Origin of the sequence: Actinomadura nitritigenes (assembly GCF_017573545.1) — a bacterium.
GTDB classification, from domain to species: Bacteria; Actinomycetota; Actinomycetes; order Streptosporangiales; family Streptosporangiaceae; genus Spirillospora; species Spirillospora nitritigenes.
Genome location: NZ_JAGEOK010000018.1, coordinates 1 through 55,813, shown reverse-complemented (window position 1 = coordinate 55,813; position 55,813 = coordinate 1). Strand labels below are relative to the sequence as shown.

Below are 55,813 nucleotides of genomic sequence, written 5' to 3'. Positions count from 1 at the left end.
GCGCCCGCCGGCTACGCGCCGCCCGACGAGCTCGGCCGCATCACCGTCATGTACGTCCGCCGCCCCCAGTGCGACGAGGCCGTGATCCGCGCCGCCCAGGCCGCCGACCGGCTCGACGTCCCGCTCCGCCTCGTCACCCTCGCCATCGGCGACGTCGACGCCGAGCGGCTCCGCGACGACCTGGCGCTCGCCATCCGCCTGGCCGTCGAGTCCGCCGAACTGCCGCCCGAGGACGTCACCGCCGACCTGGCCGAGGGCGACGACGTCGCCGACGCCCTCGACGACCTCGACTGGCCGGAGGGCGAGCTGCTGGTCCTCGCGTCCAGCGAGGACGCCGCCGCTCACCGCGTCTTCCTCGGCGAGGTGGCCGTCAAGGTGCTGCGGGCCGCCCCCTGCCCGGTGACCATCCTGCCGAGAGGCTACTTCTGACGGGCCGCGTCCGACGGGGCTACCCCTGAGTAGCCCGTTATGACCGCTTTCCCAGAACGGCTTGCCGCCCCCGGTTTACCTCGACTACATTCCAGCGAGACCGGAACGTGACCTTGGAACGGGGCACGGGCCGGATCCCCGGTCGGGCGCCCGCTGCCCGAGTCGGCGAGTCGGCAGGGAGCGAGATGGACCCGATCGGCAAGAAGCTGCTCGACGTGGCGCAGGCCCAGCTCGGATACACCGAGCACGGCAGCGGCTACACCAAGTTCGGCGACTGGTACGCCAAGCACATCGACGGCGACCACGACTCGTACTTCAAGACGGCCCCGTGGTGCGACATGTTCCTCGCCTGGGCCGCCGACAAGGCCGACGTCGCCGAGCAGGCCGGGCAGTTCGCCTCCACCGTCGACCACGCCAAGTGGTTCAAGGAGCACGGCGCCTGGGGCCACACCCCCGAGCCCGGCGCCCTCGTCTTCTACGACTGGTCCGGCTCCGGCGACATCGACCAGATCGACCACGTCGGCATCGTCGAGAAGGTCGACGGGCACACCCTCCACACCATCGAGGGCAACGCCGACGGCTACAAGCTCATGCGCAAGACCCGCGGCATGGACGACGTCGTCGGGTTCGGCTACCCGGGCAAGATCCAGGTCACCGACGCCAAGTACACCCCCAAGCACGCCGCTCCCGCCACCACCGTCGACAAGGTCGGCGACCCGGCCGCCACGACGCACACCCACGAGGAGCAGCACAGCGGCAACGGCGGCCAGCAGCTCCCCGCGCAGGACGTCGTCCTCGGCGGCATCCTCGCCTTCGTCCTCTGCGGCACCGTCGCCCTCGCCGCCGGACGCGCCGCCGCCGCGAAGGCCCCCACCACGCCGCCCATCCGGGTCCGCAAGCGCGGCAAGCACCACCGGCCCTCCACGCCCGTCGCCCTCCCGGCCGACGTCACCCCCGCCGACCTAAACGCCGCGGACGCCGGCACCACCGTCATGCCCGCCCTGTCCCTCGCCGCCGCCCACGAGGCCGAGGACCGCGAGTTCTGGGGCCGCATCGCCCACCTCGAGGAGGACAACGAGCTCGCGTTCTGGAACTCGCTGCACGCGGAGGCCACCGAGTCGGCCACCGAGCCGGCCGCCGGCTCCGCGGCTGACGAGTACGCAACCACTCCCGGATTCCGCTAGAGTTGTCCATGCGCGCTGGGGGAAACCCCGGAGCCGACAAGCGGACGTGGCTCAGTTGGTAGAGCATCACCTTGCCAAGGTGAGGGTCGCGGGTTCGAATCCCGTCGTCCGCTCTGAGAGGTCCGTGAGGCCTCGCTCTGGTGGAGTGGCCGAGAGGCGAGGCAACGGCCTGCAAAGCCGTGTACACGGGTTCAAATCCCGTCTCCACCTCGCAGTGCACGCAGAGCAGTACAGGCAAGGGCGATTAGCTCAGTGGGAGAGCGCTACCTTGACACGGTAGAGGTCACTGGTTCAATCCCAGTATCGCCCACGCACGAATGAGGAGTGGTGAACCCGCGGAGAGCGCGGGCGCACCACTCCTTTCGTCGTACTGACGCGACCTCCGAGGCGGGGCCCCTTCCGGTCGCCGCTCAGCCGTGCGGTTCCGGGGCCTGGACGGCCTTGGCGGCGGCCTCGGCCAGGCGCATCGACTGCGCGCAGCGCTCGGCGCCGGACACGGCTCCGGCGACGGTCACGTTCAGCGTCTCCACCTTCCGGTCCCCGTGGTACCGGAACGTCCGGTGGACGACGTCCGTCTCGCATCCCTCCTCTTCGTCCGGCCACACGAACGCGGGCCGGCCCGCCAGGCGGGTCGGGCGACCGCCCTGGCCGTCCAGCGGGTCGCCCTGGTCGAACAGGAGCTTCACCCTGAGGCGCCCCGCGCCGGACCAGTCGCAGCCCCAGTGCCCGAAACGCGGCTCGGGCCGCGGAGCGGGAGCGGGCGGGGTCCGCAGGACGGAGGCGCCGAGCAGCGTGCAGGCGTCCCGGTGGATCAGCGAGTTCCCCGGGCGGTGCGACCGGCGCCGGGCAATCGGACCGCGATGGAGCACACCGGCCGCGTGCTCGGCGGCCGCGTCGGCGATGGCGCACAGCGGCGCGCGGCGCGACTCCTGCTTCGCCGCGACGTCGACGGTGCCGCCTCCCCCGGCGGCGGGCAGCAGGATCTCGCGATGGCACTCCCGGCCCTCCTGCGCCTCGGCGACGACCCGGAACCCGTGGAGATCGCGGACCGGCCCGGCGGGCGTCTCGTCCGCCGCGGCGAGGAGTTGCAGCTCCACGTCCACCTCCTCCTGGCCCCCCGGCCGAACGGTGACGTCGCACCGGTCGAAGCCGCCGTAGTAGGGGTCCGGCCTCGTCTCGCCGAACCGCGCGACGGCGTTGGGATCGGCGAGCGCGCACGGATCGGCCGACCGCTGATCCCCTATGTACGCGCGCGGCGTGCCGCCGGGCTTCCCGAGGATGCCGGACGGCAAGAGGAGGACGGCCGCCGACAGCGCGAGCGCCGGCACGGGCGCCACCGCGACCAGGGTGAGGACCCTGCGGCCGCGCCGCCGGGCCGGATCGGGGTCGGTCCTGGTCTCGCACGGCGGTTCCAGCCCCGCGCGCACCTCCGCCAGGCTCGGCCGCTTGGCCGGGTTCGGGTGCAGCATCCGCTTGACCAGGGCGCGGAGCGGCCCGGTCTCCCTGGCCAGGGCACCCCTGCGGCGCGCACCGGCGCCGCGCCCCGGAGAGCGGCCGGCGATGAGGGCGTGCAGGGTGACGCCGAGGGAGTAGACGTCCGACGCCGGTTCGGGCGCCCCGAGAGGGACCTCGGGAGCGGCGTAGCCGGGCGTGTAGGCGAGGGGGCCGTTCGGGGTGATCGTTCCGCTGCCGTGCAGGCGGTACGCGGCGCCGAAGTCGGCCAGCTTCGCGGTGCCGTCGCGGTCGAGGAGGATGTTCCCGGGCTTGATGTCGCAGTGCACGATCTCCTTCGCGTGCAGCGCCTCCAGCGCGCCGGCGACCTGGGCGCAGAGGCGCGCCGCCTCCCACGGGGGGCGCGGCCTCCCGTCCGCCAGGCTGCCGCCCGGCACGTAGGACATGACGAGCCAGGACTCGGGATCCTCCGCCGGGCCGGTGAAGACCGCGTCGTACAGGGTGACCACGTGCGGGTGCTCGAACTTCGCCAGCGCGCGGGCCTCGGCGCGCAGCAGGGCGGCGCCGGCCCGGCCGGCGTACTTCGGGCCCGGCCGTTTGACGACCACGTCACGGCCCAGGACGACGTCCCTGGCGAGCCACACCTCGCCCGTCGCTCCCCCGACGAGCGTCCGGACGAGCCGGTAGCGGTCGGCGACCACGTCTCCCTCGCGCACGGGCGCTCCTCTCGGCGGGGGGAAATGACACGTTCCGTGCGCGGCCGAATCTACTGTGTGACCGCCGGGACGCGCGGCGTTTCCGGGCTCCCCGCCGGGGGAGGCACTCTTCCGTGATCATGACGGAGGGGGCGCGGGCGTGGTCTGGCTGATCCTCATCGGCGCCGGGCTGATGGAGACGGTGTGGGCGGCGGCGCTGGAGGCGTCCCACCAGTTCTCCCGGGCGGGGCCGACCGTCCTGTTCCTGGTGGCGCTCGCGCTGAGCATGGTCGGGCTCGGGCACGCGCTCCAGTCGCTGCCGCTCGGGACCGCGTACGCGGTGTGGACGGGGATCGGCGCGGTCGGCGCGGCGGTGTACGGGATGGCGGTCCTGCACGACCCGGTGACGTTCGCCCGGATCGTGTGCCTGCTGCTGATCGTCGCCGGGGTCGTCGGGCTGCGCTTCGCCGCGGCCTGACCGGCCGCCCGATCAGCCGCCCGACCGGAGGAGGGCGGGCAGGTCGGCGACGGACTCCAGCAGATGGGTGTGGCGGTGCCGGCCCAGTTCGGCGGCCGGGGTGGCGCCGGTGGTCACCGCGACGACGTAGCGGACGCCGGCGTTGCGGCCCGCGGCGAGGTCGTTGGGGGTGTCGCCCGCGGCGAGGACGCGGTCCACGCCCCGCACGGCGGCCAGTTCCATCGCCCGGAAGATCATGTAGGGGGCGGGGCGGCTCGCGGTGACGTCGTCGGCGGTGACCAGGCCGTCGACGGTGCCGGGGACGGTCCAGTCCAGCGCGTCCAGGATCGACAGGGCGATGTCGCGGGAGTAGCCGGTCTGGAGCACGACCCTGACGCCCGCGGCGCGCAGTTCCGCGATCGCCTCGGCGACGCCGGGGAGGGCCTTCGGGGGGGCGTCGGCGTAGGACTTGGCGAGGCGGGCGCTGAAGTCGGCGTAGACCGTCTCGACGTCGCCGGCGGGGGCCGTGCCGGTCAGTTCGGTCAGCAGGCCGGCGACGGCCTCGTGCTTGCTGGTGCCGGTCCAGCGGTGCAGCACGTCGGCGGGGACGGGGCGGCCGAGGTGCGCCGCGACGGCCCGGTCGAGGGCGGCGTAGACGGCGCCGCCCTCCTGGACGGTGGTGCCGGCCATGTCGAGCGCGGCGAGTTCGAAGGTCACAGGGCCTCTCCTGTCTCGGGGACGGTGCGGACGAGCGCGAGGTGGTGCGCCCGCTCGTTGGCGATGGTGAAGGTGGCGCGGTCGGGCCGGTAGCGGTCGTCGGCGTATTCGACGGGACGGCCGTCGGTGGTGCTCGCGGTGCGGCGCTCGCGCAGCAGCGGGCCGCCCTTCGGGACGCCGAGCAGGCGGGCGTCCTCGGCCGGGGCGGCGATCGCGTCGATGGTGTGGGTGGCGGCGACGATCTCCACGCCCCGGGCCAGCAGGCCCGCGTAGATGGAGCCGGCGTCGGTGTCGAACTCGAACAGCAGCAGGCCGATGTCGAGCGCGAACGTGCTGCGCTCCAGCATGACCGGCTCGTCGTCGAGCAGCCGGAGCCGCAGCACGTCGATGACCGGCTCGCCCGGCTCGAGCCCCAGCGCGTCGGCGGCGATCGGGTCGGCGCCGCGCCGGGCCAGCTCGATGGTGCGCTGGCCGGGCCGGTGCCCGGACCGCTCGACCCACGCGGAGAAGGACAGGAACGTCTCGAACGGCTGGCCCATCGGCCGCCGCCGGACGATGGGGCGGCGGCCCTGGCCGCCCTCGATGAGGCCCTCGTTGCGCAGCGTGGACAACGCCTGCCGGACGGTGCCCCGCGAGGTTCCGAACTCCTCGACGAGCCGGGCCTCCGACGGCAGCGGCTCCCCCACGGCGAGGGCGCCGGACACGATCCGTTCCCGCAGCGCGTCGGCGAGCCTGGCGTGCAGTGATCCCGACGTCATGGCCTGACCATACAAGGACCGGAAGCCGTCCTGTCAACGTGCGGGAACGTCCATATTTTCCCAGGTGAACAGCCGGTTAACTTGTTTGTACAAGTCCCTTCGCCTGGTTGACGGGCGGCCGGGCGCGCCCCGAGTCTCGGAGCCATGACCCCCCTTCCTGCCACCCCCGTCGACCTGCTCGTGGTCGGCGCCGGCGTCGTCGGGCTGGCGCACGCCGTCGAGGCGCACCTGCGCGGGCTGACGGTCGCCGTCGTCGACCGCGACGCCTTCGCGGCGGGCGCCTCCGTCCGCAACTTCGGCCATGTCTGCGTGACGGCCCAGGACGGTGACGCGCTCCGGTACGCGCTGGCCGGGCGCGAGCGCTGGCTCTGGCTGGCCGCCAAGGCGGGCTTCGACGTGGTCGAGGCCGGCACGCTGGTGGTCGCGCGGCGGCCGGAGGAGATGGCCGTGCTGGAGGAGTTCGCCGCGGTGCGGGGCGGCGAGCAGGTGCGGCTGCTCGACGCGGCCGGCGTCGCGCGGCGGCTGCCCGGCGCGGAGGCGCTCGGCGGCGCGCACCTGCCGCTCGACCTGCGGCTGGACTCGCCCACCGCGATCCCCGCGCTGGCCGGCTGGCTGGCCGGTCAGGGCGTGCCGATCGCGCGGCGCACCAGCGTGCTCGCGGTGGAGCCGGGACTGGTCCGCACGTCGCGCGGCGACGTCCGGGCCGCCCGGACGGTCCTCGCGGTCGGCCACGACCTGGACCGGCTGCTGCCGGACGTCGCCGACGCGGCCGGGATGACCCGCTGCCTGCTGCGGATGCTGGAGGTCGCCCCGCCGGGCGGCGTCCGGGTGGCGCCGGGCGTGCTGACCGGGCTGTCGCTGCTGCGCTACGGCGGGTTCACGGCGCGGCCGGCCGCCGCCGCACTGCGGGAGGCCGTCGCCGCGGAGGCGCCCGAACTGCTGGACGCCGGCGTGAACCTGATGTTCACGCAGCGTCCGGACGGCGCGATCGTGCTCGGCGACACCCACCACTACTCCGCCACCCACGCCCCGTTCGACGACGAGGACACGGCGGCGCTGCTGCTGCGCGAGGGCGCGCGGCTGCTCGGCGCCCCGTCCCTGCGCGTGCTGCGCCGCTGGCGGGGGCAGTACGCCTCGTCGGCGCTGACCGACGTGCTCGACGCGGAGGTGGCGAGCGGCGTCCGCGCCGTGTCCGTCACCTCCGGCATCGGAATGACGATCGCCCACGGACTGGCCCCGACCGTCCTGGACTCCCTCCTCTGACCTCTGACCCCATGAAAGGCCCTTCCATGCGCCGTTTCCGGCTCTCCCTCGCGCTGGCCGCGCTCGTCCCCGCGGCCGCCCTCGCCCTGACCGGCTGCGGCGACGGCTCGTCCGGCGCCGCGAAGGGGTCCTGCCCCGGCGGCAAGGTCCGCTTCGGCGTCGAGCCGTTCGAGGACGCCGCCAAGCTGACGCCCGCGTACAAGACGCTGGGCAAGGCCCTGGAGGCCAAGCTCGGCTGCCCCGTCGAGGTGCAGATCGTGCAGGGCTACTCCGCCGAGGTCCTCGCGCTGCAGAACAAGAAGCTCGACGTGGCGCAGTTCGGCCCGCTCGGGTTCGTGTTCGCGTCGCAGCGCACCGGCGCCGAGCCCGTCGTGTCCTTCGGCAACCCGGACAGGTCCGTGTCGACCTACAAGGCCGGCATCTGGGTGAAGAAGGACAGCCCGATCGCGTCCGTCGCCGACCTCAAGGGCCGCACCCTCGCGCTCTCGGACGCGGGGTCGACGTCGGGCGACGCGCTGCCCCGCTACGCCATCCGGAAGGCGGGGCTGTCGGAGTCCGACGTCAAGCTCCAGTACGCCGGCGGCCACCCGCAGTCGCTGCTCGCGCTGACCTACGGCAAGGTCGACGCCGCGGAGATCAACACGCAGCAGCAGGCCACCTCGACGTCGGAGCACCAGTTCGACGCCGCGAAGTACAAGCAGATCTGGGCGTCCGACCCGATCCCGAACGACCCGATCACCGTCGCCAAGGGCCTCGACCCGGCGTTCAAGAGCAAGCTCGTCTCCGCGCTGACCACGCTGTCCCCGCAGGACGTGGCGAAGGCGGGAGCGTTCCTCGACGTCGAGCCCGGCCCGCTCGTGCCGGTGACGAAGCAGACCTACCAGCCGCTGTTCGACCTGGCTCGGACGCTCGGCCTGACCGAGAAGAACCTGTAGCGCCATGACCGCGAACGCGCTCACGGTCCGCGGCCTGCGCAAGTCCTTCGGCGGCCGCACGGTGCTGTCCGGCTTCGACCTCGACGTGGCCCCCGGGGAGGTGGTCGCGCTCCTCGGGGCCAACGGGTCGGGCAAGTCGACCGCGCTGAAGTGCGTGGTCGGGCTCGTCCGCCCCGACGCGGGGCGGGCCGGGGTGTTCGGCACCGACCTGCTCGACGGGTCCCGGGCGGCCGACCGCGCCCGCACCCGCGTCGCCATGGTGTTCCAGCAGATCCACCTGGTGCGGCGGAGGACGGCGCTGGACAACGTCTGCGCGGGCGCGCTCGGCCGGCTGCCGCTGCGCCGGTCCTGGGCGCCCGCCGCCTTCCCGCGCGAGCTGCGCGAGGAGGCGATGGCGTGCCTGCACCGGGTCGGCCTGGCCGACCGGGCGCACGAGCGGGTCGCCGCGCTGTCCGGCGGGCAGCAGCAGCGGGTCGCGCTCGCCCGCGCCCTGTGCCAGCGCGCGGAGGTGCTGCTGGCCGACGAGCCGGTCTCCGCGCTGGACCCGTCCGCCGCCGAGAACGTCATGGCCGTGATGACGGACCTCGCCCGGTCGGAGTCGATCGCGGTCGCGGCGGTGCTGCACCAGCCGGAGCTGGCCCGCCGCCACGCCGACCGCCTGGTCGGGCTGCGCGGCGGCCGGATCGCGTTCGCCGGCCCGGCCGCGGAGGTGCCCCAGGAACAGGTGTCCGCCCTCTACACCGCGGACGAGGAGGTCCACGCATGAGCGTTCTCGTGACCGAGCGCGCCCCCGAACGGCTGCCCGTGCCGCGCAGGCGGCGCAGCCCCCGCACGCTGGCGATCGGCGGCGCCGTCGTCGCCGTCCTCGTGGCGCTGCACGTCGCCGCGTGGATCGGCACCGGCATGGATCCCGGGATGCTGGTCGACGGCTGGCACGGCATGGTCCGCTTCGTCTCCGAGGCCGTCCCGCCCGACCTCGCCTGGGACCCCGTCGTCAAGGACGGCCTGCACGCCTGCCTGGTGACGCTGTGGATCGGGCTGCTCGGGACGACGCTGTCCATCCCGTTCACGGTCGTGCTGTGCGCGCTCGGGTCGCGCGCCGTCAACGGCAACGGCGCCGTCTACCAGGCGGCGCGGGGCGTCATGTCGTTCCTGCGCGCCGTGCCGGACGTGGTGTTCGCGCTGGTCTTCGTGACCGCGGTCGGGCTCGGCCCGTTCGCCGGGGTCCTCGCGCTGGTCTGCAACAACACCGGTGTGATGGGCAAGCTGTGGTCGGAGGCGATGGAGGAGGTCGACGACGGCCCGGCGCAGGCGCTGCGGATCGCCGGCGCGAGCCGCGCGCAGCTGGTCGCGCACGCGGTGCTGCCGGCGTGCGTGCCGCAGCTGGTCGGCCTGGTGCTGTACCGGCTGGACGTCAACGTGCGCGCGTCGCTGGTGCTCGGCCTGGTCGGCGCCGGGGGCATCGGGTTCCTCATCAACCAGTCGATCCAGGAGTTCCGGTTCGACCAGATGCTCACCTACATCCTGATGGTGCTCGTCCTGGTCGTGGCGGTGGACCTGCTCAGCTCCTTCGTCCGGCGCAGGCTCGCACCGTGACCGCGCGCCGGGGCCCGGTCGCCATGGTGTGGCCGGGCGTGGGCGGGCGCCACCGGGCCGTCGCGGTGGATCCGCCGGACCCGGCGCCGGGCGAGGCGCTGGTCGAGGTGGAGCTCGCGACGATCTGCGGTTCGGACCTGCACACCGTCTCCGGGCGCCGGCCCGGGCCCGCGCCCGGGGTGCTCGGCCACGAGACCGTCGGACGGGTCGTCCGCCTCGGGGACGGCCCGGCGCCGCGCGACGTCCGGGGACGGGACGTCGCGGTCGGGGACCGGGTCGCGGTCGGGATCTACGCGGCGTGCGGCGCGTGCCCGCGCTGCCGCCGGGGCCTGCCGCAGAAGTGCGAGCGGCTGTTCAAGTACGGTCACGCGGCGCTGGCGGAGGCGGGGCCGCTGTCGGGCGGCTACGCCAGCCACGTGCTCGTCCGCGCCGGCACGCCGCTCGCGGTGGTGCCCCCGGACCTCCCGGCCGCGCTGGCGGCGCCGCTCGGCTGCGCGACGGCGACGGCGGTCGCGGCCGTGTCGGCGGGCGGCGCCGGGGTGGCCGGGCTGAACGCCACGGTCTGCGGCGCGGGCCTGCTCGGCCTGCTGGCGACCGCGATGCTCGCCGGGCGGGGCGCGGCGGTCACGGCCGTCGATCCCGATCCCGGACGCCGCGCGACCGCGATGCTGATGGGCGCCGAGAACGCGGTCGGTCCCGCCGCCGAGCCGCCGCCCGCCGATCTCTACATCGAGCTGTCCGGGGCGCCCGCCGCCGCCCGGTCCGCGGTGGCGCGCACCGCGACCGGCGGGACCGTCGTGCTCGCCGGGACGGTCTCGCCCGGCGCGCCGCTGGACTGGGAGGCGCAGGACCTGGTGCGGGGCCTGCTCACGGTGCGGGGCGTCCACAACTACGCGCCCGCGGACCTCGCGGAGGCCGCCACCTGGACCGAGTCCGCCGCCGCCCGCCTTCCCGTCGAGGCGCTGCTCGGCGCCGTCCACCCGCTGGACGACCTGGACGCCGCGCTCGCGGAGGCGGCGCGGTCGGCCTCGGTCCGCGTGGGCGTGGCTCCGCGCGCGTGACCGGAAATCGATGCGGGCCGCCGGGCGTTGCAGTGGGGCAACCGTCTTCGCGAAAGGTGTCCCATGCGTGTCGAGATCTGGTCCGACGTCATCTGCCCCTGGTGCTACATCGGGAAGCGCCAGTTCGAGCGGGCGCTCGGCGGTTTCGAGCACCGCGACCGGATCGAGATCGCCTACCGGGCGTTCCAGCTCGACCCGTCCTACCCGGCGGGGAAGACGGAGGACGTGGCGGACATGCTGTCCGCGAAGTTCGGCATGGCACGTGACCAGGCCGTCCAGATGAACCGGCAGATGGAGGAGCGCGCCGCCGGAGTCGGGCTGGAGTACCACCTGGAGGGCGGGCGGGTGGGCAACACCGCCGACGCCCACCGGCTCGTGCACCTGGCGGGCGAGCAGGGCGTGCAGGGCGACGTGGTCGAGGCCCTCTACAAGGCGCACTTCACCGACCGGCGCTCGGTGTTCGACCGCGACTCGCTGGTCGAGGTCGCCGCGGAGGCCGGGCTGGACGCGGCGGCGGCCCGCGACGTGCTCGCGTCCGGGAAGTTCGCCGCCGAGGTGGAGGCCGACCAGCACGAGGCGCGGCGGCTCGGCGCGACCGGCGTCCCGTTCTTCGTCATCGACCGCCGTTACGGCGTGTCCGGCGCGCAGCCCGCGGAGGCGTTCGCACAGGCCCTCGACCGCGCCTGGAGCGAGCCGCGCTGACGGGCCGCCCTGACGGGCCGCTGACGGGCCCGAAGGTTCCGGGAATGCCGCCGGGACGGATTCCGGCGGGCGACCGCGCGTCCCCGCTCCGTCACCCCGCGGACACGGAACGCGCGTGGTCATCGCGGTGCGGGCCCGTGCGGACGGGTCGCCGGACACCCGGCCCGAGCGGGGCGTCAAGGCGGGAACATAATCTGATTCGGATGTCGACACACGGGGCCGGAAACGTCTATTTTTGACGAATCTTCAGCCTGAACCAGCGAGGGGGCCCCGTGCAGACTCGAGCGGCGATCCTGTGGGACAAGAACACCGAATGGAGCGTCGAGGACATCGAACTCGACGACCCCAAGGCGGGTGAGGTCAAGGTCAAGCTCGCGGCGTCCGGCCTGTGCCACTCCGACGAGCACATGGTCACCGGTGACATGGTGATCGACAAAGAGATCGCCGACCTGATGGGCTGGAAGCAGTTCCCGGTGATCGGCGGGCACGAGGGCGCCGGCGAGATCGTCGAGGTCGGCCCGGGCGTCACCTCGGTGAAGGAGGGCGACCACGTCGTCCTGTCCTTCATCCCGGCGTGCGGCCGCTGCCCGTCCTGCGCGCAGGGCCGCCAGCACATCTGCGACCTCGGCGCCTTCCTGCTGTCGGGCCGGCAGATCAGCGACATGACCTCGCGGCACCACTCCAAGAACGGCGAGGACCTCGGCACGATGTGCTGCACCGGCACGTTCGAGCCGTACACGGTGGTCAACGAGTCGTCCGTCATCAAGATCGACGACTGGATCCCGCTCGACAAGGCCGCGCTGGTCGGCTGCGGCGTCACCACCGGCTGGGGCTCGGCGGTCAACGCCGCCGGCGTGCGGGCCGGCGACACCGTCGTGGTGATCGGGATCGGCGGCATCGGCATGAACGCGGTGCAGGGCGCGGCGATGGCCGGCGCCCGGCACGTCATCGCGGTCGACCCGGTCGAGTGGAAGCGGGAGAAGGCCACCAGCGTCTTCGGCGCCACGCACAGCGCCGCCTCCATCGAGGAGGCCCAGGCGATGGTCGCGGAGATGACCTGGGGCGCCAACGCCGACAAGGTCATCCTGACCGTGGGGACGGCCACCGGCGACCTCATCGGCCCGATGATGGGCATGGTCACCAAGGGCGGCCGCGGCGTCGTCACGGCCGTCGCGCCGGTCATGCAGGAGGACGTCAAGCTCAACCTGTTCGACCTGGCGATGCAGCGCAAGGAGCTGGTCGGCTGCATCTTCGGCAACGCCAACCCGCGCCGCGACGTCACCCGCCTCCTGCGCCTGTACGAGGAGGGCAAGCTCAAGCTGGACGAGCTGGTCACCAAGACCTACACCCTGGACGAGGTCAACCAGGGCTACCAGGACATGCGGGACGGCAAGAACATCCGCGGCCTGATCAAGTACTGACCGGCCGCCGCACGGCGCCCCGGAACGGGAGAGGCCGCCGCGAGGACGCACCGTCCCCGCGGCGGCCTTCTCACGCCCCGGCCCCTGCCCGGCATGCCCCGGTTCAGGCGCCGGGGAAGAACGGCTCCAGGAAGGCGTCGACCTGGCGGCGGTCGTACCCGCGCAGCGAGACGCCGAAGGCCGGGCGCTCGATCCCGTCGGCGCTCCCGGCGCCGGCGGCCGCGGCGAGCCGCCGGAAGTAGTCGCGCACCTGCACGGCGTCGTATCCACGCAGCCTCACCGTGAACGGGAGCGGGGAGCCCGACTCGAACGCCTTCAGTTGCGCGACCCGCTCCGGCGGGAGGCTTCGCCACATCACCATGGCCGGACGCTAGCAGCCCCTCGGCGGCATCTCCGGCTGAACCGACGAACGCCGCGAACCGTACAACCGGATGTGCCCACCGCGCGCGATCGGCGCCGGGCCGGGGGCACGGCGGTCACGGGCCAGGCTGGGGAGAACCGACATGTCGGTGTTTCATGCGTTCCGCTCGGCGGGCGGACAGCGCGGGGGCGAGGACGCGCGGGAGCACGGGGACGGGCCGGGCGGAGGCGACGCGCCTCCGGCGGGGCGGGCACGGCGCGTCGCGGGATGGGTGACGACGGCGCTGGCGTGCGCGCTGGTGCTGTTCGCCCTGGACGCGCCGGACCGGCTCGGCCGGCTGTCGGCCGGGCAGTTCGTCCGGATCCCGGTGGAGGCGCTGGTCGTCGCGGCGCTGGCGCTGGTGCTCCCGGCGCGGGCGCGGCGGTGGGTCGCGGCGCCGGCGGGCGCGGTGCTGGGGGTGCTGGTCATCCTCAAGGTCCTCGACATGGGCTTCGACGCGGTCCTGGTGCGGCCGTTCAACCCCGTCTTCGACTGGAGCTTCCTGCGGCCGGGGTTCGAGTTCATCGACACCTCCGTCGGCCGCCCGGCCGCGATCGGCCTCACCGCGCTCATCGTGCTGCTGGTGGTCGCCGTGCCGGTGCTGATGGCGCTGGCGGTGCTGCGGCTGACCCGGCTGGCCGCCCGGCACCGGGCGTGGACGGGCCGGGGCGTCGCGGTCCTCGGGACGGCGTGGGTCGCGTCCGCCGCGCTGGGCGCGCAGGCCGTCCCCGGCGTGCCGCTGGCTTCGGGCGGCGCCGCCCGGCTCGCCTACGACCACGCCCGGCAGGTGCGGACGAGCCTGAAGGACCGCGGGGTGTTCGCCAGGCAGGCCTCGGTAGACGCCTTCCGGAACACTCCCCCGAGCCGGATGCTGACGGGACTGCGCGGCAAGGACGTCGTCCTGGCGTTCGTGGAGAGCTACGGGCGCTCGGCGGTCGAGCACCCGGAGTACGCGCCCCAGGTGGACGCGGTGCTGGACGCGGGCACCCGGCGGCTGAAGGAGGCCGGGTTCGGCGCCCGCAGCGGCTACCTCACCTCCTCGACGGCGGGCGGCGGCAGCTGGCTCGCGCACTCGACGCTGCTGTCCGGGCTGTGGATCGACAACCAGCAGCGGTACCGGACGCTGACGTCGAGCAGCCGGTTCACGCTCACCCGTGCGTTCGGCGAGGCGGGCTGGCGGACGCTCACCGTCCAGCCGGCGATCACCCGGGCGTGGCCGGAGGCGTCGTTCTACGGCTACGACAAGGTCTACGACGACCGGAACCTCGGCTACAAGGGGCCCCGGTTCAGCTACGCGACCATGCCCGACCAGTACACGCTGAACACGCTGCAGCGCGACGAGCTCGCCGCGTCCGGGCGCCGGCCGGTGATGGCGGAGCTGGCGCTGGTGTCGAGCCACGCGCCGTGGGCGTCGATCCCGAGCCCGGTCCCCTGGAACGCGGTCGGCGACGGGTCGGTGTTCGACGGCATGGGCAAGGGCGAGAACGCGGCGTGGCCGTCGTCCGGGAGGATCCGCGGCGAGTACCGCAGGTCGATCGAGTACACGCTGAACACCCTCGTCTCCTACATGCTGACCTACGGGACGAAGAACACCGTGCTGGTCTTCCTCGGCGACCACCAGCCCGCGCCGACGATCGCGGGGCAGAACGCGAGCCGGGACGTCCCGGTCACGATCGTGGCCCGCGACCCGGCCGTGCTGGACCGGATCTCCGGCTGGGGCTGGCAGGACGGGCTGCGCCCCGCGCGGACCTCGCCGGTCTGGCCGATGAGCACGTTCCGCGACCGCTTCCTGACCGCGTTCGGCTCCACGCCCGCCGCCTCTCCCCCGCCTGCGGCGTCGCACAGGTGACGCCGCGCCCCGATGGTGGGAGGTTGGGAGGATGAGGCCGGCGGCGGTGGCGCTCGCCGTGGCCGCGCTGCTGACCGCGATGGCCGCGGCGATGGTCACGGCCGCCGTGCAGCAGACGCCGACGATCGACGAGCCGGTGTACGTCGGGGCGTCCGTGCTGTACCTGCGCGAGCACGACCTGCGCGACAACCCGGAGCATCCGCCGCTCGGCAAGCTGATCATCGGGATCGGGACGGAGGCGGCGGGCGTCCGCCTCGACCGGTCCTACACCGGCCCGGAGGAGGCGGTCGGGCAGCACCTGCTGTACGCCTCGGGCAACGACCCCGGCCGGGTGATGCTCGCCGCCCGGCTCCCGATGATCGCGCTGACGCTGCTGTTCGGGCTGGTCGTCCTCGCCTTCGCGCGCGACCTCGCGGGCACGGCGGCCGGGCTGCTCGCGCTCGGCCTGTACGCCTTCTCGCCTGACGTCATCGCGCACGGGTCGCTCGCCACGCTGGACGTGGCGGCGGCCGGGTTCGTCCTCACGGCCGCGTGGCTGCTGTGGCGGGCGCGCGACCGGCCCCTGCCGTACCTGCCGCTCGCCGGCGCCGCGCTGGGGGCGGCGCTCGCCACCAAGATGAACACGCTCGCGGCCGTCCCGGTGCTGGCGGCCCTCGCGGCCGTGCCGGTCTGGTCGGCGTCCCGCCGCGGGGACGGCGGGACGGCGGGGAAGGCGGTGCTGCGCGCCGCCGCGGCGGCGGCCGGGGTCGCGGCGGTCGCGGTCGCGGTGGTGTGGGCGACCTACCTGGCCGTCGACCCGCGGCTGCGGTGGACGGCACCGCCGGGCCTGCCCTCGATCGGCGGCGTCCGGGGGCTCCTCGCCGGCGCGGCGCCCTTCCCCCGGCCGTACCGCGACGGGATGCGCCTCCAGTTCGGGTTCGAGGACGCGACCTGGACCGGGTTCCTGTTCGGCCGCCACTACCAGGGCTCGCTCTGGTACTACCTGCCGGCCGCGCTGCTGGTGAAGACGCCGCTGGGGATGCTCGCGCTGTGGCTCGCGGGCGCGGCGGCCATGCTGTCGGTGCGGCGCCTGCGCCCGGCCGCCCCGTACGTGCTCCTCCCCGCCGCGGTGCTGCTGGCCGCCGCGATGGCCGGGTCCCGCGACCTGGGCGTCCGGTATGCCATCTTCGTCCCGGTCTTCCTGGCGGTCGCGGCGGGCTGCGCCGCCGCGTTCCCGTGGCGGTGGACGCCCGCGGCGGCGGCCGCGCTGGCGCTGGCCGTCGCGGTCAGCTCCGTCCGGACGTTCCCGTACTACCTGCCGTACTCGAACGAGGCGTTCGGCGGGCCGTCCAGGACGCACCTGCGCCTCCACGACTCCAACGTGGACTGGGGCCAGGACCTCGGGCGCCTCGCCGACCGGCTCCGCGACCGGTACGCCGGGCGGCCGGTCTGGCTCGCCTACAAGGGCAGCGGCGTCCCGGCGAGCTACGGGATCAGCGCCGCCGACCCGCTCGCGGTCCCGCCGGACCGGGTCCGCGGCATCCTCGCGGTGTCCGACAGCTGGATCGACAAGGCCGATCCCCGCATACTCGCCCTCATCGGAACGAGCGAGCCGATCGACGAGGTGGGCCACTCCATCACCATCTACCAAAGGCCCGCACCCGGGACGCGGTAGGCCCGCGCGGCGCATGCACCGCGCGGTGCTGGAGATGTAGACAGGACGACACGCTGAAGGAGAGGGCGCCATGCTGGTCCGAGAGGCGATGACCTCGCCCGTCGTGACGGTCCCGCGGACGGCCACGGTCCGCCAGGCCGTCCGGGTCCTGCACGAGCACGACATCACCGCGCTGCCCGTCGTCGACGGCAACGGCCGGCTCGTCGGGATCGTCAGCGAGATGGACCTGCTGCGCGGCGCGTTCGAGGCCGACCCGCGGGCGTTCTCCCGCCCCGTCGCCACCCCGGCCGCGCCCCCGCCGCGGCTCGTCGAGGAGGTCATGACGCCGGACGTGGTGACCGCGCGGCCCACCACCGACGTCGCCGAGCTCGCCGAGACGATGATGCGGACCCGGCACAAGAGCGTCCCGGTGCTGGACGGCGCGGTGCTCGCCGGCATCGTCAGCCGCCGCGACCTGATCGCGCTGCTCGCCCGCGGCGACGCCCGGATCCGGGACGACGTGCTCGCCGCCATCAACGAGTACGGTCCCGGCGGGCACGCCTGGGAGGTGTCGGTGCGCGACGGCGTGGTGGTGCTGACCGGTCCGGCCGACGAGGCGGCACGGCGCGTCGCGGACGTGCTGGCCCGGACGGTTCCCGGCGTCACCCGCGTGTCGGTGCGCACCCCCGAACCCGGCGGGGCCCCCGGCGGGACCGGCTGAGACGATGGACCCGTCGGGGGAGGGAGCCATGATCAGCCTTCGTGCGCGCCGCGCCCGGGCGGCCCTGCTGCGGCTGCGCCGCCGGCTCGGCTTCGAGCGCAACCCGCTGCGGCGCGGCGTCGACCGGCGGCAGCGCGCGGTCGGGATCGGCGCGGTGGCGGTGTTCGCCGCGGTGGCGGCGCCCGCGTGCGCGTGCGCGGCGTCCATCGCCTACGCCGCCGGGATCCGGGCGGAGCGCGCGGAGGCGGCCGGGCACCACCGGGTCACGGCACGCGTGGCGGGCATCGAGAAGCAGGACGACGGCGAGCAGCGCTACACCTACGCCCGGCTGGCCTGGAACGCCCCGGACGGCCGGGAGCACTCGGCGGTGATCGCCGCCGGGCGGACGGCGCGGCTCGGGGCGGCGCTGCGGATCTGGGTGGACGCGCGGGGCGAGATGTCGCGGCGGCCGCAGGACCGCACCGACACCGTGGCGGGCGCCGTCTTCGCCGGCGCGGGCGCCGCCGGCGGCGCGGCGCTGCCGCCCCTCGCCGTCTACCTGCTCGTCCGCCGCCGCTGCGACCGCGACCGCGAGGAGATGTGGGACGCCGCGTGGGCCCGGCTGGACCGTCCGCACATCGGCTGACCCGGCCGCCCGCCCGCCGGGTCGTGCGCGCCCGGCGGACCGGTGCGCGCCCGCCGGTTCCGGCCCGACGATCATGGGGTATGCGCACCTCTGGGGCCCGGTCTGCGGGCCGCCGCTCCGGCCGGGACGATCGGGTGATGATGCCGCGATGACGATGCTGCCATGACGGAGAGCCAGGAGGGATCCGCCGGGCCGCTGTCGGACCGGACGGCGTGGGCCCGTAGCCTGCAGACGCCGCTGCGGGAGTTCCTGCGCACCGAGACCGGCGGCGCGGTCGTGCTGCTGGCCGCGACCATCGCGGCGCTCGTGTGGGCGAACGTCTCCGTCTCGTCCTATGAGGCGTTCTGGGGGACGCAGGCGTCGCTGCGCGCCGGCCGCCACGCCCTCTCGATGGACCTGCGGACCTGGATCAACAGCGGGCTGATGACGCTGTTCTTCTTCGTCGTCGGGCTGGAGGCGCGCCGCGAGTTCGACATGGGCGAGCTGCGCGAGCGGCGGCGGCTCGCGCTGCCGCTCGCCGCCGGGATCGGCGGCATGGTCGTCCCGGTGGCGATCTACCTCGCGATCAACGCGGGCGGCCCGGCCCTGCACGGGTGGGGCACCGCGATGTCCACCGACACGGCGTTCGCGCTCGGCGTGCTGACGCTGGTCGGCAAGCGGTTCCCGGGCCGGCTGCACGCCTACCTGCTCACCGTCACCGTCGTCGACGACCTGGTCGCGCTGCTGGTGATCGCGACCGTCTACAGCGAGGACGTCAAGGCCGGGCCGCTGCTGATCGCGGTCGGCCTGCTCGGCGTGACCCTGCTGGTCCGCGCGGCGGGCGTGTCCCGGATCGCGGTGTACGCGGTGCTCGGCGCCGCGGCGTGGCTGGCGCTGAACTCCTCCGGCGTCGAGCCGATCGTCGTCGGCCTGGCCATGGGCCTGCTCACCTACGCCTACCCGGCCGCCCGCACCGACCTGGAGCGGGCCAGCGAGGTGTTCCGGCTGTTCCGCGAGCAGCCCACGCCGGAGCTGGCCCGGTCGGCGCGGACGGGCGTCGCCGCGGCGATCTCGCCGAACGAGCGGCTCCAGCAGCTGTACCACCCGTGGACCAGCTACGTGATCGTCCCGCTGTTCGCGCTCGCCAACGCGGGGATCCCGGTGAGCGCCGGGTTCCTCCGGCACGCCTTCACCTCGCCGGTGACGCTGGGCATCGTGGCCGGGTACGTGATCGGCAAACCGGTCGGCATCCTCGGGCTGTCCTGGCTGGTGGCGGTGGTGAGCCGGGGCCGGCTCCGGCCGCCGGTCGGGTGGGCGGCGGTCGGGGGCGGCGGCGCCATCGCCGGGATCGGCTTCACCGCCGCGCTGCTGATCGCGACGCTGGCGTTCACCGGCGACCGGCTCGCCGAGGCGAAGGTCGGCATCCTGTCGGCGGCGCTGCTGGCGACGGTGCTGACCTGGCTCGTCGTCCGGGTGACGGCGCTGCTGCCCGCCCGGCCGCGGGTGGTCGCGCTGCTCGGCACGGCGCAGACCGTGATCGACCTGGCCGCCCCGGTCGACCCGGAGCGCGACCACGTCCGCGGCCCGCACCGCGCGCCGGTCACCGTGGTCGAGTACGGCGACTTCGAATGCCCGTACTGCGGCCAGGCCGAGCCGGTGATCCGCGAGCTGCTCGCGGGGCAGGGCGACGTCCGGTACGTGTGGCGGCACCTGCCGCTCACCGACGTCCACCCGCAGGCGCACCTCGCGGCGCAGGCCGCCGAGGCCGCCGCCGCGCAGGACGCGTTCTGGGAGATGCACGACCTGCTCTTCCGGCACCAGGACGCGCTCCAGGCCAAGGACCTCGTCCGGTACGCGGGCGAGCTCGGCCTGGACCTGGCGCGGTTCCGCGACGACATGCGCCGGTCCGCGGGCTCGGCCCGGATCGCCGAGGACGTCGACTCCGCCGACCTCAGCGGCGTCTCCGGCACCCCGACGTTCTTCGTCAACGGGCGCCGCCACCACGGCGCCTACGACCTGGAGAACCTGCAGCACGCCGTCCGCATCGCCCGCAAGCTCGCCGCCATCCGCGCCTAGCCTCGTCGACCCGCGGCGAGTGGACGCGGGATCGTCAGGGGTTGCGGACGAACGCGATGTCGAGAGGGCCGGCGCCCAGGGTCGTGCTCGGGGGGCCGCCGCGGACCGTCGTGACGACCTCGTCGGCGGAGGTGTCGATGACCGAGACCGTGCCCGTCATGCCGTTGCCCACCCAGACCTCCGAGCCGTCCGGCGTCGCCGCGACGGACGCGGGACGCCGGCCCACCGGCACGTCCGCGAGGTGCCTGCGGCCCGTCGCGTCGTAGACGCCGGCCGAGTCGGAGTTCATGTCCGCGACGTAGACCTTCCGGCCGTCCGGGGTGACGGCGACCGCCCAGGGTTCCGCGCCCGCCTCCACCCGGCGGGTCACCGCGCGGCGCGCCGCGTCCACCACGTACAGCAGGTCCGCGTCCGGCCGCGTCGCGTACACGCGGGAGCCGTCGGCGCTCACGGCGACGCCCTGCGCGTCCGGGACGCCGGGGACCTTCCCCGCCACCTCGCCCTTCGCCGTGTCGATGACGGCGAGGCCGCGCGCCGTCGTGACGTAGGCGTCCTTCCCGTCCGGCGCGAACGCGATCCGGCGCGGCGCCGCGCCGACGTCGATCCACCGGGTGACGGTGTCGGTCCGGGTGTCGATGGCGGCGACCGTGCTGGACCCGCCCGGGCCGGTGTCGCCGCCGGTGACGGCCGCGTACGCCTGCGAGCCGTCCGGTGAGACGGCGACGTCCTGCGGGTGGGCGCCCACCACGATCGGCGTCGCCCGCAGCGTGGCCGCGTCCACCGCGATCACCTGGTACCGGCCGGTGGCCGCGACGTACACCTTCCGGGCGTCCGGGGTGACGGCGACCCCCTCGGCGGTGTCGGCGCGGATCGCGGTCGAGGTGACGGTGTGGGCGGCGACGTCCACCCGGGCGACCCGGCCGGCGCCGGCCAGCGCGATGTAGGCGGTGTACCCGGCCCCCGCGGGCCGGCCGCGCACCCACGGCGACGGCGCGTGCGGGACGCTCGGCCGGACCGGACGGGACGGCGGGGCCCCCGGCGGCCGCGGCGCGGGCGGAACGAACGCCGCCCAGGACGGGGCGCCCGGCTGGACGCCCTGCTCGCCGGACGGCCCGGCGCCCGGGTCCGGACCCGGCGCCGCGGTGGACGCCGCGGGCGCGGCGATCAGCGCCGTGCCCGCGGCGGCGCACGCCGCTGCGAGGCCGAGCCCTCGCAGTCCTCGCACCATGTCGGTCTCCTGTCGCTGTCGGTGCGGTTCAGCGCCGCGGGCGGGGCCGCGGGCCGTGCTCCTGGACGGGCGGGGTCTGGTCCGCGCCGGGAAGCGCGGGCGGCGGGAGGGACGTGACGCCGGCGACCGCGTCGGCGAGGGGCTTCTTGGTGCCGGGCAGGATCGGGAACGCGTCCTGCCCGCCGGGCCGCCTCCCGAAGTCGAACGCCGACGTCAGGTCGCCGAACGCGGCGCGGCGCCAGTCGCTGATGTTCGGGATCTCCACGCCGGTGAGCCGCTCCAGGAACCGCAGTGGGGAGGTGTGGTCGAACGGCTCGCCGGCGATCCAGCCGCCGCGCGTCCACGGCGACACGATGACGCACGGGACCCGGAACCCCGCGCCGATCGGCACGCCGTCGACGAACTCGCCGTCGGTGCCGGGCGGCGGGGTCGGCGGCGGGACGTGGTCGAACAGCCCGTCGTTCTCGTCGTAGGTCAGGATGAAGACGGTCTTGGCCCACACGTCGGGGTTGGACGCGATCGCGTCGATCTTGGACGCGACGTAGTCGGCGCCCGCGGCGGGCGTGTAGTCCGGGTGCTCGGACTGGTAGCTGGTCGGGATGATCCACGACACGGTCGGCAGCCGGTCGTTCGCCGCGTCGTACTCGAACCGGCCCGCCGAGTACGCCCGCATCCCGTTCCGGTACAGCGGGGAGCTCGTCGGCGCGTCCTGGTAGGCGGCGAAGGGCTCCAGGATGTTGCAGCCGTAGTTGTCGGCCTCCTGGTACACCCTCCAGGTCACGCCCGCCTCGGTCAGCGCCTCCGGGTAGGTGTCCCAGGTGTAGGGCTCCGGGGCGGCGTTGCCGGTGACGGGGCCGCCGTCGTCGCCGTCGGGGTCGATGCCCGCGGTCATCAGGTACAGCCGGTTCGGCCAGGTCGGGCCGAGCACGGAGCAGTGGTAGCGGTCGCAGACGGTGAACTGCTCGGCCAGCGCGTAGTGGAACGGGATGTCCTCGCGCGTGTAGTACCCCATGACGTAGGGGGCGTTGGCCCCGTCGGCGGCGCGGTGCGCGGCCAGCCACCCGTCCATCCGCCCGTTGTTCCAGGCCGCGTGCTGGACGCTCCACGCGTGGCTGGTGGACGGGATGGCCTGCGCGCTGCTCCTCGCCGTGTCGAGGTGGAAGGGCAGCACGTAGCCGGCCTCGTTGACGTCGTCGGGCTGGTGGAACACCGACCGGCCGGTGCTCAGCGTGATCGCGGCCGGGTCGGAGAACCCGGCCACCCCGGGCAGTGTCCCGAAGTAGTGGTCGAAGCTGCGGTTCTCCTGCATCAGGATCACCACGTGCTTGACGTCCTCCAGCCGCCCCCGCCCCCGCCCCCGCCCCGGCTGGGCGGCCAGCGCGCGGCGCACGTTCGGGGGCAGGAACTCGGCGGCGAACGCCGCGGCGGTGGCGGCGCCCGCCGCCGACAGCAGCCGCCGCCGCGTCAGCGGCACGCCCGGGCCGGCCGGGCGGCGCTCCCCCCGCCGCTCACCAGTCAAGATCACTTCGCGAGCGTAACCCGCGTGACCTGGGCCTCCGCGGATCCGTGCGGCGCTCGGCGAGCCGGGCCGGGACGCGACGCCCCGGCCCGGCGGGCCGCGGCTCAGCGGGCGTAGACCTCCAGGGTCCACGTCCCGTCCGGCTTCACGCCCTTCATCTGCTTCGCCAGCGCGGCGTCGCCGGTGCCGACGGTGCTGTGCAACGTGGCCGCCTCGGACGGCAGCACGGCGACCTCGACGGCGCGCGTCCCTCCCGCGGCCTCGGTGTCCCAGACGACGCCCTTCGACTCGGCGGCCTCGCATTCGACGACCTTCGCGCGGCCGGCGATCCGGACCACCGCGCGCGCCGCGCCGTCCACGCACGTCACCCGCAGCCGCAGCGGCCTGCCCTGCGGCTGCTCCGGCACCATCAGCGGCATCGTGCGGGTGCGGCCGTCGGCGGTGCCGGAGGCTCGTGCCAGCAGCTTCAGCCCCGTCACCGGAAGCTGCGGGGCGGGGGCCACACGCCGCATCAGCCTGCAGTTGGCGGACTCGCACGGCCCGCTGTAGACGCGGACGCTCCAGGTGCCCGGCACGGGCCGGCGCCCGGCCAGGTACCGGTGGAGCTCGGCGGGGGCGCTCACACCGCCGAGGTGCCGCTCCTCGTCCCTCGAAAGGACCGCGATCTGGACGGTGGTGGGAACGCCGGGGGTGGTGAGCATGTACTGCGCTCCGCCGCAGTCGGCGTTCGCCAGCTCTCCGTGCACCACCTCGAAGCTGGTGGCGGTGTTCGAGCAGTAGGTCGTGAACATCGTGTACGGCCCGGTCGGGGTGAACGTGATGCGAGCGAGCCGCCCGTACCAGGCGAACCGCCTCTCCGTCACCGGCTTCAGTCCCTCGACCGGACGGCTCTTCGGAAAGGCCCGGTCGACGGCGCCCGTGATCGCCGATCCCTGCTGCGGGCCCGGTGGCCCGCCGGGTCCCCCGGACCGCTGGACGACCCCGAAGGAGGCCCCGGCCGCCAGCACGACGCCGAGGGCCCCGGCGACGGCACGGCGCCGGTTGCCGCGCCGGACGCGGCGGCGGACGCCGTCCAGCAGGTCCGGCGAGGGGGCGCCGCCGGCGCTCTCGGCCTCCATGACCGCGGTCAGGTCCCTGAGGTCGTAGGCCATGTCACTCCCCTCCTCGCGGCGCGGCGGCCAGCACGCCGGGATCGATCCGGAGCTTGGCCAGGGCCTTGCTGGTCTGGCTCTTCACGGTCCCGACCGAGCAGCCGAGGATCGCGGCGACCTGCGGCTCCGACAGGTCCTCGAAGAAGCGCAGCACCACCGTGGCGCGCTGGCGCTGCGGCAGCCGGCCGAGCGCGGCCCACAGCACGGCCTTGTCCTCGGCGGCGCCGATGCCGTCGGCCGGGTCGGGCCCGTCCGGCGGCCGCTCCGTGGGCCGCTCGCCGCGCCAGCGCCGCTTCGCCCACGACGCGTGCGTGTTGACGAGGATCCGGTACACGTACGGATCGGGGTTGTCCCCGACCCGCCGCCACGCCCGCCACGCCTTGACCAGGGCCGTCTGCAGCAGGTCCTCCGCCTGCGCCCAGTCGCGGCACAGCAGGTAGGCCGTCCTGAGCAGCCGCGGCGACCGCTCCGTCACGTACGCCGCGTAGTCCGGTCGCTCGCGCATCCGACCTCCCAGTAGATCTTCCGCCGACATCTACCGGTCGGCCGGCCGCAATGGTTGCCCGGCCGGCCCATGATCCTTTTTGGGCTAGGGTCGTGGCACGTCAGCCGCCGCGCGAGGAACAGGAGCGCCGATGTCCTACCCCGAGCCCCGCTATCTCGGCGACGCCGGTGAGAACAGCGCGACGCTGCGGCCCGGCGACGCCCCGCCCGACCTCCGCATGGGGCCGCTCGACGCGCAGGGCGTCCCGACCGGGACGCGGGTGCACTACCTCGGCACGGGCGGTTCCACCAACGGGGCGTTCGGGCTGTACCGGTGGGAGATGGGCCCCCGGCCGTCGGGCCCGGACCCGCACTTCCACCGCACGATGACCGAGTCGTTCTACATCCTGTCCGGGACCGTCCGGCTGCACGACGGGACGGGCTGGCGGGACGCCGCGCCGGGCGACTTCCTGTTCGTCCCCGAAGGCGGCGTCCACGCCTTCCGCAACGAGTCGGGCGAGCCCGCCTCGATGCTGCTGCTGTTCACGCCGGGCGCGCCGCGCGAGGGGTACTTCGAGGAACTCGCCGAGATCGCCGCGACCGGCCGCGAACTCAGCGACGAGGAATGGACGGAGTTCTACCACCGCCACGACCAGTACATGGTGTGACGGGAGGGTCCTACTTCCCGCTCTTGGCCCTCGCCTTGGCCTTGCCGCTCTTCTTCTTCGGCGCGGAGGCGGCCGCGGCGGCCTTCTTGCCCTTCTTCGGCGCCTTGTTCCGCGCCTTGTCCTGCGCCGTCTCCTGCGCCGTGTCCGGAGTCTTCTTGGCGGCGGCCTTCTTGCCCTTCTTGGGCTTCTTCGGCCGGGCGGGGGCGCCGTCGGCGGGCACGGCCTCCACCACGGCGGCCTCGGCGGGCGCGGGGGCCGCGTCGGCGGGGGCGGTGCTCTGGGCGACGCGGTTGCGGAAGGTCTGCCCGAACCGGAACGTCGGGACGAGCGCGGCGGGCACCTCGACGGGCGCCCCGGTCCGCGGGTTGCGGGCGCTGCGCGCGGGGCGGGAGGAGCGGTCGAACGCCCCGAACCCGGTGACGACGACGCGCTCCCCGGCGGACACCGCCTCCATCACCGCCTCGAACAGGGCGTCGACGTGCCGGCGCGCGACCGCCTCCTCGCCGCCCGCCCGCTCCGCCACGGCCTTGACCAACTCGCTGCGATTCATGCGCCCTGCCTCCATTGCGGCTTTTCGTGGGCTCAGGCTAGCCCAGCGTGACCGCTGAAATCCCTGGATACGGCGGGATTTCCGGGTTCGCGGGCGGCCGGACGCGGCGCCGGGTCACGGTTGGTAGCGGTACCCCATGCCGGGTTCGGTGAGCAGGTGGCGGGGACGGGTCGGATCGGGCTCCAGCTTGCGGCGCAACTGGGCCATGTACTGCCGCAGGTAGTGCGTCTCGCGGGTGTACGACGGCCCCCACACCTCGGTGAGCAGCTGGCCCTGGCTGATGAGCTTGCCGGGGTTGCGCAACAGGATCTCCAGCAGGTGCCATTCGGTCGGGGTGAGCCGGACCGGGGTGCCGTCCGCGGCGGTGATGGTCTTGGCGGCGAGGTCGACGGTGTGCGCGCCGACGGCGGCGGTGGGCGCGTCCTCGCCGGGCGCGGCACGGCGGCCGACGGCGCGGATCCGGGCGATCAGCTCCTCGATGGTGAACGGCTTGGTGACGTAGTCGTCGGCGCCCGCCTCGAGGGCCTCGACCTTGTCGCGGCTGCCCGCGCGGCCGGACAGCACGATGATCGGGGTGCGGGTCCAGCCGCGCAGCCCGTGGATGACGTCCAGGCCCTCGATGTCGGGGAGCCCGAGGTCCAGGACGATCAGGTCGGGGTGCCAGTCGCCGGCGCGGCGCAGCGCGGTGGTGCCGTCCGCGGCGGTCTCCACCTCGTAGTGGCGGGCGCGCAGGTTGATCCGCAGCGCCCGCAGGATCTGCGGTTCGTCGTCGACCACCAGCACGCGCGTCATGACGCTCCATTCTCCCGGACGGGCAGGACGACGATCATCGTCAGCCCGCCGCCGGGGGTGTCCTCGGGGATCAGCTCCCCGCCCATCGCCTCGGTGAGGCCGCGCGCGAGGGCGAGGCCGAGCCCGACGCCGGAGTGGTTGTCGCGGTCGTCCAGCCGCTGGAACGGCTGGAAGACGCGGTCCCGGTCGGCGGCCGGGATGCCGGGGCCGCGGTCGGCGATCCGCAGCTCGACGCGGTCGCGCAGCGCCCCGGCCGTGATCAGGACGGGCGCCCCCGGCGGGTTGTAGCGCAGCGCGTTGGAGATGAGGTTGACCAGCACGCGCTCCAGCAGCGCCGGGTCCGCCTCGACCTCGGGCAGGTCGCCGGGGATCGCGACGCTGACGTGCCGGGCGGCGGCGCCGATCTCGTCCAGCGCGGGCGGGACGACCTCGTCGAGCGCGAGCGGGCGGGGGGCCATGCCGAGCACGCCCGCCTGCAGCCGGCTCATGTCGAGGAGGTTGGCGACGAGCCGGTCGAGCCGGTCGAGGGACTCCCCCGCGGTGTCGGCGAGTTCGGCGCGCTCCTCGGCGGTCCAGTCGATCTCGGTGTTGCGCAGGCTCTCGACGGCGGCCTTGGCGGACGACAGCGGGGTGCGCAGGTCGTGGCTGACGGCGCTGAGCAGGGCGGTGCGCATCCGGTCGACGGCCTCCAGCGGGCGGGCCCGCTCGGCCTCGGCCTCCAGCCGGCGGCGCCGCAGCGCGGCGGCGGCCTGCGCGGCGAACGCCTCCAGGACGCGCCGGTCCCCGGCGGGCAGCGGGCGGCCGCGCAGCGCGAGCGCGAGGTCGTCGCCGATGGGGATCCCGGTGTCGCCCTCCTCCGGCACGGTGCAGGGCCGCCCGCCGGCGGTCGTGACGACCTGCCAGCGCGGCGGGTCGCCGGTGCGCTCCAGCAGCGTCACCGAGTCGAGGCCGAACGTCTCGCGGAGCCGGCCGAGCAGGGCGTCGAGCTCGTGCTCGCCGCGCAGCACGTTCCCCGCGAGGGTGGACAGCACCTCGGCGTCGGCGCCGAACCGGGCGGCCTCCCGGGAGCGCCGCGCGGCGGTGTCCACCACCCCGCTGACGCCCGCCGCGACCAGCAGGAACACCGCGAGCGCGATCAGGTTCTCGTGCTGGGCGATGGTGAGGGTGTGCAGCGGCGGCGCGAAGTAGAAGTTCAGCAGCAGGGAGCCCGCCACGGCGGCCAGCAGCGCGGGCCACAGCCCGCCGGCGAGCGCGACCGCGACGACCGCCGCGAGGAAGAACATGATCTGGGTGGGCAGCGAGATGGAGCCGCGCAGCGCCGTGAGCGCGAAGGTGAGCAGCGGCAGGCCGAGGACGGCGAGCGCGTAGCCGGTCAGGCGGCGCCGCAGCGGCAGGTTCGGGCCGCCGTCCTTCGGCCGGCGCAGGCTCCGGTGGGCGTGCTCGTGGGTGACCATGTGCACGTCGATCGGGCCGGACAGCGCGGTGGTGGTGACGCCGACGCCGGGCAGCAGCGCCCGCGACAGCCGGCTGCGCCGCGACACGCCCATGACGAGCTGCGTGGCGTTCACCGCGCTCGCGAACTCCAGGAGCGCGCGCGGCACGTCGTCGCCGACGACCTGGTGGTAGGTGCCGCCGAGGCCCTCGACGAGGTTGCGCTGGCGGGCGAGCAGCGCCGGTTCCGCGCCGGCGAGGCCGTCGCCGCGGGTGACGTGGACGGCGAGCAGGTCGGCGCCCTTGGTGCGGTCGGCGATGCGGGCGGCGCGGCGGATGAGGGTGTCGCCCTCGGGCCCGCCGGTGAGGGCGACGACGACGCGTTCGCGGGCCTCCCACGTCCGGTCGATGCCGTGGTCGGCGCGGTACCGGTCGAGCTGCTCGTCGACCTTGCCCGCCAGCCAGAGCAGCGCCAGCTCGCGCAGCGCGGTGAGGTTGCCGACGCGGAAGTAGTTCGACAGGGCCGCGTCGACCTTCTCGGGCGCGTAGACGTTGCCGTGCGCCATCCGGCGGCGCAGCGCCTCCGGCGCCATGTCGACCAGCTCCACCTGGTCGGCGCGGCGGACCACCTCGTCCGGGAGCGTCTCGCGCTGCGCGATCCCGGTGATCTCCTCCACGACGTCGTTGACCGACTCCAGGTGCTGGACGTTGACGGTGGAGATCACGTCGATGCCGGCGTCGAGGATCCGCTCGACGTCCTGCCAGCGCTTGGCGTCGCGGCTGCCGGGGACGTTGGTGTGCGCCAGCTCGTCGATCAGCGCGACCGCCGGGGCCCGGTCGATCACGGCCTGCGCGTCCAGCTCGGTGAAGCTCGCGCCGCGATGGGTGACGGTGCGGCGCGGGACGGCCTCCAGGCCGTCGAGCAGCGCGGCGGTGCGCGCCCGGCCATGCGTCTCGACGTAGCCGACGACGACGTCGGTGCCGCGTTCCAGCCGACGCCTGCCCTCGCAGAGCATCGCGTAGGTCTTGCCCACGCCGGGGGCCGCCCCGAGGTAGACGCGGAGCCGCCCCCTGCCCATGGCCTGCCTTCCCCTCTCAGCCCCGGAAGGGGGCCGCCTCGTCGAGTGCGATGTTGAGCTTCAGGACGTTCACCACCGGGTCCCCCATGAACCCGGCGGCGCGCCCGGTGGTGCTCGCGTCGATCATCCGGGCGACCTCGGCGGCCGGCACCCCGCGCACCCTGGCGATCCGCGGGGCCTGCAACCGCGCGTAGGCGGGCGAGATGTCCGGGTCCAGGCCGCTGCCACTGGCGGTGACGGCGTCGGACGGGACGGCCGGCCGCGCGGGGGCGTCCCCCCGCACGGGCACGATCACGTCCTGGCGGTGATCCTGTCCTGCGGCGCATTCGACCCTGACACCACGGTATTCGGACAGGAACGGCGTCGCCGGGCAGGGCTCGTTGACGCTGATCGCCCGGGTCGGGTGGGCGACGTTCCCAGCGGCGTCGCGGGGGCCGGACACCGCGAGCACGGCGCCCGCGCCGCCGGGCGTGCAGTAGGGGCGGCGCCCGTCCACGCCCTCCAGCCCGCCGACGGCCCTGCTGCGCGCGCAGACCTGGGACAGCAGGCTCGGGCCGTCCGCGCTGTCGACGACGTCCTCGGGCCCGAGGTTGCTCGCGCCGGACGACGTCGGGTCGTAGCCGTCGCCCGCCGCGGACGGGCGGCTCTGGAAGTACTGCTTCAGCGGCCGTCCCTGCGCGTCGGTGAACGGCTGCCCGATCAGCGCGCTGCCGACCCTACGGCCGTCCGCGCTGACGGAGGACCCGTCGGCCTTGGCCTTCAGGCCGGGCAGCTGCGCGACCGCGGTGACGGCGAGCGGGTACAGGACGCCGCAGACGGCGGTGAGGACGAGGAGCGCCCGCAGCGCGGCGGCGTGCCGGCGCAGCGGGTTCTGGAACATGCCCATCAGGAGATCCCCGGAACGAGTTGGACGAGCAGGTCGACGGCCTTGATCCCGGCGAACGGGGCCACGACGCCGCCGAGCCCGTAGACGAGCAGGTTGCGGTTGAGGAGGCTGGACGCCGATCCGGGCCGGTACCGGACGCCGCGCAGCGCCAGCGGGATCAGCGCGACGATCACGAGCGCGTTGAACACGACGGCGGACAGGATCGCCGACCGCGGGCTGTGCAGCCGCATGACGTTGAGGGCGTCCAGGCCCGGGTAGAGGCCGGCGAACAGCGCCGGGATGATCGCGAAGTACTTGGCGATGTCGTTGGCGATCGAGAAGGTGGTGAGGGCGCCGCGGGTGATGAGCAGCTGCTTGCCGATCTCCACGATCTCGATGAGCTTGGTCGGGTCGGAGTCCAGGTCGACCATGTTCCCGGCCTCCTTGGCGGCCGAGGTGCCGGTGTTCATCGCCACCCCGACGTCGGCCTGCGCGAGCGCGGGCGCGTCGTTGGTGCCGTCGCCGGTCATCGCGACCATCCGGCCGCCGGCCTGCTCCCGCTTGATCAGGGCCATCTTGTCCTCGGGCCTGGCCTCGGCGAGGAAGTCGTCCACGCCGGCCTCGTCGGCGATGGCCCTGGCGGTGAGGGGGTTGTCGCCGGTGACCATGACCGTCCGGATGCCCATGGCGCGCATCCGGGCGAACCGCTCGCGCATCCCCTGCTTGACGACGTCCTTGAGGTGGACGACGCCGAGCACCCGCGCCTTGCCGCCGTCCTCGGCCTCGCCGACGACGAGCGGGGTGCCGCCCGCCGCGGAGATGCCGTCGACCACGCCGGCCAGCTCGGCCGGGACGGTGCCGCCGTGCTCGCGGATCCACGCGGACACCGCGCCCGCCGCGCCCTTGCGGAGCCGGCGGCCGCCGACGTCCACGCCGGACATCCGGGTCTGCGCGGCGAACGGGATCCACTCGGCGTGCGCCAGCTCCCCCGGGTGCCGCTGCCGCAGCCCGTACGCGGTCTTGGCGTGCACGACGACCGAGCGGCCCTCCGGCGTCTCGTCCGCCAGGCTCGACAGCTGCGCCGCGTCGGCCAGCTCGGCGGCGGTCACGCCGCCGACCGGGACGAACTCCGACGCCTGCCGGTCGCCGAGGGTGATCGTGCCGGTCTTGTCCAGCAGCAGCGTGTCGACGTCGCCGGCGGCCTCGACGGCGCGCCCGGACATGGCGAGGACGTTGCGCCGCACCAGCCGGTCCATGCCCGCGATGCCGATCGCCGACAGCAGCGCCCCGATCGTGGTGGGGATCAGGCACACCAGCAGCGACACCAGCACGATCCCGGTGACGCCGTGCGGGCCGACGGCGGCCCCGGCGGACGCGCCGGGGTGCTCGGCCCACGCGTAGACCGCGAACGGCTGGAGCGTCGCGGTCGCGATGAGGAACGCGATCGTCAGCGCGGCGAGCAGGATGTTCAGCGCGATCTCGTTCGGCGTCCTGCGCCGCGACGCGCCCTCGACGAGCGCGATCATCCGGTCGACGAACGACTCGCCGGGCCGCTGGGTGATCTTCACGACGATCCGGTCCGACAGCACCCGGGTGCCGCCGGTGACGGCGCTGCGGTCGCCGCCGGACTCGCGGATGACCGGCGCGGACTCGCCGGTGATCGCCGACTCGTCCACGCTGGCGATGCCCTCGACGACGTCGCCGTCGCCGGGGACGGTCTGCCCGGCCTCCACCACGACGACGTCGCCCTGGCGCAGCTCGGTGGCCGGCACCTCCTCCTCGCCGCCCGCGGCGCCGGGCCTCCAGCCGGTGAGGCGGCGGGCGGTGGTGTCCCGGCGGGTGCGGCGGAGCGCGTCGGCCTGCGCCTTGCCGCGGCCCTCGGCGACCGCCTCGGCCAGGTTCGCGAACAGCACGGTCAGCCACAGCCACACCGCGGTGGCGGCCGCGAACGCCGACGGGTCGCGGACGGCGAGGACCGTCGTCCAGAGCGCGCCGATCTCCACGATCAGCATCACGGGGTTGCGCCACATCGCCCGCGGGTCGAGCTTGCGGAACGCGTCCGGGAGCGCGGCCCGGACGGCGGGCGGGACGGGGGCGGGCATCAGCGGATCCCTTCTGCCAGCGGGCCGAGGGCCAGCGCCGGGAAGAACGTGAGCGCGACGAGGACGAGCGTCACGCCGGCGACCATGCCGACGAACTGGGGGCGGTGGGTCGGCAGCGTCCCGGCGGAGGCCGGCACGGGCGTCTGCCGGGCGAGCGAACCGGCGAGGGCCAGCACCAGGACGATCGGGAGGAAGCGGCCGAGCAGCATCGCCAGCCCGAGCGCGACGTCGTAGAACGGGGTGTTCACGGTGAGGCCCGCGAACGCGGACCCGTTGTTGTTGGAGGCGGAGGTGAAGGCGTACAGCACCTCGGAGAAGCCGTGCGGCCCGCCGTTCAGCATGGACGCGCGCGGCCCGGGGAACGCCATCGCGATCGCCGTGCCGGTCAGCACGAGCGCGGGGGTGACCAGGAAGTACAGCGACGCCAGCTTCATCTCCCGGGCGCCGATCCTCTTGCCGAGGTACTCGGGCGTCCGGCCGACCATCAGCCCGGCGACGAACACCGTGATGACGGCCAGGATCAGCATCCCGTAGAGGCCGGAGCCGACGCCGCCCGGCGCGACCTCGCCGAGCATCATGTTCAGCATCGCCATGCCCCCGCCAAGGCTGGTATAGGAGTCGTGGAAGGAGTCGACGGCCCCGGTCGAGGTGAGCGTGGTGGCGGTGGCGAACAGCGCCGAGTCGACGATCCCGAACCGCGCCTCGGTGCCCTCCGCGGCCGACCCGGCGGCCTGCGGGACGGTGCCGTGGTGCGCGACCTGCGCGGCCGTGGTGGCGCAGACGCTCAGCACCGCGAGCACGCCCATCACCGCGGCGATCGCGTACCCCTGCCGCTTCTGCCCGACCATCCGCCCGAACGTGCGGGGCAGCGCGGAGGCGATGACGACCAGCAGGAAGATCTCGATCCAGTTCGTCCAGGCGGTGGGGTTCTCGAACGGGTGGGCGGAGTTGGCGTTGGTGAAGCCGCCGCCGTTGGTGCCGAGCTCCTTGATGGCCTCCTGGGACGCGACGGGCCCGCCGGTGACGGTCTGGGGGTGCCCGGCGAGCGTCTCGACGGTGTGCGGGCCGGCGAGGTTCTGCACGGCGCCGCCCGCGACCAGCACCACCGCGGCGACGGCGGCGATCGGCAGCAGGATCCGCAGGACGCCCCGGGTGAGGTCGACCCAGAAGTTGCCGAGGTCCCCGGTGCGGCGCCGCGCGAGGCCGCGCACGAACGCCATCGCGACCGCCATGCCAGCGGCCGCCGACACGAAGTTCTGCACGGCCAGGCCCGCCATCTGCACCAGGTGGCCCATCGTGGACTCGCCCGAGTACGCCTGCCAGTTCGTGTTCGTCACGAAGCTGACGGCGGTGTTCCAGGCGACGTGGTCCTGGACGTTCCGCATGCCGAGGCTCAGCAGCAGGTGGCTCTGCACCCGCTGCAGCCCGTACAGCAGGAGCACCGAGACCAGCGAGAACGCCAGGACGCTGCGCGCGTAGGCGCCCCACGCCTGCTCGGCGTCGGGGTCCACGCCCATCGTCCGGTAGAGGGCGCGCTCCATCCGCCAGTGCTTCTTGGACGAGTAGACGCGGTGCATGTGGTCGCCCAGCGGCACGTGGACGGCGGCCAGCGCGAGGAGCAGGGAGCCGATGAACACGGCGCCCGCGGTCGTGGCGCCCATCAGAACCGCTCCGGGAACAGCAGTGCCGCGACGAGGAAGACCGTGAGGAGCACGGCCAGCACCAGGCCGACGGCGTTGTCGACGGTCACAGCCGCCCCACCGCCTTCGCGGCCAGGCCGAGCAGCGCGAAGACCGCGACGGTCAGCACCACGAGCAACAGATCAGTCATGCCTGTAGAGAACACCCTCTATCAGGGCAAATACGGCATCTTGACGCGTTCCCTACGCCGCCGCCCCCGATCTTCACGCGTTCACCACACCGCCGCGCCCGGGTCCGGCCAGACGCGCCGCGCGGCGGCCGCGAGGGGTAGGCTCGCGTCACCGAGCCGGTGACGAGGCGTGAGGGAACCGTCCATTGAGCGTGATCAACGTCGGCCAGTCCATCGTCCTCGGCGTCGTCGAGGGCCTCACCGAGTTCCTCCCGGTGTCCTCGACCGGGCACCTGAAGATCGCCGAAGGGCTCATGGACGTCCCGGTGGACGACAAGGGCGTCGTCGGGTTCACCGCCGTCATCCAGGTCGGCGCCATCGCCGCCGTCCTGGTCTACTTCTTCTCCGACATCGCCCGGATCGTCGGGGCCTGGTTCAAGGGCCTGGCGAACAAAGAGGAGCGGTACCACCACGACTACAAGTTCGCCTGGTGGGTCATCTTCGCCACCATCCCCGTCGTCATCGTCGGGATCGCCGCCAAGCCGCTCATCGAGGGGCCGCTCGCCTCGCTGTGGGTGGTGGCCGGCTCGCTGATCGGCGGCAGCATCGTGATGTGGCTCGCCGACCGGTACGGCCGCAACAAGCGCGGCGAGGACGACACCGGCTTCTGGGACGCGATGCTCGTCGGCTCCTCGCAGATCCTCGCGCTGCTGTTCCCCGGCTTCTCCCGGTCCGGCGCGACGATCTCGACGGGCCTGCTGCTGAACCTCGACCGCCTCGCCGCCACCCGCCTGTCGTTCTTCATGGGCATCCCCGCGCTGACCGGCGCCGGCCTGTACGAGCTGCCCGGCGCCCTCGGGTCCGGCGAGGGCGCGCTGCCGCTCGCGATCGGCACCGCGGTGTCGTTCGTCGTCGCCTACGCCTCGATCGCCTGGCTGCTGCGGTACGTCGCGCGGCACACGTTCACCGCGTTCGTGGTGTACCGGATCGTGATCGGCCTGCTGCTGTTCGGGCTGCTCGGGGCCGGCACGCTGAACGGCTGACCCGGCCTCCCGCGGGGACGCCGGGGCCTCGGCGGGGCGTCCGCCGGTCAGGCGCGGCCATGGGGCAGACTGGCACGGTCCGCACGGCCGGCTCGCGGACCGCGCGCCCGACCGTGTCCCCATCCGCATACGGAGCGTTGCGCACCCATGACAGACCAGATGCAGGCCGGGACCGTCGCGATCAGCGGCCACGAGGGCGCCGGGCTCGAGGCGTACCTGGCCCGCCCGCTCGGCGACCGGCCGCGCGGCGGCGTGGTCGTGATCCACCACCTGCCCGGCTACGACGAGGGCACCAAGCAGATCACCCGCACCTTCGCGGCGCGGGGCTACGCGGCCGTCTGCCCGAACCTGTACTCGCGGGAGGGCAAGGGCGTCGCCCCCGACGACCAGGCCGCCGCCGCCCGCGCCAAGGGCGGCGTGCCCGACGAGCAGCTCGTCGGGGACGTCGCCGGCGCCGCCGCGCACCTCAACGGCCTGGAGGGCGCCAACGGCAGGATCGGCGTGATCGGGTACTGCTCGGGCGGGCGGCAGTCGTTCCTCGCGGCGGTGTCGCTGGACCTCGACGCGGCCGTCGACTGCTACGGCGCGTTCGTGGTGAAGGAGCCGCCGGCGGACTCCCCGCTGAAGGCGGGCCCGCTGATCTCGCGGGCCGCCGACCTGTCCTGCCCCCTGCTCGGGCTGTTCGGCGGGGAAGACCGGTTCCCCTCGCCGGACGAGGTCGCCGAGCTGGACGCGGAGCTGACGCGGCTCGGCAAGGAGCACGAGTTCCACAGCTACCCGGGCGCCGGGCACGCGTTCTTCGCCGTCGAGCGGGCCTCCTACCGGCCCGAGGCCGCCGTCGACGGCTGGAAGCGCATCTTCGACTTCTTCGGCCGGCACCTCGCGTCCTGAGGGAGGACACCCGCATGTGCACCTACCAGACCCACAAGGTCGAGCTGGCCGGGGCCGCCAAGGGCGCGTCCGGCTGGTTCGCGCTGACGGACGGGGCGGTCTACGTCGACCACCCCTTCCACTCGACGAACGAGCACACGCTGAACATCGACTTCACGAACCCGTCCGAGGGGCCGTCCGCGCGGGTCGCCGTGGAGCTGACCGAGGAGGCGGCGCTCGCGCTGGTCGAGGCCATCCAGAAGGCCCTCGCCTCCGCCCCGCCCGGCATGGCCTCCGCCGCCGGGCCGCGCACCGCCTGAGCCCGGCCCGGGTCCCCCGGGCGGGCGCGCGCCCGGCTCGGAGGCGGCCCGGCCGGAGTATTTCAGAGTAAATCGGTAGGAATAGTTGCATAGTGTCGCCCCGGCGTGTTCTCATACCGGCATGCGCCTCCGGCCCCGCCTCGTCCGCCGCCGCCACGTGGACCTGCTCCGCGTCACGGCCGCGGGCTGTCCGGCCTGACGACCCGCCCGCGGCTCCGTCCCGCGGAGCCCGCCCGTCCCGTCCCCCCAGGTCCGGCGCCCCGCCCAGGGCACGAGCCGGCCGCTCGCCCGAGGAACACGCCTTTCCCATGCTCAGAAAACCCCTGCCCGGAAGACCTCTACCCGGAGAACCTCTGCTCGGAAGACCCCTCGTCCGGATCGCCGCCGCCGCGACCGGCCTCGCGCTCGCCGCCGGGTGCGGGACGTCCGCACGCGGCGCCACCGGCACCGTCGAGATCGGCTACTTCCAGGGCGCGGTCGCCGGGCCCGAGGCGGTCGTCGCGGCCCGCGAGGACCTGTCGGCCAAGGTGCCCGGGAAGATCGAGCTGCGCCCGATCGACAGCGGCGTCGCCGGCATGGCGCAGCTGCGCGCGGGCGCCTTCCCCTTCGTGGCCGGCGTCGGCAACCCGCCGTTCACCGGCGCCTTCACCAGCGGGACCGACGTCACGGCCGTGTACGTCGAGGGCATCGACGCCTCCGGCCTGGCCGTCGACGCGAAGATCAAGGCGCCGGGCGACCTGCGGAAGGTCGGCGTGCTCGTCGGCTCCACGCTGGACTTCCAGCTGCGCGGCTGGCTGAGGTCGCAGGGCCTGACCGGCAGGGTGCAGGTCGCGAGCTTCGCCAGCGAGGCCGCCGAGGCCGCCGCCTGGAAGGCGGGCAAGATCGACGCCGTCTACATCAGCCAGTCGTTCCTGCTGGAGCTGCAGAAGCACGGGGCGCGCGTACTGGTGCGGTCCACCGACATCGCCCGGCTCGGCTACGCGGCGGTCAACATGCTGGCGGTCTCCACCCCGTACGCGCGGCGGCACCGCGACGTGGTGCAGGCCCTCGTCTGCCAGATGTCCAGGGCCGAAGCGCTCGTGAAGGGACCGCGGGCCGACGAGTACATCGCGCCCGCGGCCAGGTTCGTCGGGGTCGCGCCGGCGGACGCGATCGCCGCGACCCGGACCTACCCGTACATCCCCGCCTCGGAGGAGGGCGCCTGGCTGAAGGGCCCCGACGGGACGGCCGCGACCGGGCGGCTCGCGCAGAACTTCAAGCTGACCGCGGAGTTCCTCGTCACGCAGGGCCGCGCGAAGAGCGTCCCGGACCCGGCGCGGATCGCGCGGCACATCGATCCGTCCTTCTGGGACAAGGCGCAGGCGGGAGGGTGCGAATGAGCACGACCGAGACCGAGGCGGCGGCCGCCGGGCCCGCCGCCGACGAACCGACCGGCGTGCGGTTGCGGGACGTCCGCAAGACGTTCAGCCGGCGGCGCCGCCCCGGCCGTCCCGCGCTGGACGGCGTGACCCTCGACGTGCGGCCCGGCGAGTTCCTGTGCCTGCTCGGGCCGTCCGGCTGCGGGAAGTCGACGCTGCTGAACATCCTCGCCGGGTTCACCGCCGCCGACTCCGGCGAGGTGCTGGTCGGGGGCCGCCCGGTCACCGGGCCCGGCCACGACCGGGGCGTGCTGTTCCAGACGCCGAACCTGTTCCCCTGGCTGACGACCTGGCAGAACGTCCTGTACGGGCCGAAGGCGCGCGGCGCGCTGACCCCGCGGGTCCGCGAGGAGGCCGAGCGGCTGCTGGAGACCGTCGGGCTCGCCGACGCCCGCGACGCCTACCCGCACGAGCTGTCCGGCGGCATGCGGCACCGGGCCGCGTTCGCGCGGGTGCTGGTCAACCGGCCGGGCGTCCTGCTGATGGACGAGCCGTTCGGCGCGCTGGACGCCATCACCCGCGCCGCCATGCAGCGCTTCCTGCTGGAGCTGTGGCAGCGGCACCGCACCACGATCGTCTTCGTCACCCACGACGTCGAGGAGGCGGCGCTGCTCGGCGACCGGGTGTGCGTGCTGTCGGCGCCGCCCGGCGGCACCAAGGACGTCATCGACATCGAGTTGCCGCGTCCCCGCGCCTACGAGGACACCGAGACGCTCGCGTTCGTGAACGCCAAGCGGCGCATCCGGGAGGTGCTGGAGCGATGACGGCGACGACCGGGGCACCGGCGGCCGCCGCGGCGGGCACCGCGAACGGACCGTCGCGGTCGTGGCGGCGGGTCTGGACGGGCGCCGGCGCGATCGCCCTCGCGCTGGCGGTCTGGGAGGTCGCCGCGCTGGCCATCGGCGACTCCGTCACGCTGCCGACCGTCACCGAGACCGCCCGGACGCTCGCCGAGTACCTCCGCAAGCCGTACCCGGAGGTGCAGGGCAGGACGCTGCTCGCCGACGCGCTGATCAGCACCGGGCGGATCCTCGCCGGGTTCCTGCTCGGCACGGCCGCCGGGCTGGTGCTCGGCGCGTCCATGGCCGGGGTCCGGGTGATCCGGGAGCTGGCCGACCCGATCATCGCGATCATGCGCCCGCTGCCGCCGATCGCCTTCATCCCGCTGCTGGTGGTCTGGTTCGGGATCGGCGAGACCTCGAAGATCGCGCTGATCTTCTTCGGGGTGCTGCCGATCGTGACGGTCGCGACGCTCGGCGCGCTCGACGCCGTCCCGCCCGACCTGCTGAACGCCAGCCGCAGCCTCGGCGCCTCGCAGCTGCACACCATGCTGCACGTGCGGCTGCGCGCCGCCGTGCCCGGCGTCATCACCGGGACGCGGATCGCGATGGGCGGCGCGTGGACCGCCGTCATCGCCGCCGAGATGATCGCCGCCACCGGCGGCGTCGGCTACCTCGTCCTGCAGGCCGGCAACTACCTCCAGACGCCGCTGATCTTCAGCGGGATCGCCGAGATCGCCGTGCTCGGCTTCGCCTTCGACGGCCTGCTGCGGCTGCTGCTGCGGCTCGCCGACCCCACCGTCCGCCGCTAGAAAGGGCACGCACCATGACCGAATTCCGCCGCATCGGCGGCCGCATCGGCGCCGAGTACACCGGAGCCGACCCGAACGACCTGCCCTTCGACGAGGTCAACGACGCGCTGCTCGCGCACAAGGTGCTGGTGTTCCGCGGCGCCGGCCTCGACGACGAGGGCCAGCTCCGCTTCGCCGCCCGGTTCGGGGAGCTGACCAGGGCGCACCCGACCGTCCCGTCCGTGGACGGGCAGCCCGACATCCTCCCGGTGAACGGCGAGGAGGGCATCCGCTCCAACAACTGGCACACCGACGTCACGTTCGTCCGGACGCCGCCGAAGCTCAGCACGCTGCGCGCCCTGGTCGTCCCGCCGTACGGCGGCAACACGCTCATCGCCAACTCCGCCGCCGCCTACCGGGACCTGCCGGAGCAGCTGCGGGACTTCGCCGACCGGCTGTGGGCCGTGCACACCAACGACTACGACTACGCGGTGCCGCGCAGCAACACCGAGAAGGCGCTGGAGTACCGGAAGGTCTTCACCGCGCGCCGCTACCGCACCGTCCACCCGGTGGTGCGGGTGCATCCGGAGACGGGCGAGCGCGGCCTGTTCATCGGCGGGTTCGCGCAGGAGATCGTGGGGCTGTCCGGCACCGAGTCGCGCGACGTCCTGCGGCTGCTGCAGCGGTACGTGACCCGTCCGGAGAACATCGTGCGGGTGGCGTGGAACCCCGGCGACCTCGTGCTGTTCGACAACCGCATCACCCAGCACTACGCGCCCGACGACTACGGCGACCTGCCGCGCGTCCTGCACCGCGTCACCGTCGCCGGGGACGTGCCCGTGGGCGTGGACGGCGGGTCCAGCCGCATCCTCGAAGGCGACGACGCCGGGCACTACACCCCGGCCGCGGAGGCCGCCGCGGCGTAGCGCTCCCCGGCCGGTCAGGCCCGGCGGTCCCGGACGGGACCGCCGGGCCTTTTCGCAAGGCGGCCTGTACTCGCCCGGCTACATGGTGTTACCCCAAGGGAAGGTCACTGCCGGTTGTAGTCGTCCTGAAGCTGTGAGTAACTGGTTCCGGCCGACCACGCCATGATCCAGCGAGGGGAACGACGATGGACGACTGCAGCGTTGCCCGCCGGCCCGGCCGCGGGACGGACGGGCCGGCGCCGGAGGCCGGGGCGGAGGCCGGGGCCGGGGTCGACCGCGCGGCGGCCGAGCGGGTGAGCCGGCTGCTGTCCGGGCCGAGCGGCCTCGGCACGTCGGCGGCGCGCATCCTGGACGCCCTCCGCACCGTCCCGCCGGCGACGGACGCGCCTCCTCTGGACGCGCCCATGGACGGCGCCCCGGCGCCGGCCGCGCAGGACCCTGGCGCGCCGGAGCCGGACGCGCCCGCCCCCGCCGCGCCGGAGACCGCCCTCCCGGTCCTGCCGACGCTCCTGCCGAGCCCGACGCGCAAGGGCGGCCACTTCTCGCCGGGCTACGCCGAACGCGCGTGGGGCGACGGCTCGTTCCCGCCGCTGTACTGCCCGCTGACGGCCCGGATCGACGACGACCTCGCGCTCGTCGTCAACGACCGGCTCGTCGAGTGGGCCGGCGAGGTCGGGATCTACGCCGACCAGCTCGGCAGGTTCCGCGACACCGGGTTCGGGCGGCTCGCCGTGCTCGCCCATCCCGAGACCGACGACGTCGACCCGCTGCTGCTCGCCGCCAAGATGAACGCCGCGTGGTGGGCGTGCGACGACTACTACGCCGACGAGAGCGACCTCGGCGCCGTCCCGACCGAGCTGCCGCCGCGGCTGGCGCTGGTGATGTCGGCGATGGACCCGCCGCCGGACGCGGGCAGGTACACCGCCCAGGTCGAGGAGGCCGTCCGGTCCGACCCCGTCCTCGTCGCGCTGCGCTCGGCCACCGGGCACCTGAAGCGCCACGCCGGGCCGTCGCAGCTCATGCGGGTCCTCAACACCACGTTCCAAATGTACGTGAGCTGGACGGCGTACGCGGCGTGGCGGCATCTCGGCCTGCTGCCCCCGGTGTGGCGGTACCTCGCCGCCCGGCAGCACGACAGCTTCTACACGTCCATGACGCTGATCGACATCGTCGGCGGTTACCAGCTGGACGCGAACCTGTTCTACGAGCCGCGCGTGCACCGCGCGGTGATGCAGGCGGGCACCGCCTCGGTCATCGTCAACGACCTGCACTCGGTGGAGCGGGAGGCCGCCGACGACCTGCCCGACTGCAACGTGGTGCTGCTGATCGCCGAGGAGGAGGGCTGCTCCGTCGAGGAGGCGGTCCGGACGGCCGTGGCGATGCACAACGACTTCGTCCGCGGGTTCGAGGACAGCCAGCGGGAGCTGGCCTCGGTCCCGTCCGCCGAGCTGCGGCGGTTCCTGCTCGGCGTGCAGAGCTGGATGGCCGGCTGCCTGGAGTGGCACGGCGCGTCCGACCGCTACAAGTGACGACCCCGCCCCCGAACACCCCGCCCCGATGACCCGAACCCCACGAAAGGATCACCGGACATGACCGCAACCCAGGACTCCCCGGTCCTCGGCAGCCTTTACCAGCACTCCGTCGCCGAGTACTGGAACGCCGAGCGCAACCCGGTCAACCTCCGGCTCGGCGAGGTGGACGGCATCTACCACCACCACTACGGCATCGGCCCCGTCGACTGGACGGTCCTCGACGGCCCGGCCGAGACCCGCGAGCAGCGGACCATCGCCGAGCTGCACCGGCTGGAGAGCGCCCAGGCCGACCTGCTCATGAGCCACCTCGGCCCGGTCAAGCCGGCCGACCGGCTGATGGACGCCGGGTCCGGGCGCGGCGGGTCGAGCCTCGTGGCGCACGAGCGGTTCGTCTGCCGGGTCGACGGGGTGTCGATCTCGGAGTCGCAGGTCGCGTTCGCCAACGACCAGGCCGAGCGGCGCGGGGTCGCCGGCAAGGTCCGGTTCCACTTCAAGAACATGCTCGACACCGGCTTCGAGACCGGGGCGTTCCAGGCGATCTGGAACAACGAGAGCACCATGTACGTGGAGCTGGGCCTGCTGTTCGCCGAGCACGCCCGGCTGCTGAGGCGCGGCGGCCGGTACGTGACCATCACCGGCTGCTACAACGACGCCTACGGGCTGCCGTCGCGGGCCGTCAGCGAGATCAACGCGCACTACATCTGCGACATCCACCCGCGCAGCACCTACTTCCGGGAGATGGCGGCGAACCGGCTCGTCCCGGTGAGCGTCGTCGACCTCACCTCGGCAACGATCCCGTACTGGGAGCTGCGCGCGAAGTCGACGCTGGCGACCGGCGTCGAGCAGGCGTTCCTGGACGCCTACAAGGGCGGCAGCTTCCAGTACCTGCTGATCGCCGCCGACCGGGTCTAGGCGGGCCGGGTCCGGGCGCGGGCGTGCCGCGGCCCGCCGGTGGGAGGCACCGGCGGGCCGCGGGGTCCTGGTCCGGGACGGTCCGGCGGGCGTCAGCTCGCCAGGAAGGTGCGGACGGAGTTCAGCACCGTCGTGTCGGTGAGGTAGGTGAGGTGGTTCTCGCACGGCACGTAGTTGTTGGTGGCGCCGCTGAGCATGGTGCTGGTGTAGGGGTTGATGACGCCGTCGCACGGCGAGTACCAGGTGGCGTACTTGGTGTCGCCGGGCGTCTCGTCACCGGAGGCCAGCGTCTGGATGAACGACGAGCCGGGCGACATCTGCTGGCAGGTCGTGTAGATCAGGCAGGCGTAGGCGGCGGTGGTGCCGTGGTTGGCGCCCGCGAGGGAGGCCAGGTGGCTGACGTACTGCTGGCCGCCGAGCTCCTTGATGTACCACCAGCTGACGAGCCCGCCCATCGAGTGGTTCACGATGTCGACCCTGGACGCGCCGGTCTGCGCCCGCACCTGGTTCACGTAGGAGGCCAGGCTGGCGGCGTTGGTCTTGTTGTCGCCGTAGGAGTTGTAGTTGAACGCGAACATCTCGTTGCTGCTGTAGCCGGCCGCGGCGAACACCGCCTCCGCGGTGACCCAGTTGGACGCGTTTCCGGTGTAGCCGTGGACGAAGACCACGGGCGTGTGCCCGGCCGCCTGCGCGGGCGCGCTCACGCCGACGACGGCACCGAGCACGGTGACCGCCGCGGCCAGGAGAGTGCCGAGAATCCGGCGCATCTGCTCCTCCTCGGGGGGTGGGGGTTTCGTCACCGAGTGTCGGTGCCGTCGCCGGTCCCCGCATCGGCGAAATCACCGGTCTCGCGCGTCCGGCGCGTGCTCGCGCTGGAACGTCGAGTAGAGCCACCAGAGCGACGGCAGGAGAAGCAGCGCCCCGACGCCGAGGGAGGCGAGGCTCGCGACGATGACGGAGCCGGTGGCCGCGGCGTCGTCGAGGTCGACGCCGGGCAGCAGGTGCGGGTACTGGCCGACGCCCCATCCCCACAGCAGGCCGAGGACGGCGAGGGCGGCGGTGGCGCGGACGGCGACGTACGCGCGCCGCCACAGCAGGACCATCGACGCGAGCCCGGCCGCGATCGACACCGCGAGCAGCGGCAGCCCCCGCCCGGAGGTCAGCTCGGTGAACAGCCGCGGCGCGTCGGCGTGCAGGACGGCGAGGCCGCCGCCCGACAGCGCGCCGACCACCGCGCCGGCGGCCAGCGCCCGCCGCCGGAACCGCTCGGCCAGCCCGGGGTGCCCGCCGCGCTCGGCGTCCCGGGTGAGGTAGACGGCGGCGAGGTAGGCGGCGACGCCGACCGCGAGGCCGCCGGTGATCAGCGAGGTCGGGTTGACCCAGCTGGTCACGAGGTCGCCCTCGGCCAGCCCGGGAGGGACGCGGAAGGAGGCGATCGCGCCGGCGACCGTGCCGAGGAAGAACGGGGTGACGAGCGAGGAGAACGCGAACGTGGCGCCGAACAGCCGCTGCTGCCACAGCGCCGTGCTGGCCTTGCGGAACGCGAACGCGGCGCCGCGCGCGATGATGCCGAGCGCGGCGAGCGTCAGCGGGATGTAGAGGGTGGAGGCGAGCGCCGCGAACACCGCCGGCAGGCCCGTCCAGGTGACGACCAGGACGAAGATCAGCCACACGTGGTTGGTCTCCCACACCGGGCCGATGGAGTGCTCGATCAGGGACCGCTGCGGCCGGCCGCGCTCGCTGCCGCCGGCGATCAGGTCCCAGACGCCGCCGCCGAAGTCGGCGCCGGCGAACAGCACGTAGGCGCTGAGGCCGATCCACAGCACGGCGAGGAGGATCTCGGCCGCCACGGATCAGACCACCGTGAATCCGGTGACGTCCTGCTCCTGCGGCGCGATCGGCACGGGCTCGTCGCGGGCCAGGCGCCGCAGCACGTACACCGACGCGGCGGTGAGCACGGCGTACACGGCGCCGACCAGCACGGCGCCCCAGACCAGGCCGGGCGCCGGGTTGACGGCGTCGGCCGTGCGCAGGACCCCGTACACGATCCACGGCTGCCGCCCGACCTCCGTGACCGTCCAGCCGGCTTCGAGGGCGGCGACGGCGGCGACGCCCGACACCGAGGTGGCCAGCAGGAACCAGCGGGTGCGGGGCATGTCGCGGCGGCGCCACCAGTACACGCCGAGCCAGAGCGCCAGCAGCAGCATCGCGAGCCCGAGGCCGACCATCGCCTGGAAGCCCCAGTGGACCATGTTCACGGGCGGGCGCGCCGAGGGCGGCACCGTGTTCAGGCCGGCGATCTCGGCGTCCGGGTCGGCGTGCGCCAGCAGCGACAGCCCGCGCGGGATCCCGATCGCGTAGCGCAGCCTGCCGTCGACCGCGACGCCCGCGATGTGCAGCGGGACGCCGCGCGCGGTGTCGTACACGCCCTCCATCGCGGCCAGCTTGATCGGCTGGTGGTCGGCGACGAACCGCGCCGCCCAGTCGCCCACGACGATCTGCGGCAGCGCGACGGCGGCGGCGACGGTGAACGGCAGCAGCAGGCCGAGCCGGTGGTAGCGGTCGCGGCGCCCGCGCAGCATCGCCACCGCGTACACCGACGCCATGCCGAACCCGGCGACCATGAACGCGGCGAGGATCATGTGGACGGTCTGCGAGGGGGTCGACGGGTTGAACATCGCCCGCCAGGGACGCACCTCCACCACGCGGCCGTTCTGCGTGCGGAAGCCGACGGGCGCCTGCATCCACGCGTTCGCGGTCACCACGAAGAACGCGCTGAGCACGCCGGCGACGACGATCGGCACGCCGGACAGCAGGTGCTTCACCGGGCTCAGCCGGTCCCACGCGTACAGGTACACGCCGAGGAAGATCGCCTCGATGAAGAACGCGACGCCCTCCATCGAGAACGGCAGCCCGATGACCTGCCCGTAGACGCCCATCATGCCGGGCCACAGCAGGCCCATCTCGAACGACAGGATCGTCCCGGACACGGCGCCGACGGCGAACAGCACGCCCATCGCGCGGCCCCACCGGCGGGCGAGCAGCCGGTAGTTCGGGTCGCCGGTGCGGTGGCCGCGCCATTCGGCGATCAGGGTGATGGCGGGCATGCCGACGCCGAGGCAGGCGAGGACGATGTGCCAGCCGAGCGAGACGGCCATCTGGGTCCGCGCGGCGACGAGGTCGCCCGGCGTCGCACCGGCCGCCAGCTGCCCCATCACGGTCACGTGCCGCTCCCCCTCGGATGCCGTTCGCGCGGTGTCCGGCGGGGTCGTACCCGGGCGCCGCGCGGCGACGCGGCGCCCGGAACGATCATGGGCGGGGGTTGACCATTCCGGGTGTCAGCCCTGGTCGCGCCGGGCGCGGGCGCGGCGCTTGCCCTCGTGCATCGCCTGGACGCGGGCGATGGGGATGGTGTGGCCCTCCTCGACGAGGTCGGCGGGCAGCGGGCGCGCGGCGGGCATCAGCTCCGCCCAGGGGTCGCGGCCGGCGAGCAGTCCGGCCGCCGTGCGGACGGTGAAGGCGCGCGGGTCGGCGGCGTCGAGCGCGTCCCACGGGACGGGGAAGGACACCGGGGTGCCGGGCCTGATCCGGGGGCTGTAGGCGGCGGCGACGGTCGCGCCGCCCGCCCTGGTCGAGTCGAGGAACACCTTGCCGGCGCGGTCCTCGCGGATGAACGCCGTGGTGGCGAGGCCCGGGTCGAGGCGTTCGGCGCGGGCGGCGAGCGCGCGGGTCGCCGCCGCGGCGTCGTCGGCGGCCGTGCGGCCGTCGAGCGGGACGAACACGTGCAGGCCCTTGGACCCGCTGGTCTTCACCGCGCCGTCGAGCCCGCAGCCGGCGAGCGCGCGCCGCACCAGGTGCGCGGCGCCGACCGCGGCGGAGAACGGGCCGCCGTCCGGCGGGTCGATGTCCATCACCAGGTGGGTGGGGTGCCCGGGGTCGGCGGCGAGGGCGAGCGGCGGGTGGTACTCGACCGCGCGCTGGTTGGCGAACCACAGCAGCGTGCGGCGGTCGTCGCACAGCGCGTAGGACACCTCCCGCTGCGACGTCTCGGCCCACACGGTGACCCGCCGCACCCACGGCGGCGTGTACCTGGGGAGGTTCTTCTGCATGAACGGCTTCTGGCCGCGCAGCACGCGGATGACCGACAGCGGACGGCCCGCCAGCCGCGGGACGAGCCGGTCCGCGACGGCGTCGAGGTAGTCGACCAGGTCGCGCTTGGTCGCCCCGGCCCCGTCGAACAGCGGCTGGTCGAGGTTGGTCAGCCGGACCCCGTCGCGCTCCTCTTCCGTACTCACGGCTCCACCTTCGCACGCGCCTCCGACAGGCCGTTCGGGTAGCGTCGGGGCGTGTACATCTCCGCACATTTCTCGGCCGGTGACGCCGAGGTCCGGGCGCTGCTCGACGGCTGCGGCGCGGCCGACCTCGTGACGAGCACGCCGCGCGGCCTCATCGCCACGTTCCTTCCCGTCCTGTACGACCCGGACGCCGGCGAGCACGGCGCGCTGCTCGCGCACGTCGCCCGCAACAACGACCAGTGGAGCGAGCCCGCGCAGGGCGAGTCGCTGTTCATTCTGCACGGTCCCGACGCGTACGTGACGCCGTCGTGGTACCCGTCCAAGGCCGAGCACGGGCGGGTCGTGCCGACGTGGAACTACCTCACCGCGCACGTCTACGGGCGGCTGGTCGTCCACGACGACCCGGCGTGGCTGGAGTCGCTGGTGCGGCGGCTCACCGACAAGCACGAGGCGGGCCGTCGCGACCCCTGGTCGGTGGACGACACGCCGCCGGAGTTCATCGCCGGGCAGCTGCGCGCGATCGTCGGGCTGGAGCTCGTCATCACCCGGATCGAGGCGAAGGCGAAGCTGAGCCAGAACCGGCCGGCGGCCGACCGGGACGGCGTCGCCGCCGCGTACCTCGCCGAGGGTGCCCCGGCCATGGCCGAGGCCATGCGCGGGGCCGCGCGGCCGGACGCGCCGGAGCGGTGAACGCCCGCACGGTCAGCCCGGTGCTCGTCGGCCGCGAGCGCGAGTCCGCCGCGCTCGACGCGGCCTTCCGCGACGCCCGCGCCGGGACGCCCTCGGCGGTGCTGCTCGGTGGTGAGGCCGGGGTCGGCAAGACCCGGCTGGTCGGCGAGTTCGGTGCGCGCGCCCGCGCGGAGGGCGCGCGGGTGCTGGTCGGCGGCTGCCTGGAGCTCGGCACCGAGGGGCTGCCGTTCGCGCCGTTCACCGCGGCGCTGCGCGGGCTCGTCCGCGACGTCGGCGTGGACGGGGTGCGCGGCCTGCTGCCCGCGGGCGCGGGCGACGGGCTGGCCCGGCTGCTGCCCGACTTCGGCGACGCCGACGCGGGCGCGTTCACCGGGGAGTCGCGGGCCCGGCTGTTCGAGCTGGTGCTGACGCTGCTGGAGCGGCTCGCCGCGTCCGGGCCGGTGGTGCTGGTCGTCGAGGACGCGCACTGGGCGGACGCCTCGACCCGCGACCTGCTGACGTTCCTCGTCCGCAACCTGGGCGCCGGGGACGCGCTGCTGATCGTCGTCACGTACCGGACCGACGAGCTGCACCGGGCGCATCCGCTGCGCCCGGTCCTCATCGAGCTGGAGCGCGTCGACCACGTCGCGCGCGTCGAGGTCGGGCGGCTCGGCCGGAACGAGGTCGGCGAGCTGGTGCGCGGCATCCTCGGCACGGACCCGCCGGCCGGCACGCTCGCGGACGTGTTCGAGCGCAGTGAGGGCAACCCGCTGTTCGTCGAGGCGCTGGTCGGCTCGGGCGCGGGCCGGGACCTGCCGGAGTCGCTGCGCGACCTGCTGCTCGGCGCCGTCCAGCGGCTGCCGGAGGAAACCCAGGAGATCCTGCGGGTGGCGGCGGGCGGCGGCGCGCGGATCGAGCACGAGCTGCTCGCGGCGGTCGCCGGGCTGGACGACCGGGAGCTGACCCGCGGGCTGCGGCCCGCCGTGGCGGCCAACACGCTGGTGGTGGACGGCGACGGCTACGCGTTCCGGCACGCGCTGATCCGCGAGGCGGTGCACGACGACCTGCTGCCGGGCGAGCGGACGCGGCTGCACGTCCGGTACGCGCGGGTGCTGGAGGAGCACCCGGAGCTGATGCCGGACCGGGCTCGGGCGGTGACGCTGGCCCACCACTGGCACGCGGCGCACGACGTCGTCCGGGCGCTGACCGCGGCGTGGCGGGCCGTCGGGGAGACCCGGCGGGCGCTCGCCTACGCGGAGGCGCTGCGGATGGCGTCGCGGGTGCTCGGGCTGTGGGACCGGGTGCCGGACGCGGCGGAGCGCATCGGCGTCCCGCACGTCCAGGTGATGGAGGAGGCCGTCACGCTGGCGGACCTCGCGGGCGAGCCGGATGTCGGGATCAGGCTGGCGACCGAGGCGCTGCGGCACGAGGAGGCGGCCGGGGATCCGATGCGGGCGGCGCGGCTGCACGAGCTGCGCGGCATGCTGCGGCTGCGGGCGGGGAGCGACAAGGCGCCGGCGGACCTGCGCGAGGCGGCCCGGCTGGTGCCGGCCGACCCGCCGTCGGCCGAGCGGGCGCGGGTGCTCGCGACGCTCGCCACGAAGATCATCGGCCTGCACGGCACCCGCCGGGAGGCCCTGGACGCGGCGCGCGAGGCGCTGGAGGTCGCGCGGGCCGTCGGGGACACCGAGTCCGAGCTGTCGGTCGAGCTGAACCTGGCCTGGCTCGACCTGTTCGACCAGGACGACCCGGAGGCGTTCCTCGCCCGGATCGGGCGGGTCGCGGCGCGGGCCTCGCAGGTCCGGGCGTTCGATCCGCTGCTGCGCGCGTTCACCAACCACTCCGACGTGCTGGAGATGTACGGGCGGCACGCGGAGGCCGCCGAGGTCGCCGCCGAGGGCGTCGGCCGGGCGGAGGAGTACGGGCTGGCCCGGTCGGCGGGCGCGTTCCTGTCGATCAACGCGGCGGAGCCGCTGGTGTCGCTCGGCCGGTGGGACGAGGCGCTCGGCGTGATCGGGCGGACGCTGCCGCGGACGTCGGCGGGCGTCATCCGGGCGGGGCTGCACAACCTGGCGGGGGCGGTGGAGCTGGCCCGGGGCGACCTCGCCGCCGCCGAGCGGCACGCGGCGGAGACGCCCGGGCTGATCGCGCGCGGCGCGGCGCGCCGCGCGCAGAACCTGTTCCCGGTGTGCCGGCTGAGCGGGCTGATCGCGCTCGCGCGGGGCCGTCCGGCCGAGGCCCTGGACGCGCTCGACCCGATCCTCACCGACGTCGGCCTGCCCGACGAGTCCCGGTACGCGCTGCCGGGGCTGGTGGTCGCGGCCGCCGCCTGCGCGGAGCTGGGCGACACGGGCGCGCTGGCCAAGGTGCGGGCCCGCGTGGAGGGGCTGCGCGTCTACGGGCCGGTGCAGGAGGCGCACCGGCTGACGTTCACGGCGGAGGCCGCGCGCGCCGAGGGCGTCCTGGACCAGGCGGCGTGGGACGCGGCGGCCGCGGCGTGGGACGCGCTGCACCAGCCGTACGAGACGGCGTCCGCGCTGGTCAGGGCCGGGGAGGCCGCGCTCGCGGCCGGTGACCGGGACCGCGCGGGCGCGGCGCTGCGGCGGGCCGCGGAGCTGGCGGGCGCCCTGCGGGCCGGTCCGCTGCGGGAGCGCGCCGCCGACCTCGCGCGCCGCGCCGGGGTCCCGCTCGGCGGCGACCGGTGGTCGCCCGGGCTCGGGCTCACCCCGCGCGAGACGGAGGTGCTGCGGCTCGTCGCCGCCGGGCGCAGCAACCGGGAGATCGCCGAGGCGCTGTTCATCTCGGTGAAGACCGCCAGCGTGCACGTGTCCCACATCCTCGGCAAGCTCGGCGTCGCCGGCCGCGGCGAGGCCGCCGCGGCCGCCCACCGGCTCCGCCTCTTCGACTAGCCGGTCACCGGCGCGGGCGGTCGCCGGGGCGGGCGCGGTGGACGGTCAGGCGGTGGGGCGGAGCGGGACGATCCTGGTGGTGACGCGGGCGTGCGGGCGCTCCGCCGCACCGGCCGCGCCCGCCGCGCGGCCGCAGGTGTGGGACGCGACGTCGCCCCCGACGTGCAGGCCGGTCGGGACGAGCCGGTTCGTCCGGAACGCCAGCGACGGGTCGCGCAGCATCGGGTTCGACCAGGGGATCACCTCCGACAGCAGCGTGAACGTCGGGTCGATCACCTTGGTGACGCCGTCGTCGTCGACGACCTCCACCCAGGCGTGCACGACGTCGGGCAGCCCGACCACCCAGCCGATCCGGGTCGTCGCGGGCACGCCCTCCTCGCGGCACAGCCGCTCGATGTAGCGGCTGGCGGCACCGCAGCCGGCGAAGCCGCGCGGGACGAGGTCCGGGGTGGACGGTCAGGCGGTGGGGCGGAGCGGGACGATCCTGGTGGTGACGCGGGCGTGCGGGCGCTCCGCCGCACCGGCCGCGCCCGCCGCGCGGCCGCAGGTGTGGGACGCGACGTCGCCCCCGACGTGCAGGCCGGTCGGGACGAGCCGGTTCGTCCGGAACGCCAGCGACGGGTCGCGCAGCATCGGGTTCGACCAGGGGATCACCTCCGACAGCAGCGTGAACGTCGGGTCGATCACCTTGGTGACGCCGTCGTCGTCGACGACCTCCACCCAGGCGTGCACGACGTCGGGCAGCCCGACCACCCAGCCGATCCGGGTCGTCGCGGGCACGCCCTCCTCGCGGCACAGCCGCTCGATGTAGCGGCTGGCGGCACCGCAGCCGGCGAAGCCGCGCGGGACGAGGTCCGGGTCGTCGCGCAGCTCGACGGGCAGGCGCAGGTAGCGCGGCTCCGCGCCGGTGAACTCGCGGACGATCGCGCGCAGCGCGGGCGCGCGCAGCACCGGGCAGTCGCCGACCGTCCGCAGCACCGCCGAGATCGCCATCGCGGGCCCGGACGACCGCGCGGTGGTCGCCGCCGCGTCGGGCGCCGCGGCGACGCGGCGGCCCCCGCGCCCCGGATGCGCGAGGACGTGGCGGACCGCCCCGCCGTACGCGCCGGTGCGGGGCCGGGCGAGGGCGTTGTGGGCGTCGGGACGGCAGCCGTCGGGGTCCCCGCAGGCGACGCGGAGCTCGAACCGGGACACGCGCGGCGCGATGAGGTCCTCGCACGACGAGCGGGTCCAGCGCAGCAGCGACGTGACGTCCCGCTCCACCGGCGTGCGGCCCGTCCCGGAGTAGAGGGCGAGGTTGAACAGGTCGCGCGAGTCGAACCGCTCCCGGCCGCGCTCGCCGGTGGACGGCAGGCCGTGCCGGGCGAGCGCGGTCAGGGTCCGGTCGTCGCAGGCGAGCAGGCGCGCGGCCTCGGCGCGCCCGGTGTCGGGGCGGTGGTGGCCGGGCGGGATGACGTAGAGCCCTTCGAGCGCGCGCAGGAGCCGGCGATCGGCGCCGTCCCCGGCGCGGGCCCGCGCCGGGGCCCGGTGTGCGGTGCCCATGTCAGCGCGTCACGATGCGGTAGTCGGACGGGTCGAGGGTGCGGGTGCGGCGGCGGTAGCCGAGCATCGTGCCGGGCCAGTTGCTGGCATTGCGGCGGCGGCCGTCCGCGCCGGCGCCGGAGCGCAGGTACCAGCTGTCGCAGCCGCCGGCGTTCCAGACCGTCCCGTCCAGGCGGCGCTGGAGCGCGGAGTCGAAGTCGGCGAGCACGCCCTCCCGGACGTCCATGTAGAGCACCTCCGGGTCGCGCAAAGCGCGGGCCGCCTGCACGATGTAGGAGATCTGGCTTTCGAGCATGTGCACCACCGACCCCGAGCCGACATTGGTGTTGGGCCCGTACATCAGGAAGAAGTTCGGGAAGCCCGCGACGGCCATCCCCAGGTAGGCTCGCGGTCCGTCCCGCCACGCCTCGTCCAGGTCCCGCTCAGTGAGACCTGTCACGCGCATCGGGGCGACGAAGTCCCGGGTGCGGAAGCCGGTGCCCATGATGACGGTGTCGGCGGGGTGCTCGCGCCCGTCGGCGGTGACGAGGCCGTCCGGGGTGGCGCCGACGACCGCGCTGGTGACCACGTCCACCTGCGGAAGGTCGAGGGCGCGGTAGTAGTCGCTGGAGACCAGGACGCGCTTGCAGCCGAGCTCGTAGCCGGGGACGAGGCGCTCGCGCAGCCGCCGGTCCTTCACCGACCACAGCGTGGTGCGGCAGAGCGCGCGGATGTGCGCCGACAGCAGCCGGCGGGCGCGCGGCGACACCAGCATCGGGTTCAGCAGCGCCTCGAACCAGACGAACACCGCGAGCCGCGACAGCCGGGGCAGCAGCGGGATCCGCCGGTTGAGCGCGGCGCGCAGCCGCGGGTAGCGGCGGTCCCACTTCCAGCCGACCCACTGCGGTTCGCGCTGGAAGACGGTCAGTCTCGCCGCGTGCGGCGCGATCCGGGGGACGAACTGCACCGCGCTCGCGCCGTTGCCGACGACCGCGACGGTCCGCCCGGTGAGGTCGTGGCCGTGGTCCCAGCGCGCGGAGTGGAACACGGTGCCCGTGAAGTCCTCCAGTCCCGGGATGTCCGGCATCGCCGGGACGCTCAGCTGCCCGCACGCCGCGACGAGCAGGTCGGCCCGGTGCACCTCTCCCCCGGCCGTCCGCAGGTTCCACTGCCCGGCCTCCGGATCGAAGCCGGCGCGGGTGATCTCGCAGTCGAACCGGACGTGCTCCAGGACGCCGTACTTGCGCGCGCAGTGCCGCAGGTAGGCGAGGATCTCCGGCTGCGGCGCGAACCGCCGCGACCAGTCCGGCTTCGGCTCGAAGGAGTAGGAGTACAGGTGCGACGGGGCGTCGCAGGCGGCGCCCGGGTAGGTGTTGTCCCGCCACACGCCGCCGACGTCGCCGGCGCGCTCGAACACCGTCAGGTCGGTGAAGCCGGCGCGGATCAGCCGGGCGGCGAGCCCGATCCCGCTGAACCCGCTGCCCACGATCGCGATCGACGGCCGTCCCGGCATGCCCGTCACATCCCTCGCTAATTGGCGTTATGCCAATAGTGACGGACGCACCGTCAGAATGAAACGGCGGGACCGCCCCGGCGCGGGACGCGGGCGGCCCGAGGCGGCGCGAAGCGGACGGCGGCGGAAAACGGGCGCGCTCAGCCGCGCGCCGCGGGGCGCCACGGCGAATCCGGCTCGGTTGCACGCGGGCGCTCAGCGACGCGCAGCGCGTAGGTGGGGGTGTCGGCGGCGACCGGGCCGAGGTAGGCGTGCCCCGTCAGATGGCACCAGGCGGGCAGGTCGATCGGCGCCGCCGGGTCGCCGGCGATGAGATGGACGACCGTCCCGGGCTCCAGGCCCGCCAGGTGCCCGCGCAGTTCCAGCAGCAGCCGCACGCAGGAGCGGTCCCCGCCGTCGATGACCACCGGTTCCGAACCCATCCGGCCTCCCCCAGCGCCCGCTTCTCCGGCGGGCATTCACCCCATGGGGGAAATATAGGGCTTTGGGGGCTCCGCTTGCCGCGGAACAACCCGTGGCGGGCGGCCGTTACACAGAACGGGATCACGCCGCACCGCGGTGGACGATCCCGCCGGAGTGCCGGCAAGGGCGATCGACAGCTCGCCCCGGTGCGGCTTCGGAGCAGCGGGGGCCGAATCCGGCCGCCGCCCGCGGATCCCGTCGGAGTCACCGTCCGGGGTCGCGCATGCGCGCATCCGAAGCGACGAACACGGAGCAATCGGAAGCGAACGCGATGATCGACAATATGAGGGACCGGCGCCCCACTCTTGACCCTCTCTTTCAGGCTTCGTCCAGCTTTGGGGCTTACAGTCGCAGTGAAGCACCCCCAGAAGTCACCCACGTGAGGAACCTGACCTTGGGGCGAGCCATGGATCTCGGAGCGGCGCGAGTGGAGAGCACGGAGACCTGCGGGACGGTGTCCTTCCCCGCGGAGGTCGACCTGAGCAACGGCGAGGCCATCCTCGCCCAGGCCCTCGGGCTGCTCGACTCCGGGGCGCCCGCTCTCATCCTCGACCTGTCCGGCTGCACGTTCTGCGACTCCAACGCGCTGAACATCATCCTGCGCTCGCAGATGCGCGCCACCGAGCTCGGCGTGCCGATGTGGGTGGTGCTGCCGCCGCGCGGCATCGTCCGCCGGGTCGCCGAGGTCGCGGGCCTGCCGCGCCGCGTCGCCATCGCGCCGGACGTGACGACCGCCCGCGAGGCGCTCGAACCCGTCACGCACGCCTGATCCCGGCGGCGGCCGGTCCGCCGGGGGGGGTGGGGCGTCCTCAGCCGACGCGCTCGATCCGGGCGTGCCGGATCAGGAATCTCCCCGCCTCGCGCACCTGCTCGAACGCCGCGTCGTTCAGCAGCACGCAGCTGCCCGACGCCGACGTGACGGCGACCGTGGTGGACCTGCCGTTGTCGAGGTTCGTCACCTTCACCTTCGTCCCGACCGGCAGCCGGTCGCTGGACGCGGCGGGCGCGCCGGCCTCGCCGGACAGCGTCACCGTCGACCCCGGGCACACGACGTCGCCGCCCCCGGACGCCGCGGGCCCCGCACTCCGCGACGGCGGTGCGGACGGAGCGGGCGCTCCCGTCGGCGCGGCCGCCGTGCCGGAGGACGGCTCCGGCGCCGCGCCCGAACCGCCGGCTGCTTCCTCCTCCTTGCTGCAGAAGGACTCGGTGAAGGCGTCGACGGCCTCGCCTCGCGCCTTCTTCGCCCGCGCGCCCAGGCACAGCGACGTGACCTTGTTCGCGGGCCCGAGCCCGCTCGTCGCGTTGACCGTGCCGGCGAACCGCTCGCGCTGCCTGCAGTGGAAGGCCAGCCCGAAGTCCAGATCCGGGTCGCCCTTGGCCGCCTGCGCGTCGACCGCCCGGCAGACCGCGCTGACCTGCATCGCGGGCTTCTCGCCCTTCGCGCGCGCCGCCTGCCTCTCGTTCTCCAGCCGCGCGAACTGGGTCTGGTCGCACCGCTCGGCGGCGGCGACGTCGACCGCCCGCCCCGCCGTGATCCGCTGCTGGAGGGCGGCGCAGCCGGACGACTCCGCCGCCACCCGTCCCGCCTGCCGCTGCTCGCCTCCCCCGCAAGCGCCCGCGCCGAGCACCGCCAGCAGCCAGGCCGTGCCGAGCACCGCGCGCACCGCGTTCCGCCGCATCATTCGAACCGCTCCTTCCGGTGGGGACTCGCCTTGGTTACGCGCACCGCCGGACGGCCGGTTCATAGATCAACTCCGCCTTAAGTCCGCCCGAACTCCGCCTTGACCGGCGCGTTCGCGTGCCGCGGCGGGGCGCTGCGCCGCGCGATCTCTTTGCGTGATCTTGTGGTTCGCGGGAAGCCGCGCGCTCGCGGACCGGGCATGCATCACGAGGACCGACGCGGACGGGTGCGAGAGCGGGGCGCGATGCAGGTGCAGCCGACGGGCGGACTCGGGCGGATCCCGATCCTGGACGTGGCCCCGGTGGTGGGGGGCGGCCGGTGGCCGGCGAAGGCCGTGGTGGGCGAGACGGTCGAGGTGTCGGCGACGGTGTTCCGCGAGGGGCACGAGATGCTCGGCGCGGCGGTGGTGCTGCGTTCCCCGGACGGCATGGAGCAGCCGGGCGAGCGGATGTCGGAGGTCGGTGTCGGGCTGGACCGGTGGGCGGCGCGGGTGACGCCGGACCGGATGGGCCTGTGGTCCTTCCGGGTCGAGGCGTGGGGCG

54 protein-coding genes and 3 tRNA genes (1 of these 57 cut by a window edge) are annotated in these 55,813 nt (G+C 74.5%); 33 read left to right on the top strand and 24 right to left on the bottom strand.

The genetic code is table 11. From position 1 onward, the window contains the following. From J4557_RS27125 to J4557_RS27105, 5 genes are all read left to right on the top strand, one after another. Positions 1-429: the 3' portion of a universal stress protein gene (locus J4557_RS27125; protein WP_208269571.1), read on the top strand. Its footprint begins 375 nt before the window's first position; only the last 429 of its 804 coding nucleotides appear in the window; its start codon lies beyond the left edge, outside the window; its stop codon occupies positions 427-429. A 185-nt stretch (positions 430-614) separates the two neighbouring features. Then, positions 615-1,613 carry a CHAP domain-containing protein gene (locus J4557_RS27120; RefSeq protein WP_208269570.1) on the top strand — a complete coding sequence of 333 codons (999 nt, stop codon included), beginning with the start codon at positions 615-617 and terminating at the stop codon, positions 1,611-1,613. Between the two features lie 40 nt (positions 1,614-1,653). Further along, positions 1,654-1,726, top strand: a tRNA-Gly gene (locus J4557_RS27115). 26 nt (positions 1,727-1,752) lie between these two features. Continuing rightward, positions 1,753-1,823: transfer RNA gene (locus J4557_RS27110), tRNA-Cys, on the top strand. Between the two features lie 28 nt (positions 1,824-1,851). Next, positions 1,852-1,923 (top strand) — tRNA-Val (locus tag J4557_RS27105). Positions 1,924-2,023: 100 nt separating this feature from the next. On the opposite strand, the gene J4557_RS27100 is transcribed toward J4557_RS27105, so the two are convergent. Next, entirely contained in the window at positions 2,024-3,781 is a 1,758-nt protein-coding gene (locus J4557_RS27100) for a serine/threonine-protein kinase (RefSeq protein WP_208269569.1), read from the bottom strand. A 139-nt stretch (positions 3,782-3,920) separates the two neighbouring features. On the opposite strand from J4557_RS27100, the gene J4557_RS27095 reads away from it, so the two are divergent. Beyond that, on the top strand, positions 3,921-4,238 hold the full coding sequence (locus tag J4557_RS27095) for a DMT family transporter (protein WP_208269568.1): 318 nt from the start codon (positions 3,921-3,923) through the stop codon (positions 4,236-4,238). Positions 4,239-4,250: 12 nt separating this feature from the next. On the opposite strand, the gene J4557_RS27090 is transcribed toward J4557_RS27095, so the two are convergent. Beyond that, positions 4,251-4,934: a phosphonatase-like hydrolase gene (locus J4557_RS27090; protein ID WP_208269567.1), complete on the bottom strand. Its 684-nt coding sequence runs from the start codon at positions 4,932-4,934 to the stop codon at positions 4,251-4,253. Next, positions 4,931-5,692 carry a GntR family transcriptional regulator gene (locus J4557_RS27085; RefSeq protein ID WP_208269566.1) on the bottom strand — a complete coding sequence of 254 codons (762 nt, stop codon included), beginning with the start codon at positions 5,690-5,692 and terminating at the stop codon, positions 4,931-4,933. The genes J4557_RS27090 and J4557_RS27085 overlap by 4 nt, the downstream gene beginning before the upstream one ends. 144 nt (positions 5,693-5,836) lie before the next feature. Between J4557_RS27085 and J4557_RS27080 the strand changes: the two genes are divergently transcribed. The 7 genes from J4557_RS27080 to J4557_RS27050 all read left to right on the top strand — a co-directional run bounded on the left by J4557_RS27080 (position 5,837) and on the right by J4557_RS27050 (position 12,670). Further along, entirely contained in the window at positions 5,837-6,955 is a 1,119-nt protein-coding gene (locus tag J4557_RS27080; RefSeq protein ID WP_208269565.1) for a TIGR03364 family FAD-dependent oxidoreductase, read from the top strand. A 26-nt stretch (positions 6,956-6,981) separates the two neighbouring features. Continuing rightward, complete coding sequence (locus tag J4557_RS27075) at positions 6,982-7,890, top strand: phosphate/phosphite/phosphonate ABC transporter substrate-binding protein (RefSeq protein WP_208269564.1); 909 nt, start codon at positions 6,982-6,984, stop codon at positions 7,888-7,890. 4 nt (positions 7,891-7,894) lie between these two features. Continuing rightward, positions 7,895-8,656, top strand: a complete 762-nt coding sequence (locus tag J4557_RS27070; RefSeq protein WP_208269563.1) for a phosphonate ABC transporter ATP-binding protein — start codon at positions 7,895-7,897, stop codon at positions 8,654-8,656. Next, positions 8,653-9,486 carry a phosphonate ABC transporter, permease protein PhnE gene (gene phnE / locus J4557_RS27065; RefSeq protein WP_208269562.1) on the top strand — a complete coding sequence of 278 codons (834 nt, stop codon included), beginning with the start codon at positions 8,653-8,655 and terminating at the stop codon, positions 9,484-9,486. Before J4557_RS27070 ends, phnE begins: the two co-directional genes overlap by 4 nt. Further along, positions 9,483-10,547, top strand: a complete 1,065-nt coding sequence (locus J4557_RS27060; RefSeq protein WP_208269561.1) for an alcohol dehydrogenase catalytic domain-containing protein — start codon at positions 9,483-9,485, stop codon at positions 10,545-10,547. Before phnE ends, J4557_RS27060 begins: the two co-directional genes overlap by 4 nt. A gap of 63 nt (positions 10,548-10,610) precedes the next feature. Then, positions 10,611-11,249 carry a DsbA family oxidoreductase gene (locus J4557_RS27055; protein ID WP_208269560.1) on the top strand — a complete coding sequence of 213 codons (639 nt, stop codon included), beginning with the start codon at positions 10,611-10,613 and terminating at the stop codon, positions 11,247-11,249. Positions 11,250-11,521: 272 nt separating this feature from the next. Next, positions 11,522-12,670: an NDMA-dependent alcohol dehydrogenase gene (locus J4557_RS27050; RefSeq protein WP_151545285.1), complete on the top strand. Its 1,149-nt coding sequence runs from the start codon at positions 11,522-11,524 to the stop codon at positions 12,668-12,670. A gap of 103 nt (positions 12,671-12,773) precedes the next feature. Here the strand turns inward: J4557_RS27050 and J4557_RS27045 are convergent, their stop codons facing one another. Then, positions 12,774-13,031, bottom strand: coding sequence for a DivIVA domain-containing protein (locus tag J4557_RS27045; RefSeq protein ID WP_208269559.1), 258 nt, complete (start codon positions 13,029-13,031; stop codon positions 12,774-12,776). 142 nt (positions 13,032-13,173) lie between these two features. Between J4557_RS27045 and J4557_RS27040 the strand changes: the two genes are divergently transcribed. From J4557_RS27040 to nhaA, 5 genes are all read left to right on the top strand, one after another. Next, positions 13,174-14,919 (top strand): alkaline phosphatase family protein, encoded by a 1,746-nt coding sequence (locus J4557_RS27040; RefSeq protein WP_208269558.1) that lies wholly within the window; start codon positions 13,174-13,176, stop codon positions 14,917-14,919. Between the two features lie 31 nt (positions 14,920-14,950). Continuing rightward, on the top strand, positions 14,951-16,573 hold the full coding sequence (locus J4557_RS27035; RefSeq protein WP_208269557.1) for an ArnT family glycosyltransferase: 1,623 nt from the start codon (positions 14,951-14,953) through the stop codon (positions 16,571-16,573). A 70-nt stretch (positions 16,574-16,643) separates the two neighbouring features. Continuing rightward, entirely contained in the window at positions 16,644-17,273 is a 630-nt protein-coding gene (locus J4557_RS27030) for a CBS domain-containing protein (RefSeq protein WP_208269556.1), read from the top strand. A 28-nt stretch (positions 17,274-17,301) separates the two neighbouring features. Next, positions 17,302-17,898 carry an Rv1733c family protein gene (locus J4557_RS27025; protein WP_208269555.1) on the top strand — a complete coding sequence of 199 codons (597 nt, stop codon included), beginning with the start codon at positions 17,302-17,304 and terminating at the stop codon, positions 17,896-17,898. A 162-nt stretch (positions 17,899-18,060) separates the two neighbouring features. After that, complete coding sequence (gene nhaA / locus J4557_RS27020) at positions 18,061-19,953, top strand: Na+/H+ antiporter NhaA (RefSeq protein WP_208269554.1); 1,893 nt, start codon at positions 18,061-18,063, stop codon at positions 19,951-19,953. A gap of 34 nt (positions 19,954-19,987) precedes the next feature. On the opposite strand, the gene J4557_RS27015 is transcribed toward nhaA, so the two are convergent. The 4 genes from J4557_RS27015 to J4557_RS27005 all read right to left on the bottom strand — a co-directional run bounded on the left by J4557_RS27015 (position 19,988) and on the right by J4557_RS27005 (position 24,356). Beyond that, positions 19,988-21,181: a YncE family protein gene (locus J4557_RS27015; protein WP_208269553.1), complete on the bottom strand. Its 1,194-nt coding sequence runs from the start codon at positions 21,179-21,181 to the stop codon at positions 19,988-19,990. Between the two features lie 28 nt (positions 21,182-21,209). Next, on the bottom strand, positions 21,210-22,706 hold the full coding sequence (locus J4557_RS27010; RefSeq protein WP_307800233.1) for an alkaline phosphatase family protein: 1,497 nt from the start codon (positions 22,704-22,706) through the stop codon (positions 21,210-21,212). A 98-nt stretch (positions 22,707-22,804) separates the two neighbouring features. Then, complete coding sequence (locus J4557_RS49895) at positions 22,805-23,851, bottom strand: hypothetical protein (protein WP_243776408.1); 1,047 nt, start codon at positions 23,849-23,851, stop codon at positions 22,805-22,807. A 1-nt stretch (position 23,852) separates the two neighbouring features. Next, on the bottom strand, positions 23,853-24,356 hold the full coding sequence (locus J4557_RS27005; RefSeq protein WP_208269551.1) for a SigE family RNA polymerase sigma factor: 504 nt from the start codon (positions 24,354-24,356) through the stop codon (positions 23,853-23,855). Positions 24,357-24,486: 130 nt separating this feature from the next. Between J4557_RS27005 and J4557_RS27000 the strand changes: the two genes are divergently transcribed. Next, entirely contained in the window at positions 24,487-25,002 is a 516-nt protein-coding gene (locus J4557_RS27000; protein WP_208269550.1) for a cupin domain-containing protein, read from the top strand. Between the two features lie 10 nt (positions 25,003-25,012). On the opposite strand, the gene J4557_RS26995 is transcribed toward J4557_RS27000, so the two are convergent. The 7 genes from J4557_RS26995 to kdpF form a co-directional block, all read right to left on the bottom strand. Further along, the gene (locus J4557_RS26995; protein WP_208269549.1) at positions 25,013-25,552 is read right to left on the bottom strand and encodes an HU family DNA-binding protein; all 540 of its coding nucleotides are present in this window, start codon (positions 25,550-25,552) and stop codon (positions 25,013-25,015) included. A gap of 114 nt (positions 25,553-25,666) precedes the next feature. After that, positions 25,667-26,344, bottom strand: a complete 678-nt coding sequence (locus J4557_RS26990) for a response regulator (RefSeq protein WP_208269548.1) — start codon at positions 26,342-26,344, stop codon at positions 25,667-25,669. Next, a complete protein-coding gene (locus J4557_RS26985) occupies positions 26,341-28,854 on the bottom strand; it encodes a DUF4118 domain-containing protein (protein WP_208269547.1) in 2,514 nt (837 codons plus the stop codon). The genes J4557_RS26990 and J4557_RS26985 overlap by 4 nt, the downstream gene beginning before the upstream one ends. Before the next feature lie 16 nt (positions 28,855-28,870). After that, positions 28,871-29,740 carry a potassium-transporting ATPase subunit C gene (locus tag J4557_RS26980; protein ID WP_208269546.1) on the bottom strand — a complete coding sequence of 290 codons (870 nt, stop codon included), beginning with the start codon at positions 29,738-29,740 and terminating at the stop codon, positions 28,871-28,873. Next, the gene (kdpB, locus tag J4557_RS26975) at positions 29,740-31,821 is read right to left on the bottom strand and encodes a potassium-transporting ATPase subunit KdpB (protein WP_208269545.1); all 2,082 of its coding nucleotides are present in this window, start codon (positions 31,819-31,821) and stop codon (positions 29,740-29,742) included. The genes J4557_RS26980 and kdpB overlap by 1 nt, the downstream gene beginning before the upstream one ends. Beyond that, on the bottom strand, positions 31,821-33,482 hold the full coding sequence (kdpA, locus tag J4557_RS26970; protein WP_208269544.1) for a potassium-transporting ATPase subunit KdpA: 1,662 nt from the start codon (positions 33,480-33,482) through the stop codon (positions 31,821-31,823). The genes kdpB and kdpA overlap by 1 nt, the downstream gene beginning before the upstream one ends. Further along, positions 33,482-33,571 (bottom strand): K(+)-transporting ATPase subunit F, encoded by a 90-nt coding sequence (kdpF, locus tag J4557_RS26965; RefSeq protein ID WP_208269543.1) that lies wholly within the window; start codon positions 33,569-33,571, stop codon positions 33,482-33,484. Before kdpF ends, kdpA begins: the two co-directional genes overlap by 1 nt. Before the next feature lie 271 nt (positions 33,572-33,842). Between kdpF and J4557_RS26960 the strand changes: the two genes are divergently transcribed. From J4557_RS26960 to J4557_RS26920, 10 genes are all read left to right on the top strand, one after another. Next, the gene (locus tag J4557_RS26960) at positions 33,843-34,673 is read left to right on the top strand and encodes an undecaprenyl-diphosphate phosphatase (RefSeq protein ID WP_307800248.1); all 831 of its coding nucleotides are present in this window, start codon (positions 33,843-33,845) and stop codon (positions 34,671-34,673) included. A 147-nt stretch (positions 34,674-34,820) separates the two neighbouring features. Next, the gene (locus J4557_RS26955; RefSeq protein ID WP_208269541.1) at positions 34,821-35,564 is read left to right on the top strand and encodes a dienelactone hydrolase family protein; all 744 of its coding nucleotides are present in this window, start codon (positions 34,821-34,823) and stop codon (positions 35,562-35,564) included. A 14-nt stretch (positions 35,565-35,578) separates the two neighbouring features. Beyond that, positions 35,579-35,863 carry a DUF6295 family protein gene (locus J4557_RS26950; RefSeq protein ID WP_208269540.1) on the top strand — a complete coding sequence of 95 codons (285 nt, stop codon included), beginning with the start codon at positions 35,579-35,581 and terminating at the stop codon, positions 35,861-35,863. Between the two features lie 121 nt (positions 35,864-35,984). Further along, positions 35,985-36,062 carry a putative leader peptide gene (locus J4557_RS52230; RefSeq protein ID WP_372442534.1) on the top strand — a complete coding sequence of 26 codons (78 nt, stop codon included), beginning with the start codon at positions 35,985-35,987 and terminating at the stop codon, positions 36,060-36,062. 109 nt (positions 36,063-36,171) lie between these two features. After that, positions 36,172-37,242, top strand: coding sequence for an ABC transporter substrate-binding protein (locus J4557_RS26945; RefSeq protein WP_208269539.1), 1,071 nt, complete (start codon positions 36,172-36,174; stop codon positions 37,240-37,242). Beyond that, on the top strand, positions 37,239-38,045 hold the full coding sequence (locus J4557_RS26940; protein WP_208269538.1) for an ABC transporter ATP-binding protein: 807 nt from the start codon (positions 37,239-37,241) through the stop codon (positions 38,043-38,045). Before J4557_RS26945 ends, J4557_RS26940 begins: the two co-directional genes overlap by 4 nt. After that, positions 38,042-38,872, top strand: a complete 831-nt coding sequence (locus J4557_RS26935) for an ABC transporter permease (RefSeq protein WP_208269537.1) — start codon at positions 38,042-38,044, stop codon at positions 38,870-38,872. Before J4557_RS26940 ends, J4557_RS26935 begins: the two co-directional genes overlap by 4 nt. A gap of 14 nt (positions 38,873-38,886) precedes the next feature. Further along, positions 38,887-39,777, top strand: a complete 891-nt coding sequence (locus tag J4557_RS26930; RefSeq protein WP_208269536.1) for a TauD/TfdA dioxygenase family protein — start codon at positions 38,887-38,889, stop codon at positions 39,775-39,777. A 185-nt stretch (positions 39,778-39,962) separates the two neighbouring features. Next, positions 39,963-41,306, top strand: coding sequence for a family 2 encapsulin nanocompartment cargo protein terpene cyclase (locus J4557_RS26925; RefSeq protein ID WP_208269535.1), 1,344 nt, complete (start codon positions 39,963-39,965; stop codon positions 41,304-41,306). 60 nt (positions 41,307-41,366) lie between these two features. Next, positions 41,367-42,221, top strand: coding sequence for a geranyl diphosphate 2-C-methyltransferase (locus J4557_RS26920; RefSeq protein ID WP_208269534.1), 855 nt, complete (start codon positions 41,367-41,369; stop codon positions 42,219-42,221). A gap of 92 nt (positions 42,222-42,313) precedes the next feature. Here the strand turns inward: J4557_RS26920 and J4557_RS26915 are convergent, their stop codons facing one another. The 4 genes from J4557_RS26915 to J4557_RS26900 form a co-directional block, all read right to left on the bottom strand. Further along, entirely contained in the window at positions 42,314-42,988 is a 675-nt protein-coding gene (locus J4557_RS26915; protein WP_208269533.1) for an esterase/lipase family protein, read from the bottom strand. A 72-nt stretch (positions 42,989-43,060) separates the two neighbouring features. Next, positions 43,061-44,071 carry a cytochrome d ubiquinol oxidase subunit II gene (locus J4557_RS26910; protein ID WP_208269532.1) on the bottom strand — a complete coding sequence of 337 codons (1,011 nt, stop codon included), beginning with the start codon at positions 44,069-44,071 and terminating at the stop codon, positions 43,061-43,063. A 3-nt stretch (positions 44,072-44,074) separates the two neighbouring features. Further along, entirely contained in the window at positions 44,075-45,436 is a 1,362-nt protein-coding gene (locus tag J4557_RS26905; protein ID WP_208269687.1) for a cytochrome ubiquinol oxidase subunit I, read from the bottom strand. 123 nt (positions 45,437-45,559) lie between these two features. Next, positions 45,560-46,516, bottom strand: coding sequence for a DNA polymerase domain-containing protein (locus J4557_RS26900; protein ID WP_208269531.1), 957 nt, complete (start codon positions 46,514-46,516; stop codon positions 45,560-45,562). A 51-nt stretch (positions 46,517-46,567) separates the two neighbouring features. Here J4557_RS26900 and J4557_RS26895 point away from each other — a divergent pair, with 51 nt between their 5' ends. Then, positions 46,568-47,206: an FMN-binding negative transcriptional regulator gene (locus tag J4557_RS26895; RefSeq protein ID WP_208269530.1), complete on the top strand. Its 639-nt coding sequence runs from the start codon at positions 46,568-46,570 to the stop codon at positions 47,204-47,206. Further along, positions 47,203-50,094 carry a helix-turn-helix transcriptional regulator gene (locus J4557_RS51115; protein ID WP_208269529.1) on the top strand — a complete coding sequence of 964 codons (2,892 nt, stop codon included), beginning with the start codon at positions 47,203-47,205 and terminating at the stop codon, positions 50,092-50,094. The genes J4557_RS26895 and J4557_RS51115 overlap by 4 nt, the downstream gene beginning before the upstream one ends. A gap of 45 nt (positions 50,095-50,139) precedes the next feature. On the opposite strand, the gene J4557_RS26885 is transcribed toward J4557_RS51115, so the two are convergent. From J4557_RS26885 to J4557_RS26870, 4 genes are all read right to left on the bottom strand, one after another. Further along, on the bottom strand, positions 50,140-50,463 hold the full coding sequence (locus J4557_RS26885; protein ID WP_208269528.1) for a hypothetical protein: 324 nt from the start codon (positions 50,461-50,463) through the stop codon (positions 50,140-50,142). An 87-nt stretch (positions 50,464-50,550) separates the two neighbouring features. Next, positions 50,551-51,636: a hypothetical protein gene (locus tag J4557_RS26880; protein WP_208269527.1), complete on the bottom strand. Its 1,086-nt coding sequence runs from the start codon at positions 51,634-51,636 to the stop codon at positions 50,551-50,553. A gap of 1 nt (position 51,637) precedes the next feature. Beyond that, entirely contained in the window at positions 51,638-53,128 is a 1,491-nt protein-coding gene (locus J4557_RS26875; protein WP_208269526.1) for a flavin-containing monooxygenase, read from the bottom strand. A gap of 140 nt (positions 53,129-53,268) precedes the next feature. Next, the gene (locus J4557_RS26870) at positions 53,269-53,550 is read right to left on the bottom strand and encodes a sulfurtransferase TusA family protein (RefSeq protein WP_208269525.1); all 282 of its coding nucleotides are present in this window, start codon (positions 53,548-53,550) and stop codon (positions 53,269-53,271) included. Between the two features lie 467 nt (positions 53,551-54,017). Between J4557_RS26870 and J4557_RS26865 the strand changes: the two genes are divergently transcribed. Beyond that, entirely contained in the window at positions 54,018-54,359 is a 342-nt protein-coding gene (locus tag J4557_RS26865; RefSeq protein ID WP_208269524.1) for an STAS domain-containing protein, read from the top strand. Positions 54,360-54,399: 40 nt separating this feature from the next. Here J4557_RS26865 and J4557_RS26860 read toward each other — a convergent pair whose 3' ends face one another. Beyond that, positions 54,400-55,272 (bottom strand): hypothetical protein, encoded by an 873-nt coding sequence (locus J4557_RS26860; protein WP_208269523.1) that lies wholly within the window; start codon positions 55,270-55,272, stop codon positions 54,400-54,402. Between the two features lie 225 nt (positions 55,273-55,497). On the opposite strand from J4557_RS26860, the gene J4557_RS26855 reads away from it, so the two are divergent. Then, positions 55,498-55,813: maltotransferase domain-containing protein (locus J4557_RS26855; RefSeq protein WP_307800231.1), on the top strand; the 316-nt coding region annotated here is incomplete at its 3' end.

Coding starts and splice junctions, on each gene's coding strand:
- J4557_RS27085 (WP_208269566.1), bottom strand. CDS start 5,692: ATGACGTCGGGATCACTGCACGCCAGGCTCGCCGACGCGCTGCGGGAA.
- J4557_RS26980 (WP_208269546.1), bottom strand. CDS start 29,740: ATGGGCATGTTCCAGAACCCGCTGCGCCGGCACGCCGCCGCGCTGCGG.
- J4557_RS27005 (WP_208269551.1), bottom strand. CDS start 24,356: ATGCGCGAGCGACCGGACTACGCGGCGTACGTGACGGAGCGGTCGCCG.
- J4557_RS26985 (WP_208269547.1), bottom strand. CDS start 28,854: ATGGGCAGGGGGCGGCTCCGCGTCTACCTCGGGGCGGCCCCCGGCGTG.
- J4557_RS27070 (WP_208269563.1), top strand. CDS start 7,895: ATGACCGCGAACGCGCTCACGGTCCGCGGCCTGCGCAAGTCCTTCGGC.
- J4557_RS27075 (WP_208269564.1), top strand. CDS start 6,982: ATGCGCCGTTTCCGGCTCTCCCTCGCGCTGGCCGCGCTCGTCCCCGCG.
- J4557_RS52230 (WP_372442534.1), top strand. CDS start 35,985: ATGCGCCTCCGGCCCCGCCTCGTCCGCCGCCGCCACGTGGACCTGCTC.
- J4557_RS26950 (WP_208269540.1), top strand. CDS start 35,579: ATGTGCACCTACCAGACCCACAAGGTCGAGCTGGCCGGGGCCGCCAAG.
- kdpB (WP_208269545.1), bottom strand. CDS start 31,821: ATGCCCGCCCCCGTCCCGCCCGCCGTCCGGGCCGCGCTCCCGGACGCG.
- J4557_RS26880 (WP_208269527.1), bottom strand. CDS start 51,636: ATGGGCACCGCACACCGGGCCCCGGCGCGGGCCCGCGCCGGGGACGGC.
- J4557_RS26930 (WP_208269536.1), top strand. CDS start 38,887: ATGACCGAATTCCGCCGCATCGGCGGCCGCATCGGCGCCGAGTACACC.
- nhaA (WP_208269554.1), top strand. CDS start 18,061: ATGACGGAGAGCCAGGAGGGATCCGCCGGGCCGCTGTCGGACCGGACG.
- J4557_RS26940 (WP_208269538.1), top strand. CDS start 37,239: ATGAGCACGACCGAGACCGAGGCGGCGGCCGCCGGGCCCGCCGCCGAC.
- J4557_RS26925 (WP_208269535.1), top strand. CDS start 39,963: ATGGACGACTGCAGCGTTGCCCGCCGGCCCGGCCGCGGGACGGACGGG.
- J4557_RS49895 (WP_243776408.1), bottom strand. CDS start 23,851: ATGGCCTACGACCTCAGGGACCTGACCGCGGTCATGGAGGCCGAGAGC.
- phnE (WP_208269562.1), top strand. CDS start 8,653: ATGAGCGTTCTCGTGACCGAGCGCGCCCCCGAACGGCTGCCCGTGCCG.
- J4557_RS27080 (WP_208269565.1), top strand. CDS start 5,837: ATGACCCCCCTTCCTGCCACCCCCGTCGACCTGCTCGTGGTCGGCGCC.
- J4557_RS26990 (WP_208269548.1), bottom strand. CDS start 26,344: ATGACGCGCGTGCTGGTGGTCGACGACGAACCGCAGATCCTGCGGGCG.
- J4557_RS27055 (WP_208269560.1), top strand. CDS start 10,611: ATGCGTGTCGAGATCTGGTCCGACGTCATCTGCCCCTGGTGCTACATC.
- J4557_RS26860 (WP_208269523.1), bottom strand. CDS start 55,272: ATGATGCGGCGGAACGCGGTGCGCGCGGTGCTCGGCACGGCCTGGCTG.
- kdpA (WP_208269544.1), bottom strand. CDS start 33,482: ATGGGCGCCACGACCGCGGGCGCCGTGTTCATCGGCTCCCTGCTCCTC.
- J4557_RS26905 (WP_208269687.1), bottom strand. CDS start 45,436: ATGGGGCAGCTGGCGGCCGGTGCGACGCCGGGCGACCTCGTCGCCGCG.
- J4557_RS26955 (WP_208269541.1), top strand. CDS start 34,821: ATGACAGACCAGATGCAGGCCGGGACCGTCGCGATCAGCGGCCACGAG.
- J4557_RS27000 (WP_208269550.1), top strand. CDS start 24,487: ATGTCCTACCCCGAGCCCCGCTATCTCGGCGACGCCGGTGAGAACAGC.
- J4557_RS26875 (WP_208269526.1), bottom strand. CDS start 53,128: ATGCCGGGACGGCCGTCGATCGCGATCGTGGGCAGCGGGTTCAGCGGG.
- J4557_RS26945 (WP_208269539.1), top strand. CDS start 36,172: ATGCTCAGAAAACCCCTGCCCGGAAGACCTCTACCCGGAGAACCTCTG.
- J4557_RS27120 (WP_208269570.1), top strand. CDS start 615: ATGGACCCGATCGGCAAGAAGCTGCTCGACGTGGCGCAGGCCCAGCTC.
- J4557_RS26870 (WP_208269525.1), bottom strand. CDS start 53,550: ATGGGTTCGGAACCGGTGGTCATCGACGGCGGGGACCGCTCCTGCGTG.
- J4557_RS27045 (WP_208269559.1), bottom strand. CDS start 13,031: ATGGTGATGTGGCGAAGCCTCCCGCCGGAGCGGGTCGCGCAACTGAAG.
- J4557_RS26915 (WP_208269533.1), bottom strand. CDS start 42,988: ATGCGCCGGATTCTCGGCACTCTCCTGGCCGCGGCGGTCACCGTGCTC.
- J4557_RS26935 (WP_208269537.1), top strand. CDS start 38,042: ATGACGGCGACGACCGGGGCACCGGCGGCCGCCGCGGCGGGCACCGCG.
- J4557_RS26920 (WP_208269534.1), top strand. CDS start 41,367: ATGACCGCAACCCAGGACTCCCCGGTCCTCGGCAGCCTTTACCAGCAC.
- J4557_RS27030 (WP_208269556.1), top strand. CDS start 16,644: ATGCTGGTCCGAGAGGCGATGACCTCGCCCGTCGTGACGGTCCCGCGG.
- J4557_RS26995 (WP_208269549.1), bottom strand. CDS start 25,552: ATGAATCGCAGCGAGTTGGTCAAGGCCGTGGCGGAGCGGGCGGGCGGC.
- J4557_RS27015 (WP_208269553.1), bottom strand. CDS start 21,181: ATGGTGCGAGGACTGCGAGGGCTCGGCCTCGCAGCGGCGTGCGCCGCC.
- J4557_RS27025 (WP_208269555.1), top strand. CDS start 17,302: ATGATCAGCCTTCGTGCGCGCCGCGCCCGGGCGGCCCTGCTGCGGCTG.
- J4557_RS27040 (WP_208269558.1), top strand. CDS start 13,174: ATGTCGGTGTTTCATGCGTTCCGCTCGGCGGGCGGACAGCGCGGGGGC.
- J4557_RS27035 (WP_208269557.1), top strand. CDS start 14,951: ATGAGGCCGGCGGCGGTGGCGCTCGCCGTGGCCGCGCTGCTGACCGCG.